Genomic DNA, 57,417 nt, shown 5'->3' on the forward strand with positions numbered 1-57,417 from the left:
CGCGGCGGCCTTTAGGGGTGACGAATCGGTCCATCGGCCCGAAGCCTTCCTGCTGGTAGCCGTTGACGTCTTCGGTTTCAGGATAGCCAGCCTGTTTACCGGCGTCGATAAAGATGCGATACAACGGGTTGTTATCCGCTTTTGGCGTGGTCACGCTGACCGGCCCTTCGCCACCGTGATAGCTGTTGGGCCCAATGTCACGGGTTTCGCACTTTTTGAAGTAGGGCAGGCAGCTTAAATAGTCCCAGTCTTCGAGACCGGGCTGTTTAGCCCAGTTGTCGTAATCAAGTGCATTGCCGCGAATGTAGCACATGCCATTAATCAGCGAGGAGCCACCGAGGCCTTTGCCACGGCCACACTCCATGCGTCGGCCATCCATATGCGGCTCTGGATCGGTTTCGAATGCCCAGTTGTAGCGTTTGCCCTGTAATGGGAAGGCGAGGGCGGCGGGCATTTGAGTGCGGAAATCGAAGCGATAGTCCGGCCCGCCCGCTTCTAGCAGCAGTACGCTGACGTTACTATCTTCGGTAAGGCGAGTCGCGAGCACATTGCCCGCCGAGCCTGCGCCGATAATGATGTAATCAAATTCGCGTGGTTGAGACATAGAGTCTCCTTAAGAAATCTTATTGAGTCGAGGAAGTGAGCCGGTAGGCATAAAAGCGAAGCGTCTTTTTCAGGGATAAAAAAGCCGAGCGCCCATGGATGGGTTCACAGCGTCTTCGTGTTATGCCTACCGGCGGAGCTTGGTGCTTAAAGTTAAAACACTGACTCAAACGGCCCCATCTCGATTTGAACTGACTTGGTCTGGGTGTAATGGTTTAGCGTCTCGATACCGTTCTCACGACCTATGCCCGACTCTTTATAGCCGCCTACCGGCATTTCTGAGGGGGACTCACCCCAGGTATTGATCCAGCAGATTCCGGCTTCCAATTGGTGAATGACGCGGTGAGCGCGATTGAGGCTCTCGCTGAAGACGCCTGCGGCTAGCCCATAGTGGGTGTCGTTGGCGCGGCGGATGACTTCGTCTTCGTCATCAAAGGCGAGTAGTGACATCACCGGGCCGAAAATCTCTTCGCGCACGATGAGCATGTCGTCAGTGCAGTCAGTGAAGACGGTGGGTGCCGCCCAGGCGCCCTCGGCAAAACTGCCGATGTTCCAATCGTCGCCACCCACGAGCAGGCGGGCACCTTGCTCTTTGCCCAAAGCAATATACGAAAGCACTTTCTCCTGGTGTTCAAAGCTAACCAACGGGCCAAAGTTGACGCTCGGGTCCATCGGGTCGCCAGCTTTGATGCGCTTGACGCGCTCCACCAATTTGGCTTCAAAGGCGTCTTTTACGCTGCGCTCAACAAAGACCCGCGTGCCGTTGGTGCAGATTTGGCCGCTGGAATAGAAGTTGGCCATCATCGCGGCATCGGCGGCGCGGTCAAGGTCGGCATCGGCGAACACCAGCAGCGGCGATTTGCCGCCTAGCTCCATGGTCACATCTTTTAGTGAAGAGCTGGCCGCGGCGGCCATGACTTTCTTGCCAGTGCCTGCTTCACCCGTGAACGATACCTTCGCGATACCCGGATGTTCGGTGAGCATGGCGCCCACGCGGCCATCGCCCTGTACCACGTTAAAGACACCGTTGGGCAGGCCGGCTTCGGTGAAGATTTCCGCCAGTTTCATCACGGTGAGTGGCGTGACTTCACTGGGCTTGAACACTACCGCGTTGCCTGCGGCCAGTGCCGGGGCGGCTTTCCAGCAGGCAATCTGAATGGGGTAGTTCCAGGCGCCAATGGCGCCAATCACGCCGAGCGGCTCGCGGCGAGTATAGACAAACGAACTATCACGCAAGGGAATCTGGCTGCCCTCAATGGCCGGCGCCAAACCAGCGTAGTACTCGAGTGCATCTGCACCAGTGACAATATCGACGCTAGCCGTTTCGCTGATGGGCTTGCCGGTATTACGGGTTTCAAGCTCGGCAAGCTCGTCATTGCGCTCTCTTAATAACGCCACAGCGCGTAATAGGATGCGTGAACGCTCCATGCCCGTCATGGCAGCCCATTCGCGCTGGCCGCGTTGAGCAGCTTCTATGGCCGTGTCTACGTCTGCTTGGCTTGCCTGGCCGATGGTGGCCAGCAGGCTGCCGTCATAAGGGTTGGTGACAGTGAAGGTTTCGCCTGATGTAGCGTTCACCTGGCGACCATCAATATAAAGTGGCTGTACGTCTAGAGCGGCCATGTCGGTCTCCATGAATTAAAAATTAACGTTAAATGTTGGATGCTTTCTTGGTGCATCCATGATGAGCAAACAGTTGGTCGAGATAGTTGTGCGCAAGATGGCGAGCTTCCACCGCGTTAAGGCCTTCAGGGGTCAAGGCACCGCGCAGCCATAGGCCATCAATCATGGCTGCCAAACCGCGGGCCGCATTACGTGCTTCGCCGTGGGGCATGACGCGTTTAAACTGGTGACATAAATTGCTGTAAAGACGGCGGTCATTGACGTTCTGCAATCGCTGCAGCATCGGTTTATGCATACTGCTGGCCCAGAAGGCTAACCATGTTTTTGCGGCAGGGCCGGTGACCTGGGTGCGATCAAAGTTGCCCTCGATAATGGCGCCGATATACGCACGCGGGGAGTCGTCTTCCAACGCATGGCGGCGCACTGCTACCGCCTCGGTCAGGTCGGTCAGAATTTGCCGCATCGTCGCCTCGAGCAGGCCGTCTTTACCGCCAAAATAGTGGCTGATAATACCTGCTGAAACCCCGGCATGACGTGCAATACGCATAACGGTTGCCTCGGCTAGGCCGACTTCGTCAATGGCTGCCATGGTCGCGTTGATCAACTGCTGGCGGCGTATCGGTTCCATTCCCACCTTTGGCACAGCGTCCTCCTAATCCGTTGAATGCTTACATGGGTTGATGCTTGAAACCCAAGCGCAAGCATGATTACCTAACCATGATGGCATTTTTTTATTGAACGTTCAATCAATAAAAAGGCGCCGATATTTACACCGGCTGCGACCACTGCCATCACCGAGTGTTCGCAGCAGACGTTTAAGGGGAACATCAACATGAGTAAATCATCTTCACGTTATGCAAGCGCTTTCTTGCTGGCAGCAGGTTTACCGGCCGTGGCGGTTGCAGATCAGTGCAGCAGTGTGCGTTTTGCCGAAGTAGGTTGGACCGATATCACCGCGACAACCGCACTGGCCAGTGAAGTGCTTGAAGGGCTTGGTTACGAGCCAAGCGTGGATACGGTTTCTGTGCCGATTGCCTATGCCGGTATGCGCAATAATGATTTTGATGTCTTCCTGGGGAACTGGATGCCTTCGATGGCTTCCATCAGCGATCCCTATATCGAGCGTGGTGAGGTTGAGCGCTTGGTCGCTAACCTGGAAGGGGCCAAGTACACCCTGGCAGTGCCGCAATATGTTTACGACGCAGGCGTAACCTCGGTGAATGATTTGGCGGAGCATGCCGATCAATTCGAGCGCAGCGTACATGGCATTGAGGCAGGCAATGATGGTAATGAGCTGATCGAGCAAATGATTGACGACGACGCTTATGGCCTGGGCGATTGGCAAGTCATCGATTCCAGCGAGGCGGGAATGCTGGCAGAGTTGAGTGCCCGGGTGCCCAACGAGCAGTGGATGGTGTTTTTGGGCTGGGAGCCGCACCCCATGAACTCCAACTTCGATATGGCCTACTTATCCGATGCCGATGACTATTTCGGCCCGGACTTAGGTGGCGCCACGGTGCACACCAATACCCGCGCCGGCTTCGTCGAAGAGTGTCCGAATGTGGGCGAACTACTGCGTAACATGACGTTCACGCTAGAAATGGAAAACGAGCTGATGAGCGCCATCATGGATGACGGTGAAGATCCCCGTGATGCTGCGCGCACTTACTTGAAGGCCAATGATGACGTCTTGGGCGAGTGGTTAGACGGCGTGACCACGCGTGACGGCGAATCCGGTATTGAAGCGGTACGTGCTGCTATCCAATAAAGTCGCTTAGGCGCGAAAGGCAAGCCGGATTCCGGCTTGCCTTTCGTTATTAAGATAGGCATAATCTGCACCCGTTGATGAGGGAAAGGCTACGTAGCTCAGCTGGTTAGAGCACATCACTCATAATGATGGGGTCCCCTGTTCAAATCAGGGCGTAGCCACCACATCAGCATTAGCACACTTACTTATCAACCGAGTGTGCCGTTATGGTGGCCCCTTAGGTCCTCCCGCAACGCTAAACTGCGAACCCCGCCAGGCCCGGAAGGGAGCAACGGTAGTGGTGGCTGCGTGTGCCGGGATGTGGCTTTTGGGGCCGCCTCCATTTTTGCTAAGCAATTGAAAGAGCTTGGAAATTTCGCCTTCTGCGTCTAAGTGATACAGATTGGTGGTACAAATGAGCTCACCCTACCTATTAAAATCTCGCAATGGCATATACTACTTTCGTTTAGTTATTCCTGTCCCGCTTCGGGTAGCCATTGGGAAGACGACGACGTCGCCCCGATAGGGCCTTTGTAGCCATATTGAATAGAGACATGACCCGCAGCCAGATTGACCAAGAACGAGGGCACGGTAAAAGTAGATAGGCGACGTGCGCTCGGGTATCAGTCGTGCGAGCGGCATCTGCAATGGCTGGAAAGCCACCCACCCCGGATGCAATCACCGTTGCGGCGCGTTCTTGCTGTTGGGCTTGCTTGGGATGCCATCCTGCTTAAGTAACGGCTTCCTCCTCTGCTGCCAGCGCAAGCAGCATAAAGCGATCTATTTTGCGCTGATCCTTAACCGGGGCAAAACTATCGGCATTGAATCCCGCCTCTGGATCTTCCGGGTGATCGGGAATAACCCCGGCAATTTTGACCGCCAGACCATCCATCATGGTTTCAGGCAGCCGTCTAATGCCTGACTGGCCATTCAAAAGCCTTGACCATCTAGCTTCTACTCCAATCGCTAAAGGGGAAACCAGCCCAATCCAGTCACAACAACTCTCCGCATTTTTAGCTTCTTATTAGAAATATCTAATTATTGGATTGGCCCTACATAACAGGGTTCACTACACCTTTAGAAGCGGTATTTCCACCCCTAGGTGTCGGCTTGATCTTGAACCAGATGGCATACATCGCCGGCAAGAACACCAGCGTTAGAACTGTCCCGGCGAAGGTGCCACCGATCAGGGTGTAGGCCAGCGTTCCCCAGAACACCGATTGGGTGAGGGGGATGAACGCTAGAATGGCGGCGAGCGCGGTCAGGATGACCGGCCGAGCACGCTGCACGGTGGCCTCGACCACGGCGTCAAAGGGTGCGAGTCCTGCCTTCGCATTGTCATGAATCTGTCCTATCAGGATAAGGGTGTTGCGCATCAGGATACCTGCTAGCGCAATCAGGCCGACGAGCGCATTGATGCCGAATGGCTGGTTGAACACCAGCAAGGTAGGCACCACGCCGATGAGGCCCATCGGTGCGGTGGCGAACACCATCGTCATCGCTGAGATCGAGCGAACCTGAAAGATGATCGTGATCAGCGTCAGCGCGATCATAATGGGGAAGACCGGTAGCAGGGCGCTATTGGCCTTGCCGGATTCCTCGATGGAACCGCCCATCTCTATCCGGTAGCCCGCCGGCAGTTCGGCGATGATCGGCTGAAGTTCTTCCCAAATGGCTTTGGACACGTCGGGCGGCTGCAAGTCTTCCGCTATATCACCACGTACGGTGATCGTCGGCGTGCGGTCAATGCGGCGCAGAATGGGGTCTTCCATGTGAACTTCCACCGTGCCGACCTGCGATAGCGGAATCCGCTGACCGGATGTGCCTGTCAGAGTGAAATCTTGAATTTTGCTTGGATCAAGTCTTGTACTGCCGGCCGAGCGGGCCACGACCTGAACGGAACGGATATCTTCACGCACCTCGGCAATAGGGATGCCACTCAATAGGAACTGTAGCTGTTGGGCTGCATCACTTGAGGTCAAGCCGAAGCTTTGCAGCCGATCCTGAACAAGCGAGAATCGCAGCGTGGGTATGCGCTCGCCCCAATCGGTATTGACCGTTCGCATCTTAGGAGAAGTCTGCATGACGGCACGCACCTGGGCCGCGATGTCGCGCAATTCATCGGGCTCCGGCCCCATCACGCGGAAGGCCACGGGGAAGGGGGAAGGTGGGCCGAACACCAGCTGGGTCACCCGCACTCGCGCCTCCGGTGCCAGGCCATCGGCCACCGCCTGACGTAGCCTAAGCTTGAGCGCCTCACGCGCCGCCTGGTCATCCGTCAGGACGACGATCTTGGCGAAAGAGGGATTAGGCATCTCCGGTGACATGGCGAGATAAAAGCGCGGCGCGCCCTGGCCGATGTAGGACGTCACGATGCTGGCTTCTTCTTGCTCCTCCAGCCAGGCCTCGACTTTGGCGGTCGCCTCACTCGTCTGCTCGATCGAGGTGCCATACGGCATCTGTACTTCGATCAGTACCTCGGGCCGGTCAGACGTCGGAAAGAACTGTTTGTTGACCACGCCCATGCCTACGATCGCGAGGATGAAGGTTCCGACCACGAACGCCGCCACCAGCCATTTGCGGCAGATCACCGAGCCCAGCAACCGGCGGAAACGCTCGTAGTTCGGCGTCGCGTAGATTGCCCCGTGGCCGCCCTCGCGCTTCTTGAAATCCGGTAGCAGCTTCACCCCCAAGTAAGGTGTAAACACCACGGCGACGATCCACGACGTGATCAACGCAATGCCGACGATCCAGAACATGTTGCTGGTGTACTCGCCAGCGGTGGACTTGGCGAAACCGTTCGGCATGAAACCGATGGCCGTCACCAGGGTGCCGGAGAGCATGGGTGCGGCGGTGTGACTCCACGCATAAGCCGCGGCACGTACACGGTCGTAGCCTTCCTCCATCTTCACCACCATCATCTCAATGGCGATGATCGCATCGTCGACCAGGAGCCCCAGTGCCAGGATCAACGAACCGAGAGTGATGCGGTCGAAGGCCATGCCGGAAGCTGCCATAACGATAAAAACGGCGGCCAGGGTCAGGGGAACTGCCGCCGAAACCACGATGCCGGCACGCCACCCCATGCTGATGAAACCGACCAACATCACCACGCCGAGGGCGGCGAAGAACTTGAGCATGAACTCGTCAACGGCCGAGCTGATATTAACCGACTGGTCTGTGACCTTGGTTAGACTCATGCCAAGCGGCATCTCGGCGTTGATAGCCTCTGCCTCCTCTTCCAGTGCCTCGCCGAGGTTGAGGCCATTCCATCCCTCGCGCATGACCACACCGAGCAGCAAGGTGGGTTCGCCGTTGTTGCGAATAAGGAAGGTAGTGGGATCCTCGTAGCCCCGCTTCACCTCGGCGATGTCGCCGAGCTTTAGTGTATGGCCCTGCGCGACGACGGGCGTATTGCGGATCGCTTCAAGGTCGTCGATCGCCCCGTCCAGCCGGATGAAGACCTGGGGGCCCTGGGTGTCAATTGAGCCGGCGGGCGTCACGACATTACGCTCATTCAGTGCCGCGAAGAGGGCTTGCGGAGAGATGCCAAGCGTGGCGAGACGATCATGGGAGAACTCGACAAAGATCCTTTCGGACTGCTCGCCGATGATATTCACCTTCTTGACGCCCGGTACGTGAAGCAAGCGCTGGCGCAGGCTCTCAGCCTCGCGGATGAGATGCCGGTGAGGCTCGCCCTCTGCCTTCAGCGCATAGAGTGCAAAGGTCACATCGGCGTATTCGTCGTTCACCATGGGGCCAATGACGCCACTGGGCAGACTGCTGGCCTCGTCGCCAATTTTCTTACGCGCCTGATAGAATTGCTCGGCGACTTCGTCGGGCGGCGTGCTATCGAGCAGATACACCGTGGTGAAGGCTAGGCCCGGACGCGTAAAGGTTTCGGTACGGTCATACCAGCCCAGTTCCTGCATGCGTTTTTCTAGCGGCTCAGCGACCAGTTCCTCCATTTCCTGGGCCGTAGCACCGGGCCAGGCCGTGGTCACGGTCATCTGCTTGATGGTAAAAGCGGGATCCTCCGCCCGGCCCAGCGTTAGGAAGGCCATAATGCCGGCGATGAAGATCACCACCATCAGAAACAGGGTGACCGAGCGCTCGCGTACTGCGAGTGCTGAGAGGTTGAAGGCACTCATGGCTGTTCTCCACGATTGGCGGTCAAGCCCGTGGTAACCGAGCGTTCATCTAACCGCACTTGCTCGCCCTCGTGGAGTAAGTGCACGCCGAGCGCGACAACGCGATCGCCGGCTTCAAGGTCGCCAACGACCGACGCCGTTTCATCGCTGAGGCCAGTCACCTGTACGGCCAGCCAAGTGACTTGGGGCGTCTCTCCTTCGATCAGCCCTTCGATCAGCCATACGCCGGGCCCTTTACCTGGATCGAAGAGGGCGCCTATCGGTACCTGCAATAATGCTGAAGCGGAAGGATCGACCTGGATGCCGACGGAAACGGTCGAGCCCAGTGGTGCATCGGCAAGATTGCCTTCCAACACATAGCGGGCTTCGAAGGTTCGCGTCAGAGGATTGGCGGCATCCGACAACTGGCGAAGCGTGGCTGCGCCCGTGAGTCCGTTGCCATAGAGGGCTGCACGGCCTGTGGAACCGACCGCTGGGCGCAGCGTTTCGGGGAGGTCGATGAGTGCCTCGCGGGGCCCCGCATGGGCCACCCGCACCACGGGTTGACCAGCAGCAACGACTTGGCCGGTTTCTGCCAACGTTTCCACTACCACTCCGTCTGCATCAGCGAGAAGCACGGCATAGTCGGTTTCATTGCGAGCAACGTCTGCCCGAGCCTCGGCTGCCGTGAGGTCCGCCCGAGCCGACTCGGCGGCTGCCTGGGCGCTGTCGTAGGCTGAAGCTGACACAGCGCCTCGAGAGACCAGGTCACGGTATCGCGCCTCGTCATCTGTGGTTTGACGCGCGCGTGCTCTGGCGGCAGCCACGGTTTCCTCTTGGGCGCGAGCGGCGAGTTCCAGATCCGTGGGGTCGATGCGCATGAGTGGCTGGCCGCGCTCGACGGCCTGACCTGTATCGACCAAACGCTCCTGTATCTTGCCCGGTACGCGAAAGCCGAGATCGCTCTGCACCCGTGCGGCAACAGTACCGGTAAATGAACGCTCGGCCTTTCTATCGGCCTCCACCTCCGCCACCCGCACATAGGGGGTCTGCGTGCGCGGGTCGCTTAAAGAGCTGTTGTCACTGCAAGCCGCCAGAGCGAAGGGCAGCAGACCGACGAAGACGAGGGAATGAATATTACGGCGCTGCAGCATGGCGACCTCCAGTGATAGAAGGCCTCATATTCCAACTAGTGACCAATATTGTCAATAGTCACTAAGCGTAAATTCATTCTTCAGGGTACCAAACTACGCAATACCAGGTTCGAAAGTTGCGCAGGCCCCTCCTCGACAAGATCTAAGTTGTGTTGAAGAAGAAGAGGGTTCACATAGGGGTGCATGACTAAAAAAATTGAATTAACCGTCTCGTCGAGCGGGGTTTTTCGCTCGAATTCGCCGCTCTCGCGTCCTTCGCGGATGATCTCCGAAAGCATCTGCTGAATGTGCTGCGCATAGGCGCGAGCAGAGGGCCAGCCTTCGCCAGCGGAGTGTGCGGCGATGTCATACAGCTTGCGATCATTGAAGAAAAGATTTGATCCGGTTTCTACCAACGCCTTGAACATCCTCCTAAATTTCTCCGTTGGCGTGGATGCGTTCACCACGGCTTCTTCGATTGCCTCGACAATGGCGCTCAAGACTTTAGAGCAGATGGCTTCGCCAATGGTCTGTTTGGAATCGAAAAACTTATAGATATAAGCCTTGGAAAAGCCAATCGATTTGGCCAAGTCAGAGACGGTGGTTTTCTCGTAGCCGTAGTGGCTGAAGTGCTCTTCAGCAGCCGCCACGATTTGTTCGCGAACACTGTGTTCGGCAGGTCCTCGTGACGGTGGTGTGGAAGATGGTGTTTCTATCATCGGTCGTGTTGCCTCGTATTCTTTAGCTTGACAGTTTGTGACCATAATAGATTATAGTCACTTTAACAATTTTACTCTTCGGAGACGCTTATGCTCACCCGTCCACGCTCTCTCGCCTTTCTGATGAGTGCCAGTCTATTAACGGCCAGCCTGTTAACGGGATGTGCGGTCGGCCCTGACTATAGCTCACCTGAGCCCGCCTTATCGCCTCGTTTCCTTGGGCAGGAGGGTGTCGAAGAGCGTGAGGTGCAGCACAAGGCAAACCTTCAGGCCTGGTGGGCCGCTTTTGATGACCTCATGTTAGCGCGCTTCGTTACTCTTGCTCTTGAGCAGAACCTGGATATCGAACAAGCGACAGCCCGTGTCGTCCAAGCCCGCGCCTCATTGCGCAAAGCCGATGCAGTACTACTGCCATCGGCCAATGTGAGCGCCCAGGGGGCCGAAGTATACCAATCGATCGAGACCCCACTGGGTCAGGTGCTTTCTGCCACGCCCGGCTTCGACCGCAGAGGCAGCGCTTATGAGGCCAACCTTGATGTGGACTGGGAAATTGATGTGTTTGGTGGCCTGCAGCGGGGACGGGAAGCGGCACGTGCGGCGTATGTGTCCTCTGAAGCGGGTGTCGTCGCGACACGCTTGGCCGTCGCTGCTCAAACGGCGGACGTATACGTCGTGATCCGGGGTTTGCAGGCGCGTATCACGATTGCTGAACAGCAAGCTGACACTCGTCGTGAACTTCGCGACACGATTAAATTCCAGTACGAGAAGGGGGTGGCTAACGAGCTTCAGGTGAATCAGGCCGAGGGTGCGCTTGCTCAAGTCGAAGCACAGATTCCGGCTCTCGAGGCCGGCCTCGACTCGGCAATGAACGCGCTGGACGTGCTTCTCGGTGTGCCGCCTGGAACCTACCGCAGCGACGTGAGTCAGGTGGCGTCGATCCCGGTGGTTCCAGGCCTGGCAGAAACCGGCACGCCGGCCGAGATGATTCGGCGGCGTCCAGATCTTATCGTGGCAGAGCAGCGCCTCATTGCTGCTAATGCGCGCATTGGCATGGCGATTTCAGAGTACTACCCCAAGTTCTCGCTCGGGGCACTGCTAGGCAGTGCCACTACGATCTCAAGCGGCAATCTCTTCTCCAGCGATGCCCGTCAAGCCCAGGGTGTTCTCGGGCTGCGCTGGCGCCTATTCGACTTTGGACGCGTCGAGGCACAGATTGCCGCCGCGCGCGGGCAGGAAGCAGAAGCACTCGCGGCCTACCGCCTAGCCGTGTTGCGCGCAACGGAAGAGGTGGAAAACGCCTTTTCCGCGCTGGTTAAACGCGAGGCCCAGGTCGACATTCTGGCGCGGGGTGAATCCTTTCTCACTCGTGCCCGCGAAAACTCACTTGCCGCCTATGAAAGTGGTGTCGTGAGCCTGATCGAAGTGCCCAATACCGACGCCAGCTTGCTGCAGATAAGCGACACGAAGGCACAGGCACAAACCGAAGCCGCGCGTGCTGCCATTGCCTCCTTTAGAGCGTTGGGAGGCGGGTGGGATGCACCGCATGCAAGCAACGACCGCCTCTACAGCAACCTCTCCACCACCGTCGAAGGGGATACGAAATGACCACAACCGAAGTGATGAACTCCGAAGAAACGCTGGCTCGCTGGCAGGCTGAGGAAGCGGCCGTGCGAGAGCGTATCCAGGCGGTTCCCGGCGTGGCGACGCCTGCTCAGATTTCCGGGCGCAGCGGATTGCAGGTATTTGAGGCGCTTCTCGCTGGTGAGATACCGCCTCCGCCGATGGCTGACACGCTGAACTTCACTCTGATTCGCGTGGAACCGGGATTCGCGTTGTTCCAGGGGCAGCCACGTTTCAGTCATTATAATCCGATGGGGACGGTGCATGGCGGCTGGTTCGCAACCATGCTCGATACAGCCATGGGGTGCGCCGTGCATTCAATATTGCCACCGGGCAGGGCCTACACGACCCTGGAATTGAAGCTCAATCTCGTCCGGGCACTCACCGATGCGATACCGCTAGTTCGTGCTGAAGGCCAATTGGTTCACGGTGGTCGCCAAGTGGCGACTGCGGAAGGCAGGCTCTTCGGTTCGGATGGTAAGCTCTATGCCCACGCGAGTACAACGTGCCTGGTATTCGACCAGATATCGTAGAAGAGGGGCTGGCGTAGTAGGGGGAGGTTGATCTGCTAATGCGAATGGCCACTGCGGGCTCTCAACCTGAGAGCCCGCAGTGGATTTAACTAGTACTTCATCATACCGATTCATACATTGACTAGATAAGCCATATTCACGACATCTGATAGGCAGTTTCTAAGCTAAGGTAACGTTTAGACTGCCTCTTAGCGTCGAACGTTATCGCCTCCTTGCTCAGCTATCGGGTAGCGCATAGGCAATCAAATAGTCGCCACGATCAGGCGATTGACGAGCACCACCCGCTGAAATCACGATATACTGCTTGCCTGTTTCGGTAGAAACATAAGAAATGGGCGTGCCCTGCGAGCCTACAGGCAAACGGGCTTTCCAGAGTTCCTCGCCGGTGGCGCTGTCGAAGGCGCGCAACCAGTAGTCTTGAGTCGCTGCGAAGAATACTAATCCGCCCTGAGTAGCGAGTGAGCCGCCAATCGTGGGCATACCTATCGGCATGGGTAGATGTGCCTTCATGCCAAACAGCACCGTGTCCTGAACGGTTCCAAGCGGTACCTCCCAGTCAATACTGCGGGTTTGCATGTTGACGGCTGTCAGTGTGCCGAAGGGGGGTTCTTGGCAGGGGATGCCAAGCGGAGACAAGAAGCGATCCTTCAGAACGGAGTAGGGCGTGCCCTCCAACGGTACCGCTCCCATTCCTGCGTTAACTGCTTCAGAGCCATCAGATCCTTCAGCATTCTCATCTCGTGGCTCCATATGAACCCAAAGGCCAATACGCATATCGTTGACAAACATTGTCTGTGACGTTGGGTCATAGGAAACACCACCCCAGTTCAAACCACCTAGTGACCCTGGGAAGCTAAGCGAGTAATCGGTATCGGGAGCGGTGAACAAACCATCATAGCGATAACCACGGAAGATGTAGCGGCACATCAATTGATCGAAAGGGGTACCGCCCCACATATCTTTTTCAGTCAGCTCTTGGGCGCCGATCTGAGGCATTCCCACCGATACCGGCTGGTGAGTCGCATAAGGCTCATTTGGGATGGTCGCAGGCTCCACTTCACGCTCTGCTACCTCTGTGAGAGGCTCTCCGGTCAGCCGGTCGAGTACAAACAGTTGGCCGACTTTGGAGCCGAATACCATCGCCGGAACGGTATTGCCGTCCGAGTCAGGAAAATCGATCAGTGTGGGCTGCATGGGTACGTCGTAGTCCCACAGGTCGTGACGAATCGTCTGGTAGTGCCATTTCTCATCCCCTGTGGTGCCATCCAGAGCGAGCAGTGTTCCACCGTAAGTCTCATCAAGCTCGGAACGCTCTACCCCCCATAGATCTACCGCTGAGTTTCCCACCCCCATATAAATAGTGTTAGACATTGCATCATAGGTCATCGGCGCCCAGACGTTAGGCGTCGAGCGCGTGTAAATCTGTTCGCCCTCAGGCATCTGGCGGTTGTCAGGATTGCCGGGGTCAAACGCCCAGCGCATTTCGCCGGTAATCGCATCAAAGCCGCGAATAACCCCACCCGGCATATCAAGCGCTACGTTATATGCGACGCGCCCACCGACAACCACCGTACTGCCCGCCATCGCCGGGGGTGAGGTTAGTGAATAAAGGGGAGGCTCGGCATTGCCAAGACCGGCTTTCAGGTTGACTTCCCCCTGGTTGCCAAAGTCGGTGCAAAGTTCGCCCGTATCAGCATCAAGGGCAACTAAAATAGCATCAATTGTGTTCATGTAAATACGGCGCTGGCAGGCTGCACCTTCTTCAAGTGTCACTTCAGGGACTGGAGTGCTACCAGGGGTGGTGGGCTGTTCAAGCGCAGTGGTGGTATCAAAGAAAGCAAGCCCTCGGCAACGCACCCAGGTGCTGGTTTCTGGTGGAAATTCCGTTCGCCACTGTTCTTCACCCGACGCACTATCAAGCGCGATAACCGTATTGTGGGGGGTACAGAAGTAAAGCGTGTCATCTACCATGAGAGGCGTACCTTGGTCTTCTGCGCCGCCGCCACCTGGGCTCAGCGGAGTATCGCCCGTCTGAAAAGTCCAGGCGACCTCAAGTTCTTGTACGTTGTCCCGGTTGATTTGATTAAGCGCTGCAAAGCGTGTGGCGTTGGCATCTCCACCGTAGTGTTCCCAGTTTGACGGAGCCTCTTCGGCAATCGGTTCCTGGCCAGTGGGTGCTTTGGCGACCAACCGCCCGTGTGGTTGAAACATTCCCCACACCATCCCGATAATCACCAGCAAGGCTATACCTGCAACACCGAGGTTGAGTATAGCGACAGGCTTACGGCCAGCTCGCTTAAGAATCAGTGGATGCAACAGCATCAACACGAAGAAGATACAAAGGAAGGTAAATATCCGTGCGTGAAGTGCCCAGAAATCGAGGCCAGCTTCCCAAAATGCCCATATCAAAGTGGCCACAAAAGCCAAGGTATAAATTGCCGTGCCAACAGGGCTGCCACGGGCAATCTGTACGCCTGAAGCAAGCAGTGCCAGGCCCATCAATACATAGTACCAACTGCCGCCGCGTGAAATTAGCATGGCACCGCCAATCACTAGGCCGAGCCCTGCTACAGCAAAAATTACCCCAATAATGATCAGCAGTACCTTCACAGGCACTGAAACAGAGTTACTGTCAGCATGATTCATATAAAACCTCGTCATAGGTAAACAAAAAATCCCTTCGTTGGTGAAATGCAATTACCAATTCGGATAAGTTAACTCTACATTAGTTTATAGAATAGCTGCAGAACTCTGGGCCACAAGGTAGAAGAGGCTGCGCCGGTGCTTTCTATGCCCCATTTCACAGACACGGGAGCGCTTATAGTAGTGATTTAGCTTTAGCAGTGGCTTTTGGTAATTGAAACCACCATCATCATGGTATTACATCGGTCATTGGTTACTTTCATCCACTATCTGCAGCGCGGCCTCGACAGCTGTTCGATAACCCGTCGGTCCCAGGCCAGCTATCACCGCTGTCGCAATGCGCGAGACAAGCGAGCGATGATAAATCTCCTCGCGCCGGTGAATGTTGGAGATATGCAGCTCAATAATCGGTCCGGGAAACATTTTCAGTGCATCGAGAATGGGAATGGAGGTAAAGGTCAAACCGGCCGGATTAATAACAATGGCGGCAGCGGGCTCATCGATTGCCTCGTGAATCCACTCCACCAACTGCCCTTCATAAGCGGACTGGCGAAACACTACCGGCCGGGTGCCTGCGGCGTTTCGGCACATCGACTCTACCTCCGCCAGCGTCGTATGGCCGTATATCTCCGGTTCGCGCCTACCAAGCCGGTTAAGGTTTGGGCCGTTGAGTATATATAGGGAGCTAGACATTGGAATTACCTCTTATTGTTATTTAGCTGGCATAGCCGAACTGGCGCGGCAGCCAAAGGACAAGATCGGGGAAAAGTGTAATGATCGCCAACGCGACAATGAGCGAGGCAATAAAGGGAATGAGGTCAAGAAAAATACTGCGTAAAGGAGCACGGGTAATGCTCTGCATAATGAAGATCAATAACCCGTAGGGCGGCGTCACCAAGCCAATCATGATATTCACCACGGCGATGACACCGAAATGAACTAGATCCACACCCAGGGCATTCGCCGAAGGTATGAACACCGGAACAATGATCAGTATGATGGCTGTCCCTTCGAGCAGGCAGCCCAACAACAACAGCACAATATTAACCATTAAGAGGAACTGCAGTACCGTCAGTTCATAATCGGCTAGGAACACGCTTAGCACTTGTGGGATATTCTCGGACGTTACCACGTAGTTAAACACCAGTGCCCCGGCGATCAACATACCAATAGCGACGGAAGAACGAGCACTGCTGACAAGCGAGTCGTAAACCTGCCGCACACTGATGTTGCGATACAGCAAAATCGAGACTAGAAAAGCATAGGCCGCGGCAACGGCAGCTGCCTCAGTGGGTGTCATTGCTCCACTGTATATTCCCCCTAGTAAGACAACTGGCAACATCAATGCGGGTAACGCGCGAAAGGTGATGCCCGGTAACTGCCTCACCGGTGTGGGCGCCTCCACTGGAAATTGTCGATGACGCGCTATGACCATTACCACAATCATGAGCATTAACCCCATCAGCAAGCCGGGAATAATGCCAGCGAGAAACAGATAACCAATGGACGTATTGGAAACTAGTGCATAAAGCACCATCGGAATCGAAGGCGGAATGATGGGGCCGATAACCGCCGCGCTTGCTGTTAAGGCGGCAGCAAAGCTGCGGGTGTAGCGTCCGTCCTGAGTCATCATATTGGCAATGATCCGACCCGTGCCAGCTGCGTCGGCGAAGGCTGAACCGGACATACCAGAGAAGATGATCGACTGCACGATGTTTACGTAGGCGAGCCCCCCTCGAAAACGACCAACCAGGGCATTACAAAAGTGCAGTAAGCGGTTGGTCATGGCACCCATATTCATCAGCTCTGCAGCAAGAATGAACAGTGGTACCGCAAGGATCACGTAGCCGGTTAGCATGCTGTTGAGCAATCGTTCAGCCACCAGCCCCATGTCCATTCCGTTCATAAAGAGATAGACAACGGAACCCGAAATCATCGACAGGCCGATGGGTAGCCCCAACAAAGCTAAACCGATAATCACCAGAAGAGTAAGCGTGAATGGATCCATCCTTAACCTCTCTGAGTTTCGTTGTCGGCGTCGCTGGCACTCATTGGGTCATGCCCCAATGCGGCGCGAATGCCAATCCACGTGTGGCGGATAACAACGGCCAGGGCGAAAATGACGTAAATCGAATACAGCCAGTCGTAGCGGATGCGTAGATAAGACGTTCGCTGGACTTTCATAAAGGTCACATAGTCATAGACGGCGGGCAGCGAAACTACAAAAAGGGTAACGACGCTAATGGAGAAAATTACCGTCATTACACGACGGAGCGGAGAAGAAACATTGCTATAAAGGATGTCAAAGCGGATTTCGTCACGCTCGCGTAGAACAAACGCCGCTCCAAACAGTACTAGCCAAATCCACATGATTGAGCTGAGTTCCGATGCCCAGCCCGCAGGCCAGTTCAGAACGTAACGAAACAACACTGTTATCAGGAATGAAAGGAACATAACGGCAAGCATGGCTGCCGACACTGCTTCAGCAGTGCGACGCAGCCAGACTATTAGCCGGGAAACCTTTGGTCGCATTTCGCACCTCTAGGGGGAGTGAGATCGACCGCAATGCAGTCGATCCATCTGCCATCAAAGATTATTGATGCGCTCAAGCATGCCTTCCGGCCATGCATCCGAAATTGACGACTCAAGATAGAGCTGCTGAGCATACTCTCGGAAGGCGTCTACATTGGGGGTGTAAAGGTTGAGCCCTTCTTCTTTGAAGAAATCTGCTAGTTCTTGCTCGTTACGCTGATGTTCCTCGGTGCTCCAAGCGATCGCTTCATCTGCAGCAGTCTGGAATGTTTCCTGCTGCTCTGGTGTCATGTCATTCCAGACACTAGCAGAGACCATTAATAGATCGAATGCTACAAGATGCGATGTCAGGACAATTTGTTCCATGACTTCGTAGAAGCGCATATTTTGGACATTCGGTAGGGGATTGTCCTGTCCGTCAATGGCCCCGGTCTGAAGTCCGGTATAGACCTCGGCGTAGGCCATTGCTGTTGGATTGGCTCCAAGGGACTCGCCCAGAAACTGCCATGATTCGCCTGGTGGCATGCGCAACCGAATCCCGGACATGTCCTCAGGTGTGTCGATTTGTTCATCACCTACTAGACCAACATGTCGCGTGCCAAAAAAGGTTGGGCCTAGGATGTGAACACCAAGCTGATCCTCGGCCATGGCTTTCATTTCCTCGCCCGCATCGCTACTGAAAAAATCCAGCAGATGTTCAGCGTCGCGAAAAAGATAAGCGGAAGTGAGTAGCGACCAAGCCGGGATCTGATTGGCGATATCCTGAGGCGAGACATTGCTCATTTCCAAATTACCGCGTTGGAGAGCAACCAGTTCTGAGCCCTGACTGAAGAGCGTACCCCCGTAATGTATTTCTAGAGTGAAGTCGTCGGCGATGACGTCTTCGAAGCGCTGCATCATTTCGGCGCGTATGTCTTGCTCCGAGAATACAGCTGAAAAGCGCAGCGTGGGATTGTCTTGCGCAACAGCCAAGCTGGCGGTGGTCGCCGTGACCATGATGGCGCTGGCAGCAAGAATGCCGCGGCATTTGGCGTTAATGGGCATGAAATGTCTCCTTCATATTGTCGTTGTAATGTGTTCGCGGCAGGTTGCCTTTACCACGCTTCACAGTTTCGTTATTACATATTATATTTAACCGATCAACAGTTTTTATTTCTTTCTTCGTATATTATCAATAATATCATATTTAACATGGCTTGCCCTTGCCAAGCTGTCTAGCGAAGGACAGAATGCACATTTTAAGAGGAGGTGAGTCCTTGTTATCTGTGCCACAAGAAACGGCGGGCGAAAGCGCTTACCGGTCCATTCGCAGTGACATTATCGGTGGTCAATTGGCGCCGCGATCTCGGCTGCGCCCTGAGGCATTGAAGGACCGTTACTCAGCGAGTGTCAGTACGTTGCGCGAGACGCTATACCGCCTATCAGCCGAAGGCCTGGTTCATTTTGAAGGTCAGCGAGGCTTTGAAGTGGCCGCGGTCACCCAGAAGGAATTTCAGCAGCTCGCGGCCTTACGCGAATTGTTAGAAGGTTATGCGCTGCGTGAGGCGTTTCGTAAAGGTGATCTGGAATGGGAAGGGCGTGTAGTGGGCGCTTATCACAAGCTTGAGTCCATGGAGCGCTTAATGTTGAGTGGTGATACCAGTCGCAGTGCCGAATGGAAATATTATGACCGTGAATTTCACCACACGTTGGTTTCCGCCTGTGGCTCAGCAGAACTACTCCAAGCTTATGGCGCTATCTTCGATCGTTACCAGCGTTATCAGATCATTGCTGTCATCTTCCGTGGCGAGCCAGCGGCGCAGGAGCACCGCATGCTGCTTGAAGCAGCCTTGGGGCGTGATGCAAATCGCGCCAGAGGCATACTACACCAGCATATTTCGGCCTGCGTAACGCACACGTTGGCGAGTGGGCAATTGTCCTCCGGCGATGTGGAGTCTCCTTCTTCCTACTACGGGATGCGGGCCAAGCCAGAGGCACTGATATCGGTTAGCGAAACGGCCTGGCGACGTATACGCGCTGATATCATTGGGGGCAAGCTCGAACCCGGAAAGAAGTTGAAGTTGAGCAACTTGCGAGACGACTATGGAACAAGCGTGGCCACACTTCGCGAAGTGCTCAATCGTCTAGCGTCAGAAGGATTCGTTATTGCCGAAGGACAGCGCGGTTTTGAAGTGGCTACGGTATCGACTCAAAACATACGCGAGTTAGCCGAATTACGTCTTCTGGTTGAGAACCAAGCTTTGGCGGACTCCTTCGCAACAGGAGACATGGAATGGGAGGCAAGAGTAGTGGCTGCCTACCATAAACTTGCCACTATGGAAGCGAAAATGGCAAGCGGCGAACGCCAACTCGTCAACCTATGGAAGCAATATGATTGGCAGTTTCATCAAGCATTGATTTCTGCTTGCGGTTCTCAAACACTGATGCAGCTTCATAACGCCGTTTTCGACAAGTATTTACGCTATCAACTCATCGCGATGTCCTATCGAGGTCGCATCGCCGCTGACGAACACCAAGCGCTCTACCAGTTTGCTCTACAGCGAGATGTTGAAGGAGCCCAAAAAGTTCTCTTTGACCATCTATGGGGCGGAACAGAGCAAGCTCTGGCGACTGGAGCTATCGCGGCCTGAGGCTCTGGACAACGACCGCATCATACCGTTGCTTGTGTTTGCCAAGCAGTTGAGCGCCTTCCGCATAAAACACACGAGTCACAGCATTGTAGCTTGATAGCTCAACCTATCGTCCCGGTTATTAATGAAGGATGACGAGTTCTGTAGTGAAGATCATCCTATATAGCTTTGTCTGAAAACGTCTTAATATTATTTTTTGCAATAAAAGAACGTTATTTCCCTACGCTAGCGAACGGTCGTTTGATTTTATGCCAAGTTATTGTGGAGAGCTTATGCCAAGTTAGATGAAAAAAAGACTATAAGTCTCTGTTTTCTCGTTGAGCTTATGCCAAGTTGAAGTGAAAACGACAATTTTTACTATATCTTCTTCTACTGCCTCTTCTCTTACCTAGAGCTGCATTCCTCTTGCCCTATTCTGCTCGCGCATACCCCCTCCTTTCCCCTCCTTTCAGTTAATTACCTATTGCGTTAAAGGCGGAAAAGCAGCACGACGCAGTGGATAGACGACGACTTTGCTGCCGCATGAACGAAATTTGACTTGTATTTCATATTTCCTAATACAGTGCCATTTAAAGTTTAGCTCTTTGAAAAGCAGCGAATGTTTTTGTATTAGATTGGAGCGGATTAATTAATTACTTTTTTAATGTATTCTTCTTAGTCTTAAGATATATGTAATGAAGTGAATATAGCTCTAAATTATCACTTTGACCATTATAATAAATAGTCAGTATTGTTTGATTAAGATTAACTTTTTCCTATGGTTGAATTGCTAACATATATCATAGTAAATGAACTTTTTTTCCGTCTAGAATCCCCCTTTCACTTTCTCGTGGCATTGGGTTTTGTACTAAACCCCTAGAGGGCTTTACCGATGGCTAGCGCAACAGCACTTAATTCTCTACCGCAGGACCAACTCTCCTTAGCATATTCACAGGAGGCTCAGGAGCTGTGTCGTTATCGTAGCTTAACCCTTTGTTTTTTAACTTTTGATTCCCCCGTTAGCCAGTTGATGAACGCTATCGGTATAGAGTGTGAGTATCGGCTTAATAACTTAAAAGAGGTGGCAGCGCAGATGGCGTTTGATCTGCCTTTAAATAGTAGCAAGCTAATGGATATTCCCTCTAGCCACAAAAATAGCAGACACTTTTTTGTGGTGGATGAGAATAGAGGTAGGCAGCTTCTTATTGATGCTGAACAGGCGGCTAAAGCATCTTGCTTGATGTTTGGCAGGCTATTGAAAATCAATGCTGCACCTGAGTTACGCCAGCTTTTAGCCATGTTCGTAAAACAAAAAAATAGTGAGTATCGCGTGCTAAAAGAGTGTCGTGAGCAATGGAAATTAGCGTTTCATGATCTGGGTTGTGCTTCTTAAAAGTGCCATGGCTTTTTGTTTGTCTCTATTTACGTTTAGGAGAGCATGTCGATGACCATGCCAATGACGGACCGCCTCGATTTTTTGAGTAATATTGACGATGACGCAGCTTCAACGATGCAATTCCTGTGGGATTTCTATCCTGTGCCCATGATGATTGTTCGTATTGAGGCGGCAGGTAATGTCATCGTTGAGGCAGTCAATCCCGCACAGAAAGCCTTGTTGAGTAGCCATAACATAGGCGAGGGACAACACCTGAGTCGCCTGTTTCCTGCTTTTCTATGTGATGAGTTGACTGTAAATTGCGCTCGCTGCGTGGCAGAAGGCGTGCCGATCCATTACGAAACGGCGCGTGAAAATAGCGGCGCCGAACATCAGTGGAGCGGCTCTCCGGCTCTAATCAAGCCCATTCGAAGTCATGGTGGCGTTATCACCCATCTGCTCTGCATTGGCCATGGTGTTAGCAGCGATAATTGTTCGATAGCCTCTCATTCTTTTGAAGCAGAGATAGAGCGCCAGGTAATAGAGCGCACAGATGAATTGACGACCATTAATCGTCAATTGAGTTATTTAGCAACGCATGATTGGCTCACAGAAACGTATAACCGCCGCCACCTGCTTGAAATGGCGACGACTGAGTTTAAACGGGTTCAACGTTATGGTTTATCGCTCGGCCTGCTAATGCTCGATATTGATCACTTTAAATCAATCAATGATGAGGAGGGACACGAAGCGGGTGATCAGGCATTGCAAGCGGTAGCCAGCGCAATACAAACTACGGTTCGCGACTGTGATTTGATCGGTCGCTATGGCGGGGATGAATTTATCATCGTATTGCCCGAAACGGATCTCCAAGGAGCGCGTGCGATTGCTGAGCGATTAAGAAGTACGTTGCAGGGCGCTAACCTTTCTATCAGTGTTGGTATTGCGACGCTAAGGCGTAATGATAAAACGATTAACGAGCTGATCAATCGTGCGGATCATTTGCTATTGGGCGCTAAGCGCAATGGCCGCAACCGGATAGAGAGTGCTTCTCTTGCGCTAATACCTTAATGATCGGAAGTTAATGCTTCTTGGCTACTTGAAGTAGCGCTTGCGTCCAACCTGCTATCGCGGTACTAACAGTTATCTCTTGGCTTTGGATAACGCAATGAAAATGCTGCTGCGATGGCTGCTCACTCTCGTCGCGCTTTTAGCGCTGTTGCTAGCAGGGCCTGTTTGGCTCTTGGCTAGTAACCAAGTCAACACTAATGGGCACTGGTCCTCTCTAGATCGCAGTTCTGCTGGGATCGCACCGGCTCCAGCTGCGAATGCCGAAGCTGTAGTACAGGTCTATTCTGCCCGCGCGTACCATTGGCGTGGGGCATTTGGTGAACATATCTGGATCGCGACGAAAGCAGAAGGTGCCGATAGCTACCGGCTGCATCAGGTGTTGAGCTGGCGTCGTCCCACCGTGGTGTCTTCTATCGATACACCTGATCGTGCCTGGTTTGGTAACCCCCCGACGCTGCTGGCAGATTATCGCGGTGATGCCGCGGCACAGTTAATACCTCAAATAGAAACGGCTGCCGCCAACTACCCGCAAGCCGACCTCTACCGTGTGTGGCCTGGGCCTAACAGCAACAGCTTTATTGCCTGGATAATTCGTGAAGTGCCAGGATTTGAGGTAACACTGCCCGTCACCGCAATCGGTAAGGACTATATTTTCAACGGCGTCTTAGCCGCCGCACCCAGTGGCACCGGCTACCAGCTCTCGTTGGGGGGAGTGGTCGGTATAATGCTGGCGTTGGAAGAGGGTTTTGAAATTAACGTTCTCGGCTTGAGCTTTGGGATTGACTTAATGCGGCCTGCTCTGAAGCTACCCGGCATAGGTCGGCTTGGAATGCCCGCTAAGGTATTGGGAAGCTAACTGCGTCAATGATAATGGCATGTAATCTAAATTTGCAGATACTTTTATAAGGATTTAGTATTTGTAAATATAGAGCGAAGGGGGAAGTATGCAACCAGCCATCGATATGACTCAAAATAAGCGGGCGGCTGCGGCGGGTTTAAAGGCGGCGGTACGCATTCTAGATAAATGGCGAGCGTCTGGTGAGCAGGGCGAAGCCATTTTGCGTGTCTCTCACAGTACTTATGCTCGGGCGCGGCGAAGTGACTTGGCTGAGATTAAGTTAGATAGCGATCAGCTTACCCGCGTTAGCTATGTGCTCAATATTCATGCCGCCCTGCGTATGTTGTTTGATAACCCTGAAAACCTTTATGGTTTCGTGAATATGATAAATCATAATCCTTACTTTAATGGCCGCACGCCGCTGGAAATAATGGGGTCAGGTGACTTCGCCGCGCTCTATGAAACGTTTAAGCGCATCGATAGCCTGCGGGGAAGCCAGTGGTAAACGATATTGACCTGCCCCAGTTACCCCCGCGAGAAGTGACAGGCTATCGGTTGGTCAATAGTAAGTTCCCGCCTATTGACCTGTTTGATGATGTAGCTAGTGCCGATGAGTTTCTGGCGCTACATGCGCTTCAGGCATTAACGAATCCACGTCTACAAAATGAAGTGGGTAACTTAGCGCTACTACCACCGGAACAGATTCCTTTTGGAATACGTGGCTGCTCATATGCGGTTGCGCCGTTTACCCATGTAAACCCACAAGGCTCCCGCTTTAGCGGTGGTAATTTCGGTGTGCTCTACTTTGCCGATAGGCTAGAAACCGCCATTGCCGAGGTAACGTACCACCAGCAAGTGTACTGGGAGAAAGTGCCAGGATTGCACTACGAACGGTTTGTCTTTCGTGGTTTAAAGGGCATCTTTAATGAGGCGGATTTAACCGATGCGCAGGCATTACCGATTGAGCACGCCGTTTATAAGCCCGATGATTACTCGGTGTCACAGCCGTTCGGCGCCAGCATACGAAAGCGAAGTGGGGGACTCCGCTATCACTCTGTCCGCTATCCAGGCGCTCGCTGCTGGGCGCTAATGACGCCACGTAGCGTGACCGACATTATCCAGACATCGCATTTGGAGATGATCTGGAACGGTGCTATCACTCAGGTCAACCATTTGCGCTCTTACCCTCATCGCTTTGATGGCCATAGGCACGATTGAGGCATCAACGCTGTTAGAGGCTACTTCTGATGCTGTTCGGTAAAGCGTTGCATAATCGCGAGCGTTTCATCGCTAACATGATGCTCCATGCCTTCAGCATCAATGCGCGCAGTGGCGTCGTTGACCCCAAGTGCTCGCAAGAAATGTAAGACGATATCGTGCCGGGCTCGTGACGTTTCCGCCATCTTTTGACCTGCCTCGGTCAAAAATAGAGAGCGGTAGGGCTTGCTAGTGACCAATTCAAGCTCATTTAAACGCCTGATCATTTTTGAGACGGTTGCCTGACTGACCGCCATACGGTTGGCGATGTCGGCTGCGCGCGCTTCACCACGGTGTGCTAATAAATCACCAATCAGCTCAACGTAGTCTTCAATCAGCTCGGTTTCATGGGCATTACGTACCGTTGCATACTGCTGTGCGTGCTGCTCCACGGGCGGCAGGGCATCACCAGGAATGCTCGGGGCGTTTAAGGGAGCGTTCGGATTAGAATCAGTCATTGGTAAATTATATCGGAAGCAGTGGTAACAATCATTGGATAGGAGCTGGGATAGTAGCGTATTTTTGCGAAACATTGTTAGCCAAGGCTAAACTGTTTGCACAAAGCTTTTTTGTTGAGCTACAGTCTACTTATTGGCAACACAGAAGGAGAGGCAATGAACAAGCGCAATCTAGGTATGGCGTTAAGCCTACCGCTTTGGCTAATTGCTGCCATGGTCACTGCTAACGAAGAGCAGGGTGCATCATCCCCTATTGAGGTTGCCGTGACTTTTTCTGTGCTGGGTGACTTGGTAGCGCGCGTAGCGGGCGAGGACGCCAATGTATCGGTACTCACACCGATTGGCGCTGAAGTACATGAATGGGAGTTAACGCCGAGTAATTTCGCCGCGCTGGAAAACGCCGATGCCGTTTTTTATAACGGCTATCAGCTTGAGCAGTGGATGCCTCAAGTAGAGGCGACTGTCTTAGAAGGCGTTCCTCTGATGGCGGTCGCTGAAGCGTCCGGTTACCCCACCCAATCCATTGTCACCGGTGACTTGGAAGGCGATACCGACCCGCATTTATGGATGGACCCCCGCGCGGCGTCGGCCTATGTCCAGGTTATTGCCGATCAGTTGGCCAAGGTCCTGCCCGGGGAAGCCGAGGATTTCGAGGCACGAGCCCGTTCATTAACGACCGAATTAGATGCGTTACACAGCGAGCTTCAAGAGCGCTTGAGCAGCATTCCAGAAGAGCGCCGGGTGCTGCTTAGCAGCGAAGCGGCCTTTCTCTATTTCTCTGATGCCTATCAATTCGACCATGATGGCATTTGGGGCACTAATGCCGAAACCGAGGGATCGCCTCGCCAGCTCATGCGCGTGGTGGATATGATAAATGAACGCCAACCCGCCGCTTTGTTTTGGGAAAGCACTATTTCTGACCGTCACGTGACCAGTCTGGCGCGGGATACGGGAGTGAAAGTGGCGGGGCCTCTTTATGTGGACTCATTGAGCGAACCCGATGGTGAAGCGGGTGACTATTTCACCATGATGCGCCACAACGTTGAACTGTTGCGTCAAACATTGGCAACCGAGTAAATAGCGATGGCAACTACCTTTGGCGATACACCCGTTGCGATTGATATAAAAAATCTCTATGCGGCCTATCAGCGCCAGCCTGTACTTGAAAACATTAACCTGCAATTTCCGGCCGGAAAGTGGACCGCCATTGTAGGCCCTAATGGGGCAGGTAAATCGACGCTTTTTCATGTGCTCACCGGTAGCATGAAGGCGTTGCGGGGCAGTGTGCAGGCGTTTGGTGAGCCCATTATGACGCACCGTAAAGCGGGGCATATCGCTTATATGGCTCAGCGCGAAGCGATTGAGTGGGATTTTCCGGTATCGGTATGGGAAACCGTGATGGGAGGCCGCTACGGCCATATGCGCCACGATCCCTTATGGCGTCGCCTGCTGCCTGCCCGTTGGTACGATCTTCGCCATGGCGAAGCCGTGCATCGAGCGTTGGAGGCGGTGGATATGTTGGCGCTGGCTAAACGCCCGATTGGGGCGCTTTCCGGCGGCCAGAAAAAACGTGTTCTACTGGCTCGCACGCTTGCTCAACAGGCTAATATTTTGTTGCTAGATGAGCCGTTAGCGGGCGTTGACCCCCCTAGTGAGCGGTTGATTTTAGACGTGCTGGCGAGAGAGCGAGAGGCCGGGAAGACCGTCATTATGGTCACTCACGATATGCCCGGTGCTCGTCGCCACGTTGATCACGTGGTGCTGATCAACCGTTTTATTCGTGGGGTGGGCGCTCCTGATGAAATGCTCAGCGATGCCAAGTTGGCAGAGTTGGCGGTGAGTTCTACCGAGCAATCAGCGGACGACGTGTCGGCCTATAAAGCGTCATCTTTTACGGTAGCGCAGGGGTAACAACGTGGCAGAATTAATGGCAATACTTAGCCTATTCGGCGATATCTTGGTGAATTGGCTGATGGCTGCACTGATGGTGATGGTTAATCTATTGCCAGCTAGTATTTCGGATGCCTTTCAATATGCTTTCATGCAGCGTGCTTTACTGACTTCGGTGTTGGTCGGGGCTATCTGTGGCGTCTTGTCATGTTACGTAGTGCTTAAGCGTTGGTCGCTGTTAGGTGATGCGATTTCCCACGCAGTGTTGCCCGGCGTCGCGATTGCCTATCTATTAGGTTGGCCATTCTTTATCGGCGCCTTTATCACCGGCGCGCTGACATCGGTGGGCATTGGCGCGATCGAGCGTCATACGAGAATCAAATCCGATGCCGCCATGGGCTTGATGTTTACCGGTGCATTTGCACTGGGCATTGTGATTATTAGTAAAATCGCTTCAAGTACCCATCTCATGCATATCCTGTTCGGTAACGTATTGGGCGTTCAGCAGTCGGCGTTATTGCTAACACTCGTTGCCAGCCTGATTGCGCTAATCGTGGTGTGGCTCGCTTATCGGCCGCTGTTGCTTTATGCCTTCGACCCTCAGCAGGCCCAGGCGCTAGGCTTTAATACCAGTGTGATTCACTACGGTTTGATCTTGCTGTTAACCCTCACTATCGTGGCGAGTTTAGAAACGGTGGGTATTATTCTAGTAGTGGCCATGCTGATTACCCCAGGCGCTACGGCGCATCTACTGACGGACCGCTTCAAAACCATGATGCTGATTTCAGTAGGGGTGGGTGTGAGTTCTGCGGTGATAGGGCTATGGCTTTCAGTAGTGCTAGATGTAGCCTCTGGCGGCACGATTGTACTGGTGGCCACCAGCTGGTTCTTTATGGCGCTGCTCTTCTCGCCCAAGCAAGGCGTTCTGGTACGCTTTTGGCGCCATCGTCAGATCGGCTGACCCAGCGCGTTGTTGGTTACCTTCCTACCCGCCAGTGCTTTTGCATTTCTATAAAGGTGAAAGAGGCCGACCAGGTAATTAATACAAAACCGGTTAAGGACAGCGTGCCGTATAAAAAGCGAACCGGTCCGGTGGCGTAGATATCGCCATAGCCTACGGTGGTATAGGTAACCGCAGAGAAGTAGATGTGGTCCAGCACGTTAAAGCTGTCGTAACCTTTTAAGGCGCCGATACCTAATTGTTCGATAAGCCACCAGCCAGTGACACCGAACAGCCAAATTTCGACAATGTGCGTCATTATGACGCCAAACGCCATTCCCAAAATGCGGTGCCGGTGCGATTGCTTCGACTTCTCTATTTGACGTGAAATGACCCAAAGCGCTTCATAGTGCAGAAGTACTGCCGCAACGACGATAACGAACGTAGTGACAACGACCGTCATATGCTCGGGGTAGGGAATAGCCATCTTAACGCGTTGTCACTTTACCTGATCAATAGCAGTGCTTAGCATAAACGGGTGCCTATCAGTAGAAGGGTTGCGTCCGCATGCTGCCAGCCCCACCATGCGAACATCAAGCAAGTGAGCAGCAGAAGCGCTGTGATGGTTTTGATTAAAACATGGGAAATCATGGCGAGACCGTGGTGTGATGCGCGCGCGCTAGCGGCTTTTCATTAATAAACCAATGCAGGGCAGCGGCCACTACCGAGAGCACAATCGCAATTTGCCAGACCGTATTGTAATGGCCCGTCAGGTCGTACAAGTAGCCGCCTAGCCAGACGCCCATAAACGAGCCGAGTTGGTGAAACAGAAAAACGATTCCCCCGAGCATGGAGAGGTGGCGAACGCCGAATACTGAAGCCACGATGCCATTGGTGAGCGGCACGGTAGAGAGCCATAATAACCCCATCACGATACCGAATAGATACGCGCTAGCCGGGCTTAACGGCATATAAACGAATGCGGTTATGACGACGCCACGAATCAAATAGAGCCAGGTGAGCAGTTTAGGCTTGGACCAAATGCCCCCCATCCACCCCGCAGTATAAGTACCAACAATATTAAATAGACCTACTAGCGCTAAGACTGTCGTTCCAACTTGCACCGCTAGACCCTTATCGAAGAGGTAGCCGGGCAGGTGAACGGCAATGAAAACCACTTGAAAGCCACAAACAAAAAAGCCTAAGCAGAGTAACCAAAACCCTTTTTGAGCGGCGGCTTCATTGAGGGCGTCTTTTAGGCTTAAGTCGGTCGCCGACTTAGCGGAGGGCTTGTCGCGGAGCATGGCACCCAATGGAATGATGACCGTAGCGATCGCCGCCATCGCCAACAGGGCGGCCGCCCAGCCAAACCACTCTAACAGCCCCAGCGTACCGGGCAGCATGGCAAATTGGCCGAATGAGCCCGCGGCGCTAACAACACCCATCGCCATGCTGCGCTTTTCCGGCGCCACCGCGCGGCCAACGGCACCTAAAATAACGGAAAAGGTGGTGCCAGAGAGACCAAAACCGATCAACAGCCCGGCGCTTATCGTCATGCCAAGCACGGAGGTGGAGAGGCTCATAAACAGTAGGCCCAAGGCGTAGAGCAAGCCGCCAACGACGATGATCTTTGCCGCGCCAAAACGGTCAGCCAGCGCGCCGGTAAAGGGTTGTGATAACCCCCAAACCAGGTTTTGCAGCGCGAGCGCGAAGGCAAAAACGCCACGGCCCCAGCCCAGGTCACTGCTGAGCGGCTCCATAAAAAGCCCAAAGCCATGGCGTAAGCCCATCGCAGTGGAAATGACTAAGCTTCCCAGAATAATCAATAACAGTGAGTGGCGACGCATGAGGGCCATGGTGTTCTCTTTATTTGCAGGCTTACTATTGCTCACTATCGCATGGGTCGTGAATGTTTAGAAGCGGCAGTATACGAATGGAGAGCAGGTTGCCTCAGCGCGTTAACATAATTCCATCGCCGACAGGCGTGAGTCGAGGCAGAAGCAACATGCATCTAGATAATGGCGGTGCTTCTAAAAATGCATATGCTTAAGTTAGCCGTTCGATCTTAGGTTTACCTCTTGAATCTGCTAAAATCCGCCCCCTTTGCCGTTAAAGGCCTCTTAATAGCTTAGGGATCTTCATGAATGCAGTCATTCTTGCAGTGCTCGTTATGGTGGCACTGTCGCTTCTTCGCGTGTCCGTGGTTTTTGCGCTGGTGGTGGGCGCTTTGGTTGGGGGGCTGGTAGGTGGTCTTTCGCTGGATGATACGCTTAGCGCGTTTAATGAGGGCGTGGGTGGTGGTGCGCAGGTGGCGCTAGCTTATGCAACGCTAGGCGCTTTTGCGGTAGCGATCTCCCGTTCTGGGTTGCCCGATATGCTGGCTAACCGGCTAATTACCATGCTGGGGAAAGAAGCGACGGTCGCCCATCAAGCACGAGTGAAGATGCTGTTGCTGGTCGCGGTGCTAATGGTTGCCATTTCATCGCAGAACGCGATTCCGGTGCATATAGCGTTTATTCCAGTGCTCATTCCGCCGCTCTTGGCAGTGATGAATCGCCTAAAGTTAGACCGCCGGGCAGTGGCCTGTGCGTTGACGTTTGGTTTAACCGCCCCCTATATGCTGCTGCCGGTAGGTTTCGGCGCGATTTTTTTAAACGATATCTTGCTGGCGAACCTGAACAGCGCCGGAGAGCCGCTAGGGCTTGAAATCACCCGTGGCATGGTGCCCATGGCCATGGCAATACCGGTTGGTGGGATGGCTATTGGTCTGTTGGTGGCGCTACTGTTTAGCTATCGTGGCCAGCGTGATTACGCTCATAAAGCGTTAGCTGCGAATCAAGCGCAAACGCCCGCACAACCGCATACGCTAGGGCTGGTGATGTCGGGGATTGCCATTGTGGCTGCACTGGGCTTGCAGCTGTATACCGGCTCCATGATCGTGGGTGGCTTAGTGGGTATTGGTTTGCTGTCACTGGGTGGGATTTTTAAGTGGCGCGAGGCGGATGACCTGTTTACCAGCGGCATGCGCATGATGGCGCTGATTGGATTTATTATGATCTCTGCAGCGGGCTTCGCTGAAGTAATGAAAGCCACCGGGGATATTGAATCCCTTGTAGAAGGGGCTTTTGCGCTGTTTGGTGATAATCGTGGCTTAGCCGCACTGGTAATGCTGATGGTGGGCTTGTTCATTACGTTGGGGATTGGCTCTTCGTTCTCCACCATTCCTATTATCGCCGCCATTTTCGTGCCTTTGTCGGTACAGTTTGGCTTCTCGCCCATGGCGACCGTGGTACTGGTAGGCACCGCTGCGGCGCTAGGCGATGCTGGTTCGCCAGCTTCTGACTCGACCTTAGGGCCAACCTCCGGCTTAAACGTGGATGGTCAGCACGACCATATGTGGGACAGCGTGGTGCCCACGTTTTTGCATTACAATATTCCGCTGATTGCGTTTGGCTGGCTAGCAGCCATGTCACTGTAAAGTGGAGCGATAAACGCCATCATCGTGTGGTAGATAAGAGAAAGGGCAGCGAGAGGCTGCCCTTTTTCGTGAGGAGGTTGAGCAAAATCGCGATACTAGGATTTAGGCAAGTGGGCTTCAAACGCACTTAAAAGCCCCCGCAGCAGCGACAGCTCTTTACGGCTGGGTTGGGCGCGGGCGAAAAGCGCTTGAAGCTGCTCTTCGGTGCGAGCGTGGGGCTGGGTCAAAAAACCGCTCTCCTGCATCAGGCGGCCAAGGTGTGCTTGAAAGTGTAGGAACTGTTCGCGGCTAGGCGGCGTTGCCTCTAGCGGACGCTGGTAATTGAAGCCGCTTTTCTCTCCTTTACGCCAAGCGCGATGCACTTCGTAAGCGAGTATCTGCACCGCTTGGGATAAATTCAGAATGCCGTAATCGGGGTTGGCCGGAATGCTGACTTGATGCGTGCAGCAGCGTATTTCATCGTTAGTCAGCCCCGAACGTTCACGGCCAAATACCAGTGCCACCGGCGCCGTTTGGGCGTTTCGAATCACGTCCGCTGCCATGTCATCGGGCTCGTCAAAGTGGGGTAGAGGCAGGCTACGTAAACGCGCGCTGGCGCCAACCACCTGAACACAGTCGTTAACCGCTTCCTCCAGTGTTGTCACTACCCGTGCATTGTCCAACACATCCGTGGCCCCTGCGGAAAGACGAGTGGCTTCTTCATCGGGAAACATACGCGGGTTGACCAGCACCAGCTCGGTTAGGCCCATGGTTTTCATTGCCCGTGCGGCTGCGCCAATATTGCCCGGGTGAAAGGTTTGAACGAGTACGATACGAATATGCTGCAACATGCACGTGTGCCCACTAATTTAAAAACAAAGCGTGTAAAATTCGTCGCTTAAAAAAGCGCGCTGATAGTAGCACGTTAACGCTTTGTGAGGGGCGTGCTGATGGGGAGTTGGGTTTACCCATGGCAAATTTTAGGCTTTCCAGACGCAACAACCCCGCACAAGGCGGGGTTGTTGGTGACTGCCTCAAAAACTAGCAGTCTTGAGCAAAGGGCTCAGGGCGCATTACATCATGCCGCCCATGCCACCCATACCGCCCATGCCACCCATATCAGGTGCGGAATCTTTCTCTTCCGGGTCTTCAGCGATCATGCACTCAGTGGTGATCATCAGACCAGCAACCGAACCAGCGGACTGCAGGGCAGTACGGGTCACTTTAGCCGGATCTAGAACGCCCATTTCGAACAGGTCGCCAAATTCACCCGTTTGGGCGTTGTAACCGAAGTTGCCGGTTTCATCTTTAACACGGTTAATGACAACGGCGGGCTCTTCACCGGCGTTAGCAACGATTTGACGCAGCGGTGACTGCATAGCGCGAAGCGCCATGTTGATACCGTGGTTCTGGTCTTCGTTCTCACCGGTAAGGCCTTGTACTTTGGCCATAACGCGAACGAGTGCAGTACCACCACCAGGCACTACGCCTTCTTCAACGGCTGCACGAGTAGAGTGCAGGGCGTCTTCAACGCGGGCTTTTTTCTCTTTCATTTCCACTTCGGTGGCAGCACCGACGCGGATAACGGCAACACCGCCTGCCAGTTTGGCTACGCGCTCTTGCAGCTTCTCTTTGTCGTAGTCAGAAGAGGTGTCTTCGATTTGCGCGCGGATCTGGTTAACGCGTGCTTCGATATCGCCTTCTGCGCCAGCGCCATCAATGATAGTGGTGTTTTCTTTAGACATGGTCATGCGCTTAGCAGTACCCAGGTGATCCAGGTTCGCTTGCTCAAGCGTCAGGCCAACTTCTTCAGAAATAACCGTACCGTTAGTCAGGATAGCGATATCCTGCAGCATGGACTTACGACGGTCGCCGAAGCCAGGTGCTTTAGCAGCAGCGACTTTAACGATGCCGCGCATGTTGTTGACTACCAACGTTGCAAGCGCTTCGCCTTCGATGTCTTCAGCAATGATGGCCAGCGGCTTGCCTTGCTTGGCAACAGCTTCCAGTACCGGCAGCAACTCACGGATGTTGGAGATCTTTTTATCCACTAGCAGGATGTAAGGATCTTCCAGTTCAACCGTCATGGTGTCCTGGTTAGTCACGAAGTAAGGAGACAGGTAGCCGCGGTCGAACTGCATGCCTTCGACCACTTCCAGCTCGTCTTCAAAGCCACGGCCTTCATCAACGGTGATGACGCCTTCTTTACCGACTTTTTCCATCGCTTCAGCGATGATCTCACCAATGCGTTTGTCGCCGTTGGCAGAGATTGTGCCTACCTGAGCGATAGACTTCGTATCGGTGCAGGGTACAGACATTGCCTGGATCTCTTTCACTGCCGCAGCGACCGCTTGGTCGATACCGCGCTTCAGATCCATCGGGTTCATGCCTGCGGTCACGCCTTTCAGGCCTTCAGCAATAATAGCTTGCGCCAGAACGGTAGCCGTGGTGGTGCCGTCACCAGCAGCGTCAGAAGTCTGTGAAGCCACTTCTTTCACCATCTGGGCGCCCATGTTTTCGAACTTGTCTTTTAGTTCGATCTCTTTGGCGACAGACACGCCGTCTTTAGTGACGGTGGGTGAGCCAAAAGACTTTTCCAGTACCACATTACGGCCTTTCGGGCCGAGGGTTACTTTTACCGCATTGGCTAGAACGTCAACACCGCGCGCCATGCGTTTGCGTGCATCATCTGAAAATTTAACTTGTTTAGCTGACATATCTGCTGCTTCCTAAATTGAATGCAAAAACGTGAAAGTCAATACTCGAGGCGCTCACCTTAATAGCGTGAGCTGCGAAGAAAGTTAGCCTTCAACAACTGCGAGAATATCGGCTTCGCTCATGATCAAGACTTCTTCGCCGTCGATTTTTTGTTTCTCGACGCCATAGCCATCTTTAAAGATCACGTTATCGCCAACTTTAACGTCCAGGGGGCGTACATCGCCGTTTTCCAGAATGCGTCCATTACCAACAGCAAGCACTTCACCGCGTGTCGGTTTTTCTGCTGCATTGCCCGGAAGCACGATGCCGCCTGCAGTTTTCTGCTCTTCTTCAACGCGACGGACGATGACACGATCGTGCAAAGGACGGATATTCATTCACGTTCTCCTAAGTAAGGTTGAAGCCCAAGTAGGGCGGTTAGCTTAAATATATTCTCGAGAGACTAACCCACGAGAAGCGAAGACCTCACAGTCTTCCTTGTTAATGGCAGCTACCGTCTAGATCGCTACCGAATTTGTATGCTGGATGAAAAATGGGGGCTGAGGTTAGCCTTTCAAGGGGGTGGTGCATAAAAAATTGCTTTTTAAGTGATATTCTTTCATGGCAACGCTTTAGCGCCGCCGCTGCGGTTCATCGTGGCTAATAAAATCACCCTCGATAGGCCCTTCTTTCTGGGAATGCTGCTGGCGGTCGTCGTTAGCTCTGGACGCAGAGGTGTAAGGTGCTTGCTGCTGAGCGGCAACTTTTTTCAATCCAAGCCATGTAAGGGCTTTGAACATCCATTGACGTGCGCTGGGTAGCAGGCAGGCAAGGCCCAGTGCGTCGGATAAGAAGCCAGGTGCCATGAGTAGCGCACCACCAAAAATAAGCGCAGCTCCGGTGAGCAGTTCACTCGAAGGGATCTCGCCAGCCTGCATGCGTTGGCGCGCACGCGCAAAGGTCGATACGCCTTCTTTACGAATAAGATGCAGCCCCGCAAAACCGGTACCCAGCACTAAAAGGAGCGTCGTAAGTAGCCCTATCTGACTACCGATCGAAAAAAGCACTACAAAATCAAGTAGCGTAAACAGGGAGATAAACAGCAGTATGGGCATGACTAGCTCCAAATAAAAGCGACTTTATAACAGCCGTAGTTGCTTAATATGGTGACATAAATGTAAATAGCAAGCAGCTAACTTTGCCCATTACGTGGGCTATGATGCTCGATTTTTTTCCAGCATTCTTTTATGCTGCGACGCACAATGCAGCTTAAATTTTTTGCATTAGGGAGTAACGAATGGTACTTGCCGATAAAGTAATCGCTGTCACTGGCGGGGCGCGTGGCTTAGGTTATGCCATGGCGTTGCGCTTGGGTAAGCAGGGAGCGCGTTTGGCCTTGCTGGACATGAGTGCGGAAGCGCTTGATCAAGCCGTATCGTCACTTTCAGCAGAGGGTGTGGAGGCTCAAGCGTTTGTGGTGAATGTTTCAGAAGAGGCTTCCGTGACCCAGGCATTTGCCGATATTGCTCAGCGAATGAGCCCCATCAGTGGGTGCGTTAATAACGCGGGTATTACTCAAGATGCACTGCTAGTTAAAGCCAAGGAGGGGCAGGTCGAAAAACGGATGTCTTTAGAGGAGTGGCAGAAAGTCATCAATGTCAATTTGACCGGTGTTTTTCTGTGTGGTCGCGAAGCTGCCACGCAGATGATTGAAGCGGGCCATGAAGGCGTGATCGTTAATATTTCAAGTATTTCTCGCGCTGGTAACATGGGTCAGAGCAACTATGCCGCTGCCAAAGCGGGTGTGCATGCGCTAACGGTTACCTGGAGTAAAGAGCTAGCCCGCTATGGAATTCGCACCGGCACCGTAGCACCAGGGTTTGTCGCCACCGAAATGACCGCTGCTATGCGGCCCGATATGTTGGAGCGTATCTCATCGAGTGTGCCGCTTAAACGGCTGGGCGAACCGGATAATATTGCCCAAAGCGTCGCGTTTATTCTTGAAAACGACTATTTCACCGGGCGCATGATCGAGTGCGATGGTGGATTGCGACTGTAGTTGTTAACTGGTGTAGTTGTTTAATGGTGTAGTTGTTAACGAGCATAGCGGAATAACTGGGTTCTCGCGTGTGGGAGAAACCAAAAGGGCGGACTGATCAGTCCGCCCAAAACGTGATTATCCTTTGATCTAAAAATAGTGGGATTAAAAATAATCGCGGCTTATTTTACGCTGAAAATACATCTCCAGACGTAGTGTCATCGCCCAGCGTGGGTCATAGCTAACATCGTGCTGGAAGTGGAGTTCTGGAATGACATCGGCAAATAAAATGCCTTTATGAATGTCACGACGATAACGCGTTTGCAGGTAGTAATTGGTTATGCGCGGGTCAGAGGCGCTTTCACCGATAGCAATCGCCGAGTAGCGCAACGCACTGCGGCGGTTGATGCGATGATTGATTTCGGCAATTTCGCTATATTCCAAGGTGTCTTCTTCTTCGCGCCACTGAACCGTCGTGATAAACCTTAAGTGACGGCGTTCGCTCAAGGGGCGACCCACATCCCATCGCGTTCGGGCTGAATAGCCTTCATTGTTAAACCATGAAACGCGGTTGTTCGATTCAAGCTGCCAAGGCCCGTCACCAAGCTGCCACAGCCGTTCGCTGGTAAAGCGTACATACGGGTCTAATGGCAGGCGCAGTCGAATACCAGCCCCTACTCGGTTACTCCAGTTCTCGCGCTTGTCACGGCTCTCTAGCCAATCCAGGCCTAACGTAGAGCTACGTCGGTCACGCTGGTCATTGGTCAGACGCCCAGAGCCTTGCTCTTCAAGCGTGCCTTGGGACTCTTCCGGGTCGCTTTCAATTACCAGGCGTAAACGCTCTTCTGAGGTAGGCAGGTCAATACGATAGCGAAGCGATGTGTCGCCGCGGGTGCCATCCCCCTCCATCCAATCTATTTCCTGACCAAACCTCAAATAGGACTCGTTTTTGGCCTGCATGTGATCGCCTGCGCCGAAAAAGCCATCAATCCGACGTGAGGTATTATCCACCCAGTTGCCCACGCTTTCACGAAAAGGTTCCACGCGGGATTCCGCCCACTCAGGTAAGTCGCTATCTTCCTCTTCGGCATAAGCATGCGTTGCTAACGTAGCCATTATTCCGAGCCAGCAGAAGGTCAGGAGTTTATGCATTGAGTGGTCTCAAATCAAAGGTGCTTGCTGTTACACATCAGCTTTGTAGTGGATCCAATTAACGTGCCTTATGGGTCTCGATCTCTTTTGCCCATTCAAGAACGCGCTTACGTTGGCCGCGGCTATTAAGACGATCTGTATCAACGCTAGCCGGAATTAGCTGGCGATTAGGTGATGCGTCTAGGTTTAGATTAAACGAGCGTGACGCGCCCGTTGGCATATCTTCGGAGCCATAAATGGCAATCACACGAATTTCCAGTTGTATGTTTTGCTCATGTAACAGGTTATCGTCAATTTCCCAGTACTCTTTAACCTGATTGACAATGTCGCCAAACGACTGAAGGTTAAGGTAGTCCCCCGAAGCAAGCGGGCCTTGATGGGTGCGATAGCTGGCTTCCTGCTGTTCGCTGCCTCGTTGTTGGTACTCAACAACGTCAAGCGAATAACTCTGTTTTTGGGTATGCAGAACCGCTACAAGGTGTTGAACATAGATCGCTTCGCTACTCATGTTGCTGATTAGGCAAATAGCGTCCACACCGGTGCCTTTGCCTCGATTGATGATGACACGAGGGCGACGTTGGCGGACATAGCCGTTGTAAAGCAGTTGGGCGTAAAAAACCCAAACGAAGAGTGTACAAATACTGGCGATTGCCGAGATGGCTTGGGCGTTGTCGTTGAGCCATTCCATTATGTGAGATCCTTCTCATAGCTAGTGGAAATTGTCATGGGCAGTCATAGTGACGCCCACTGCTCACAGTGAGCTGTTAATAGCTTTTTTTTCAGTTAATAAAATAGAGCCTAGCGGAAAATTTGAGCCAAGTCAGCCTGTTAAGACTATTTGATGCAGCAAACGCTAGGCACGAAAAAAATGGCAATGAGCCATTTAGAGTTTGAAGCGAAAGGTAAGGGCATAAGCGACTTAACGATGCTTGAATTAAGCATTTTCAAGTCTTGAAAAAGAGGGGGTGACGCCAAATAACCGAAGACTAACAAGTAATTGGTGCGGATGGGGAGACTCGAACTCCCACACCTTACGGCACTAGAACCTAAATCTAGCGTGTCTACCAATTCCACCACATCCGCTAAGACGAGGCATATATTATCAATTTTGTGATAGAAGTCAATCATGAAATCAACATTAATACCTAAAGAGGGGAAGCGGCATGGATTTAAAGCACTGGCGGCAACGTGGGAGCCATTGGCTAAAGCAAGCCATGCCTGGTTATTGTGCTTTTTGCCTTGCGCCCGCCTTGGCGGGGCAGGGGTGGTGCTTAGCCTGCCTAAAAACTTTGCCTTGGAACCGACATGCCTGCCGTCAATGTGGTGATCCCGTGACGCACGAAACACCCTTATGCGGGCATTGCTTGGTTGAGCCATCGACCTTTACGGCTACCCAAGCGGGGCTTATGTATCTAGAGCCCATCAAAGAACTCGTTCATGATTTTAAATTCCATGCCTCTCCACGAGCGGGCACACTGTTGGCTGAATTAATGCTGTTAACGCCACCCGCTGACTTAGGAGACGCACTCTTATCAGTTCCTATGCACCCCTCTCATGCACGCACGCGTGGGTTTAATCAATCGCAGTGGTTAGCCGAGAGGCTCAGTCGCCAGTTGGATGCTCCCATGGTGTCTGCCAATCGGATAAAGGACTCTCCTTCCCAGCGCACGTTGAATCGCCGCCAAAGGGCTGCCAACCTAGCGGGCGCCTTTGTTTTTGAATCAGTGCCCCCGGCGCATTTGTTAATCATTGATGATGTGGTTACCACGGGCTCGACGGGGCATGCCTTGGCGCGCGCTGCGTTGGACGCGGGCGCAGAGCGTGTAGATATTTGGGCGGCCGCGCGGACACCGCTGGGTAAGGATTGATAGAATGACGCACGATAGACGCAATAGCCTTTTCGCCAACCCAGGAGTGGCCGATGTCACATCCGTTTAGCTCTCTTTCGCCTGACTTGGTGATGTCTGCCATTGAGTCGCTTGATGTTTGGCCCGCCGGTGAACCCTTTGCGCTAAATAGCTATGAAAACCGCGTGCTACTGTTTCGCGATGATGACGCCAAGAACTGGATTGTTAAGTTTTATCGCCCTGACCGTTGGTCGGATGGGGCTATTCAGGAGGAGCATGACTTTCTACAGGAGCTTGCCAATCAGCAGGTGCCCGTCGTTGCCCCATGGCGTAATCAGGCAGGCGTGTCGCTACACACCTTTAAGGCTTATCGATTTGCGCTGTTTCCTCATTGCCCAGGCCAAGCGCCCGAGCTGGATAACCCTTCGCACTTATTTGCCATGGGAGAGGTATTGGGGCGCTTGCATAGTGTGTCGGCCAAACAAACCTTTCAGCACCGTCCGCGGTTAGAAATGGTGAGTGGCATCTTAGACGCCCAGCAGCGGGTGCTTGATAGCCAATGGATGAATCGTCATCAATGCCGTGCCTATGAGCGGGTAATTGAAAAGGTGCAACAGCACCTTAAGCAACATAACGTTCCCGACAGTAGTATGATTCGCTGTCACGGCGATTGCCATTTAGGCAATGTGCTAGGTCGTGATGAGGATTTTACGCTGGTTGATTTTGATGATTGCATTATGGCGCCTGCCATCCAGGATATTTGGATGCTACTGCCGACCGATGATCCTCAAGGCTGGCGATCCTACTTGAATGAAATTACCGAAGGGTATGAAGAAACCTGCCCATTTCCCTGTGAACAGATGACGCTAATCGAGCCGTTAAGAAGTTACCGTTTGATTGGGCACTCAGCATGGCTGGTATCACGCTGGGACGATCCTGCTTTTCCGCAGGCTTTTCCCTGGCTGGCGGATAGCGGTTATTGGGATCAGCATATCCGCCAGTTAGAGCAGCAGTGTCTTCAGTTGGATAATCCTCGCTGGTTAGCCTAAATAAGGGCTATTTAGTCAGGTACCGCTTCTTCGCGAGGGACGGGGTTAGCGATGCCTTCGCCATCCGCTTGACGCCGTTGCGCATTCAGTTCAGCAGAAGGGTTGTCGAGTTCTTCAATAGCCACGGACTCATCCAGCGTAAGAAGGAACGTTTGCCCCGGCGACAGCGTGCAAGGAGAGTTTTCGCAGGCGATACCGTATTGCCCATCTTCTGCATAGGCACTGGCACTAAATTCACCTGTGAAAATATCACTATCCGCATTGTGAGTTTCAATACAGGTGGCTTCTTGCGTGGTTACTCTAATACGCTCATCGACCAAATGGGCATTACCGACGATGACACAATACTCAGGCAGTGAATGCGAGGAACCCGCTGCTTGCCTCGGATGAAGCAAAATATCGTTGAGGCGAGCTTGGTTTGGCTCAAATGTCAGCGTTTCCACGACCTCGACGCCTACGGTGGCTTCGTTAGGTAACGAAAGTGTCGCATCTGAGGCGGAGGCAAGTAGCGGCGTAGCGAAAAAAGGCGCCGCGATGGCGGTTAACCAAAAAGGTGCTGGCTTAAATGACATAGCGAACTCTCAACGTTGGTGCCTCTGATAAAGGCAATCAATAATAACGATTTATCATAGCACAGGCCCCTAGGTTGCAAAGTCAGCGACGCGGCGCTCTGCCGCAGTTAGAGGGGTTATGGATAAGCAGATACGCTAAAATAGCAGCAAGAGTTGATATTTATTGTGCGGTTTTTGATAAAAGTATACTTTTTGTACAATGGAGAGAGGGGCGCGTTGGTAAACGCCCTTTTAATAACGATTTCTACTTTTTTATGCGCAAAGGGTTAGAGACCTGGGTGACCGTTTGGCCGCAAATGCGCATAGTTTTGACGAGGCTTAATATGTCCAATGATATCGCTGAACACTATCGCCAAATAATTGCAGCCCTTGGCGAAGACCCTAACCGTGAGGGGCTTAGGGATACGCCAAAACGTGCAGCCAAAGCGATGCAGTTTTTGAATGCAGGCTATACTCAATCGTTGGACGAGATTATTAATGGAGCGGTATTTGAATCGCAAACGGACGAAATGGTGCTGGTAAAAGATATCGAGCTCTATTCAATGTGTGAGCACCATTTGTTGCCCTTTATTGGTAAATGCCATATTGCCTACCTGCCCAATGGCAAAGTGCTGGGGTTATCAAAGTTTGCGCGCATCGTTGATATGTTTGCACGCCGTATGCAGATTCAAGAGAACTTAACGCGTGAAATTGCCGATGCCGTTCAGGAAGTGACGCAGGCGAAGGGTGTTGCAGTGGTCATTGAAGCGCGTCATCTGTGCATGATGATGCGGGGTGTGGAGAAGCAAAACTCCAGCATGACATCATCGGTTATGCTGGGTGGTTTTCGCAGCAATCAGGCCACCCGACATGAATTTTTAATGCTCATTAACTAAGTTTTTTGGTGATTATTGGCTGGTCAGGCGCCCGGTAAACTTGGTCTAAAGGGGTGTTTCGTCTTAGCATGAGGGCGTTATTGAGCCTAAAAGGCCATCATTTTGGTCAGGAGTCAGTCATGGAAGCGCTTAAAGAAACACAGCTATATTGCCCCTTTGCTTATATAGATGGCAGCTGGGTGGCGGCAGATAGCGGCGAGCAAATCACCGTATTGAACCCGGCTACCGGTAAAGCAATCGGTGATATTCCCCGCATGGGAAAAGCGGAGACCGAAAGAGCGATTGACGCAGCAGATGCAGCATTGCCGGCATGGCGCGCCCTCACCGCTCAGGAGCGAGCGGATTTGTTATTAAAATGGCATGACCTGATGATGGAGCATCAGCAGGATCTTGCCATGTTGATGACCTACGAGCAGGGTAAACCGCTCAAAGAAGCTGCTGGCGAAATTGCCTATGCAGCCAGTTTCATCCGTTGGTTTGCCGAAGAAGCACGTCGGGTTTACGGCGAAACGATCCCCGCGGCCAAAGCTAACCAGCGTATTGTGGTGACCAAGCAGCCCGTGGGCGTGGTGGGGGCGATTACTCCCTGGAACTTCCCAGCGGCGATGATTACCCGCAAAGCCGGGGCGGCATTGGCGGCTGGCTGCACAATCGTGGTTAAGCCGGCAAGCCAAACGCCGTTTTCAGCCACTGCGTTAGCCCTGTTGGCCGAGCGCGCCGGTATTCCTCGCGGTGTGTTCAATGTAGTGCCCGGCAGTGCGAGCGACATTGCTGAAGCCATGACCCAATCGCCTAAAGTGCGCAAAATTACCTTCACCGGCTCTACCGAAGTGGGTCGTAAGCTAATGGCGCAGGCGGCTGAGCATGTGCAGAAAATTTCCCTTGAGCTGGGCGGCAATGCCCCGTTTATTGTGTTCGAAGACGCTGATTTAGATGCGGCGGTGGAAGGGGCAATGGCTGCTAAGTTTCGCAACGCTGGCCAAACCTGTGTCTGCACGAACCGCTTTTTAGTGCAGTCCAGCGTTATCAATGCCTTTTGCGAAAAGCTCGCGGTTGCTATGAACAGTGAGCTGCATGTCGGCGATGGCACCAAGCCAAATATTAATATCGGCCCGCTCATCGACGAAAATGGGGTCAAGAAAGTCAGTGAACATGTGCAGGATGCCATCGATCATGGCGCTGAATTACTGCTAGGCGGCCATCCGCATCCGTTGGGCGGTAATTTCTTTACGCCAACACTGATCAGCTTTGCCACTGATAAAATGAAAGTGGCCCATGAAGAAACCTTTGGCCCGCTTGCCGCTGTCTTCCCGTTTGATGATGAAGAAACCGCGATCGAAATGGCCAACGATACCCAGTACGGCTTAGCCTCTTACTTCTATTCGCGTGATCTTTCCCGTGTATGGCGCGTTGCCGAAGCGCTGGAGTATGGCATGGTGGGCATCAATACGGGCGCTATTTCCAATGCGGCGGCACCGTTTGGGGGTGTCAAAGCGTCGGGGTTGGGCCGTGAAGGCGGCCATCAGGGGTTAGAGGAGTACTTGGAAACCAAGTATCTCTGTATAGACCTAGGGTAAATGCCTTCCCAGCCTGTTTGAAAGGCAGCAGTAACATAAAGCCGAAAGCCCCGTCAGCATGCTGATGGGGCTTTTTGGTGTGAGGGCCATTCACTCCCTCATACAGTTGCTTCTCTTAGTGGCGGAAGTGGCGCATACCGGTAAAGACCATGGCAATGCCGGCTTCGTTGGCAGCGTCGATCACTTCCTGATCGCGCATGGAGCCACCCGGTTGAATTACGGCGGTAATGCCTGCGGCGGCGGCAGCGTCGATGCCATCGCGGAACGGGAAGAAGGCGTCAGACGCCATCACTGCCCCGGGCACCGAAAGGCCTTCGTCTGCGGCTTTAATACCGGCAATTTTAGCCGAATAAACGCGGCTCATTTGGCCTGCGCCAACGCCCACGGTCTGGCCCTCTTTGGCATACACAATGGCATTAGATTTAACGAATTTGGCCACTCGCCAAGCAAAGGCTAAATCACGTAGCTCTTGTTCACTGGGCGCACGCTGGCTGACAACGGTCAAGTCGTCGCGGTTGACCATGCCGTCGTCCCGCTCTTGTACCAGCAAGCCGCCATTGACGCGTTTAAAGTCCAGGGCGGGCTGCTGCTCGCCGGGCCAGTGAGCGCTGACGTCCAGCAAGCGTACGTTTTGCTTATTCGCCACGATCGCAGCGGCTTCATCGCTGACCCCGGGGGCAATGATCACCTCGACAAACTGGCGGTCGATAATCGCCTGAGCAGTTTCGGCGTCCAAGGGGGTATTGAAAGCTATAATGCCGCCAAACGCGCTGGTAGGGTCGGTGGCAAAGGCTTTGTCGTAAGCGGCTAAGGCGCTATCGCCAATGGCGACACCGCAAGGGTTAGCATGCTTAACAATAACGCAAACCGTCTCGGTAAAGGCTTTTACGCACTCAAAGGCAGCGTCGGTATCGGCCACGTTGTTATACGAGAGCGGTTTGCCCTGAAGCATTTTAGCGGTAGCAACGCTAGGCTCGGTTGCCTGTGGGTCAACGTAAAAAGCTGCCTGCTGATGAGGGTTTTCGCCGTAACGCATGTCCTGCTTTTTATCGAGCTGCAGGTTAAAGGTGCGCGGGAAGGCCGTATCGGCCGTATTGACTTGGCGACCCAGGTAGTCGGCAATTGCGCCATCGTACCCGGCGGTGTGTTCGAACGCTTTAACTGCTAAATCAAAGCGTGTGGCACTGCTTACTTGGCCGTCTTGGGCGGACAGCTCGCCCAGCACTCGCGCGTAGTCACTGCTATTGACCACGATAGTCGTGTAGGCATGATTTTTGGCGCAGGCGCGCACCATGGTAGGGCCGCCGATATCGATATTCTCGATAGCATCTTCAAGCGTGCAATCGGGCTTGGCGACGGTGGCGGCGAAGGGGTAGAGATTGACCACTACCATGTCGATCGGCGTAATGTCGTTTTCCGCCATGACTGCATCATCCTGGCCGCGCCGTGCCAAAATACCACCATGAATTTTCGGGTGAAGCGTTTTCACCCGGCCATCCATAATTTCTGGAAAGCCGGTGTGCTCAGATACCTCTTTTACGGCAATGGCATTTTCTTGCAGCAGGCGGAATGTGCCCCCCGTCGAAAGAAGCTCAACACCATGCTCAGTCAGGCTGCGGGCGAATTCCACAATACCGGTTTTATCGGAAACGCTAAGAAGGGCGCGGCGGACGGGCGTTGCGCTGCTGTTATTCAAAGAGGGATTATCAGCCATGAGAGGGGTATCAGCCATTAGAGTGCTCGTGTGCAGAGTCGAAAATTAAAAAACAACAACGCCCCAGCGTTATGGGGCGTCAACTTCGATAAGTCCGTATTGCTTGAGTTTTTTGCGCAGCGTCCCGCGGTTCAACCCAAGCACATCAGCGGCACGGGTCTGGTTGCCATCGGTGTGCTCCAAGACACAGGCCAGTAACGGCGCCTCGACTTCGGCCATCACCATGGCGTAAAGGTCGCTGGCCTGACTGCCATCCAAATGTTCAAAGTAGCGGCGCATGGCCGTTTCAACCGCTTCACGTAGTGGCTGCGGCGGTGTATTGGCAGTTGGATCTGCTAGCGTGCCCGCTAAATGGGAGATGCTATCGCTGGAGCCTATATCACTGGCATAGCTATCGCTTGAATAAGTATCGCTAGAGAGAAGATCGCGTTCGGTCATGCAGCATGGCTTCCTTTGGCTAGCAAACGTATGGCGGCGCCAGAGGCCATCACGTTATTGATCCAATCAAATTGCGTTTCAGGTGACGCTAACGCATTGAACTGCTGCTTAAGCGTGCGCTGCTGAGGCGGCGTAAAGCGTGTGTCATCGCTCAGGTACCAGCCGACATGTTTGCGCGCAATACGGACCCCCATGGTCGTGCCATAAAACGCATGTAACGCCTCGACATGCTCATGAAGCACTTGGTGCCGCTCCATAAGGCTGGGCAATGGCATGCGCTCTCCATGCTCAAGATAGTGGTTAATCTGTTGAAAAATCCACGGGTTGCCTTGCGCACCACGGCCTACCATGACGGCATCAGCGCCGGTATAAGCGAGTACCTCGGCGGCTTTTTCTGGGCTTGTTATGTCGCCGTTTGCGATCACCGGTATCGAGAGGTGAGATTTTATCTCAGCAATCGTGTCGTACTCTGCCTGTCCAGTATAGCGCTGCTGGCGGTGACGGCCATGTACTGCGAGTGCTTGAATGCCTGCAGACTCAGCAAGTCTAGCAACGCGTAGCGCATTATTGGACTCGGCACACCAGCCAGTGCGGATTTTTAGCGTGACCGGAATGTCGACGGCGGCCACCACTGCATCGAGAATCTCGGCAACCAAGCGCTCATCGCGAAGTAACGCCGACCCGGCGGCTTTGTTACAAACTTTTTTAGCCGGGCAGCCCATATTGATATCAATAATCTGTGCGCCTAGCTCGGCATTCAAGCGTGCCGCCTGGGCGAGCATTTCGGAATCGCCCCCGGCAATTTGCACCACACGTGGGTCGGGCTCACCGCGATGATCCATACGTAGCTGCGATTTGCGCGTGTGCCATAGGCTCGGGTCTGCCGTGACCATTTCACCCACTACCCAGCCAGCACCCAGCCGCCGGCATAGCTGGCGAAAAGGCCGATCGGTGACGCCGGCCATAGGCGCGAGAATCACCCGGTTGGGTAATGCATACGTGCCAATGGTGGCAGGCGCATGGGAGACTAGTGCATTGGCTACAGTCATGGCATTAGGCTTTATGTGTGCTGGGCTGGCGGCGAGTAGGCGTTTCAGTTTCAAGGAGGAGCATGATACGCCTACTCGGTGGTAGGGTGAAGGCCGATTGCCGCTTTAACGCGGACGTAAGCCACTTAACCGCACCCATCCTTCCCGTGTTACCGGCTCATCCATAGCGATTCCTTGTGCCGCATAAGCGTCGTAAACATCCTCGGCTTGATTGGCCAAGATGCCCGATAGTGCAAGACGGCCGCCAGGGGCCACGTGGCCGGCAATCATGGGCGCCAGCTCGATGAGCGGGCCTGCGAGGATATTCGCAGTCACAATGGGGTAGTTGCCACCATCTCTTAACTGCTCAGGGTAGTAGAGCGTTAGCTCGGACGCTTCAATCCCGTTGCGCTCTGCGTTGTCGCGGCTAGCCTGCAGTGCCTGTGGATCAATGTCCGTGGCATCCGCATGAACGGCCCCCAGCTTGAGCGACGCAATGGCGAGAATGCCCGACCCGCAACCTATGTCTAAAACGGTCTGTTGCGCCAAGTGGCCAGCGACCGCCAGTTCATCCAACCACTCCAGGCACAGCGCCGTGGTGGGATGCGTACCTGTGCCAAAGGCCAGGCCGGGGTCGAGTATCAAGTTAACGGCGTCAGCCTCGGGTGGTTCATGCCAGCTAGGCACGATCCATAGACGCTGGCCCATACGCAGTGGTGTGAAGTCGTCCATCCACTCGCGCTCCCAATCACGGTCAGCCAGCAGCTCATATTCGATGGTGGGACAGGATTCGCCGGGCATCTGCTCGGACCATGCCGACTCAATGCGCGCCAGCATACTTTCAATACCCTCAAGGTCGTCGTAAAGGCCCGTCAGAATGGTGTCTTCCCAAAGAGGTGTGGTGCCTCGTTCGGGCTCAAACACCGGGTCGTCATGGGCATCCTGAAGGCCAATGGCTGTTGCGCCTTCATCAAGCAGCAGCTCTTCGAGCAGCTCAGCTTGTTCGGGGGCAACATGGGCTTTGAGTTGAAGCCAGGGCATTGAGAGTCTCCGCAAGGCGAATTAAAACGGCAGCGGGGTGGACATAGCCACCCCGCTGAGCTTTATCTGCCGCACCGTCAAGGAAGGTGCGCTGTAAAGAATGGTGCGCTGGAAAGGGTGAGACGCAGTACTAGCTGCTGAGCTTCTTTTCCAGATAATGAATGTTCACACCGCCTTGACGGAAGTAGCTGTCGCGAACCAAATCTTTTTGCAGATCGATATTGGTTTTAATGCCTTCCACCAGCAGCTCATCCAAGGCGTTGCGCATCCGTGTCAGAGCTATTTCACGGTCTGCGCCCCAAGTGATTAGCTTACCAATCAATGAATCATAGTGCGGCGGCACGGTGTAGCCGGTATACAGATGGGAGTCCATACGAACGCCCAAACCACCCGGTGCGTGAAATAGCGTTACCTTGCCAGGAGATGGCATAAAGGTGCGCGAGTCTTCGGCGTTAATGCGGCACTCAAAGGCATGGCCATTGAGCTTTATATCTTCTTGGCGAATCGACAACGGCAAACCCGAAGCAATGCGCAGCTGCTCCTTGACGATATCCACGCCGGTGACCATTTCGGTGACCGGGTGCTCGACCTGAACGCGAGTATTCATTTCAATGAAGAAGTATTCGCCGTCTTCGTACAAGAACTCAAAGGTGCCTGCGCCCCTGTAGTTAATCTTAATGCAGGCTTGGCGGCATGCTTCAAGCACCTGGGCGCGGGCTTCTGGGTCAAGGCCTGGCGCCGGGGCTTCTTCAAGCACTTTCTGGTGACGACGCTGCAGCGAGCAATCGCGGTCATAAAGATGGATCGCGTTACCCTGGCCATCGGCCAGTACTTGAACTTCCACGTGGCGCGGCTTTTCTAGGAATTTTTCCATGTAGACCGTGCCGTCACCAAAGGCGGCGTGTGCTTCGGTGCGGGTAACTGTAATCGCCGAAAGCAGATGACCTTCCGTGTGCACCACGCGCATGCCGCGACCACCGCCGCCAGACGCTGCCTTAATGATGACTGGGTAGCCAATGCGATGTGCCGTGGCTAAATTCGTCGCATCATCATCGCCTAGGGGGCCGTCTGAGCCTGGCACCGTGGGAACGCCGGCTTCCTTCATCGACTGAATCGCACTGACTTTATCGCCCATCAGGCGAATCGTTTCAGCGCGAGGGCCAATAAAGGTAAAGCCAGAGCGTTCAACCTGTTCGGCAAAGTTGGCGTTTTCAGACAAAAAGCCGTAACCAGGGTGAATAGCGGTAGAGTCAGTGACTTCCGCGGCGCTAATAAGGGCCGGAATGTTCAAGTAAGACTGCGCTGACGATGCCGGTCCAATGCAAACGGCTTCATCTGCCAAGCGAACATGCATCAGTTCACGATCAGCTTTGGAGTGTACCGCTACGGTTTTAATGCCCAGTTCTTTACAGGCCCGTAAGATACGGAGGGCAATCTCGCCGCGGTTGGCGATAAGTACCTTGTCCAGCATGGGAGAGTCCACCCGTGTTGAAAATGAAAGATTAAGCGATGACGATCATTGGCTGATCGAATTCCACTGGCTCGCCATCTTCCACCAGGATGGCTTCCACTACACCGTCACGGTCAGCTTCAATCTGGTTCATCATTTTCATGGCTTCAATGATGCATACGGTGTCGCCCTGCTTGACGCTGTCACCGATTTCAACAAAGGACTTGGCACCCGGCGCGGGGCTTCGATAGAAGGTTCCTACCATGGGTGAATTGACGGCTTCACCACGGTAGCTTTTGCCCTGTGGCTCAGCTTCGGCGGCGGGTGCTGATGCCGGAGCAGGCGCTGCTGCATAGCCAGGCTGCTGCTGTGCGTACTGCGGCATGGGCTGGGGCTGCCACGAAGCGCCATTAGGATGGCGGCTGATACGAACAGACTCTTCGCCTTCCTGAATTTCGATCTCACTAATGTTGGATTCTTCGAGTAGCTCAATCAGTTTCTTAACTTTGCGGATATCCATGGCATGGCCCCATCAATGTCATAAATGAAAATTATGAAAAAAGTCACACGGCAGACATGGCCAAAAGGGCGGGTTGCCGTGTAGCGCTGCGCTTTAAAAAGCGCAGTAAACCAAATTTCAAAATGAAGAGAACGCTGCATGTTAGCGAACGTTACCCTGTTCTCGCCCCTAAAAGAGGATATTTTTAACTAATATGGAAGCGGAGTTTGCCGAAAAAGTGCCACGATGTCCAGCGACCACCAGCGCAATTCCCCACGCTGGCGCAGCGCGGGGAAATTAAACAACTGTTTGACGATGTTGGCGTTAGAAGGTGGCTAAAGCGCTTTAAAGCGAGAAGGGGTGATGGTTCGCGGTTAGCGATTGGCAAGCCATTGTCCGACGGATGCAAGGTGCTCATTTAGCTGATTAGCCGTCACTTCACCCTGTATACGCGCCTCGCGAATCTCTTCTCTCTGGTAGAAAAATAGCAAGCTGGGTGGGCCAAAGAGGTTGAATTTTTCAAGCAATTGGCGGCTTTGCGGGTCGGTATGCGTCACATCGGCAGCAATCAGTGTGTAATCACGCAACGCTGCCGCCACGCTTGGATCGGGATACACATCGCGCTCCAGTAACTTGCATGAAATACACCAGTCGGCAGTAAAGTGAACAAAGACGGGCTGATTATTGCTATCGGCGTCGGCAATTGCCTGTTCAAGGGCGGTGAGATTATCCAGCTCGATGAAGTTCAGCGCCTCCGCCCCCCCAGCTTCCGAAACGCCGGGAGTGGCTGCCAAGGGGCGAAGTGGATTACTACTCCCTTGAGCGGCACCAATCACTAGCGCCACACCCCAAGCTAGCAGCATCAGTCCAAGCGTTTGACGGGCTCGGGGCCAGCCTTGGGGCTGGTTAACACTCAATGCACCCAGCGTGAGTGCCGTGCCGATAGCTAAGCCCGCCCACAGCAAGAGGGCTACCGGGGCAGCGACCAAGCGTTCGATCATCCAAATCGCCACCCCTAATAGCAGTAGGCCGAAGGCAACTTTAACGCCGTTCAACCAGGCGCCTGAGCGAGGTAGCAACGTCGCGCCGAAGGTGCCCACTAAGAGCAACGGAACACCCATGCCAAGGCCTAGCGCCAACAGCACAGCGCCGCCGATAACGGCATCCCCCGTCGAGGAGATAAACACCAGCGCGCCCGCTAGCGGCGCCGTCACGCAGGGTGACACCACCAGTACCGAGAGGGCGCCTGCCAGAGCTAGGCCCGCCGGACCACTGCGCTGGGCGCGAGCCTGCCAGGCATCAATGCGGTTCGCTAAGCGGGGTGACAGGTTAAGCGTAAAGGCTCCGAACATCGCCAGGGCAAAAAGTGTGAAAAGCACAGCAAAGGCGATCAAAACGGGGGCGGACTGTAAGCGCGCCTGAAGGTTAAGCCCGGCGCCAAATAATCCCATCAACACTCCGACCAAGGCGTAGGTCAGCGCCATACCGAGTACATAGCTGAGCGAAAGTGCAAAAGCGCGGGGCCGTGTCGGGTTCTGGCCCACGATGATCGAGGAGAGAATCGGTATCATCGGTAGCACGCAAGGGGTAAATGTCAGCCCTAAGCCAGCGAGAAAAAATAGCGTAAGTGCCAGCGGTAGGCTAGCGTCGCTGACCAATGCGCTGAAACGGCTGTCTTCGCTTTGAGGGGCAGAAATAGCCACTTGCGTCAGGCTATCCATTTCTTCGTTGCTGGTGCTGGTGTCGGCTTCCCAGTTGGCAAATTGACTGGGTGGCTGTGTCTCGCTGGCCTCTAGGCCAGTTTGCTCGGGTGGGTAGCAAAGCCCCGCATCGGCACAGCCCTGAAAGGTGAGCGTGATGTTGAGCGGCCCTGAATAGGGGGCTTTCAGCGGTACTTCAAACACCAATTGATCGCGGAAGATGTAAACATCGCCCATAAACTCATCATTGGTGAAAGTGCCTTGGGGAATCGTTGGTTCACCAAGCTTGATACTTTCTGTTTGGCTGGCAACGGCAAACTGATGCCGATAGAGGTAGTACTCATCGGTAATATCAATGCCGATGAAAAGTGTTTCGCCATCGTGCCAGGCAGTGGGTTGGAAGGCCTCCGTGACGGGTAAGAATTCATCCTGATCGCTTGAGGAGGAAAACCATTGGGCATGTGCGCTTAGCGGTAGCCAGCCAAGAGAAAAAATGAGTAAAAGTAATAGGCACAGGCGTTTAAGAGATAACACGGCGCGTCCTTAATCGATGGCATCGCAAGCAAAGCTAAATAGCATACCGCAACCTTGAACCCGACGCGTAGATGCTGCGGTGACATGCCGCGGAGATTAATAGAGGGTTAATCCCGATAACAAAAAAGCCGCCCGAAGGCGGCCTCATTACAGCGAAGGGGAAAGTACCCCCTAAATGCAATTGTTACGCTTTCTGATAAGCGCTAACCGATTTTTCAATAGCTTTGCGCGCGGCGTCAGCGCCTTCCCAGGACTCAACTTTCACCCATTTGCCTTTTTCGAGATCCTTGTAGTTCTCGAAGAAGTGCGCGATTTGTTGGCGCAGTAGCTCAGGCAGGTCGGTCACTTCGTGGACATCGTCATAAAGGGCGCTGAGCTTGGCGTGAGGCACGCAGATCAACTTGGCATCTTCACCGGCTTCGTCGGTCATGTTCAAAATGCCGACCGGACGTGCACGAATAATGCTGCCAGGTTGAACCGGGTGCGGGGTAACGACCAAAGCATCCAGCGCATCGCCATCATCGGCCAGGGTGTGCGGGATAAAGCCGTAGTTAGCGGGGTAAAACATGGGGGTGGCCATGAAACGGTCAACGAGTAGGGCGCCCATGTCCTTATCAATTTCATATTTGATCGGATCGTGGTTGGCTGGAATTTCGATCACCACGTAAACGTCGTTGGGGAGATCCTTTCCAGCAGGGATATTGTCGAAGTTCATCGTTGATTCCTTGGTAGTGCTGTGGCTGAGCAGTCGTTACAAGTCGTTTATGGCGGAGAATTATACGAAGATGACTGCGCGATTACCAATGCGACATAGGTGGGTCGGTAGGGTGTAGCCGTTGGCCTTAAAGGAAAGAGGCGTAAAATGCAGTGAATATGAAAGCGCGCTAATACGATAGAGACGTTTGTTGAGCATCGTTTCTGCTTCGCTGCGTGTATCATAAGCGATGTTGATTGACAGTGATGTCCCTTGATCAAGTCGGCAGCCTAGGAGGATGACTTGTCGCACGCCCAGTTGCTCATCAGTTATGGTCAAGCGTTTGTCGCGCCCGATCGGCGCCTGCATCGCAGCTCTATGTCGGTTCGTTTCCCTGAGGCGCCGTTGCTGCGTGCGAAGGGCGGCTGTGCGGTAATCAGCGATTCCATTTCACGAAATACAATGGCGAAGCAAGCCGGTGACTTAAGCGTACGTGGATTTCTCGCCGATTATTTCTCTACGCCTGATCACTGGGATGTCAAAACCTCGGCGACGAGAGTGTTACGCGCACTTAATAGCTGGTGCTATAGCCAAAGCCAGCATGTCAAAGAAGGCAGTTTTGTCTCTTCCATGTCGGCCATGGTGTTCAAGGGGCGCGAAGCGCACCTGTTTCATATGGGCGATACGCTGGTGTTTCGGTTACGGGGTGCCGAGTTCGAGCAGCTAAGCCGCGACCATGTAACCGATTTAGGCGGCTATCGTTACCCTTCACGGGCGTTGGGTATGGATGGCAGCGTGGATATCGATTACACCCATATCGCGCTCAAACAGGGGGATCTATTCCTGTTCACCACCCAAGGAGTGCGCGGCACACTGTTGCCCTCTGACTATGTGCGTTTGATTCGCCAGGACGCAAGTGACCTGGACGCCGCCTGCGAACGGTTGGCCGATGAGGCGAAGCAGCGTGCCCAGGATCGCGGTTATGGGGGCGATCAGTTCTGCTTTCAGTTGGTTCGTATCGACGAATTACCCGATGAGATCACTGAACATCCAGGCCAGCTTTATGGTGACTTACCGATACCTCCCGAATTGGCGCCGGGTGAACGGTTAGATGGCCTTGAAGTGCTCGCCGTCCTCTCACGAACGGCGCAGTCCCGGGTGTATCGCGTGCGTGATGTGCATAGCGAGCGGGAAATGGTCATGAAAGCGCCGAGCCCTGAGCTGTCATTGCGAAATGCTTATCTTGAGCATTTTCTGCTTCAGCAATGGGTGGTGGAGCGTGTTAATTCACCCTTTGTGGTGAAAGTGATGGAGCCATCGCGCCCACGCCGGTATCTCTATTACTTGATGCAGCATGTCGAAGGCGAGACGCTACGAGAGTGGGCGGAGCGCCACCCTCAGGCGAGCCTGACACAGCGCTTGGATATTGCGAACCAGTTGGGTAAGGCGGTGCAGGCGCTGCATCATCGGGAAATCATCCATCAGCAGATCAATCCCGATAACATCTTGATCGACCCACACGGCAAGCTGGTGCTTACCGATTTTAGTGCCTGCCATATGCGCGATGGGGAAGGACACCGTCATTCGGGTGAGTTACTGCGCCAGATCGGTTTCAATGAGCACACGGCGCCTGAGTACGCTCTGGCCGATAGCATTGGCCGGCGTAGCGATCAATATTCGCTGGCCTCCACGACCTACTGGTTATTGACGGGCGCGTTACCTTACACGTTGACGCCCAACCGGCTGCGCAGTCATACCGACCTGGAAGAATTAACCTACCGCAGCGCGCGTACCACCAATCCTGAAATATCCCATGAATTAGACGATGCCTTGCGACGCGCCCTAGACCCGCAGCGGGCACTCCGTTTTAGACGCATGTCTGAATTCCTGCACGCGCTTAGGGTGCCGTTGGGGCGTTTACCCAGCCGAGATGAAAGTCGCCCGGAGCCCCGGCGGTTTTGGCAAGGGGTGGCAGGTATTCTGTTGTTGCTGCTAGTGCTTTCCTGGTTACTTCGCTAAACCCAAGCGGTGAAGTACACATAAAACAGGGCGATGAATTACTTCATTGCCCTGTTTTTCATTGCCGTTAGGTATATTGCTGAGCTAGCTAATTACAGCGTAAAAACTGGCAGCTTGCGCTCTGCTTTGGCGAGCTTCAGCTTGGCTACTTTAGGTAGGCCGTTCTCGAACGGAGGGAAGTCCTCGCCCTGAATAAGTGGTGAGAGATAGTCCCGGCAGGCCTGGGTAATCGCGAAGCCGTTGTCGCTGATAAAGTCGCGGGGCATGAACTTCTCTTGGTTGGCTACCTGAGAGAGCGGCGCGGAAATAACATCCCACTGGTAGGGCGACTGAGAAATACGACGAATGGCTGGCATCATGGCGTTTTTGCCCGCCAATGCCAGCGTCACGGCTTCACGGCCTACGGCGTAAGCTTGCTCAACGTCAGTTTTGGAGGCTAGGTGGCGCGCCGCGCGCTGCAGATAGTCAGCCACGGCCCAGTGGTATTTGTAACCCAAATCCTGCTTGACCATGCCCGCAAGTGTCGGTGCCACACCGCCTAGCTGGCGATGACCAAAGGCATCGGTATTGCCCGCATCAGCCAAGAATGTGCCGTCTTCGTAACGCGCGCCTTCGGATACGACGATGACGCAGTAGCCAAACTGTTTAACGCTCTCTTCAACCCGCGCCATGGCCGCTTTACGGTTAAACGGGATTTCCGGGAAGATAATCATGTGTGGCGGTTCGCCTTCGGCTTCGCCCGCTAAACCGCCAGCAGCGGCAATCCAGCCCGCGTGGCGACCCATGACTTCCAATACGAATACCTTGGTGGATGTAGCACACATAGACGCGATATCTAACGACGCTTCCAGCGTAGACGTGGCGATGTACTTGGCAACACTGCCAAAGCCCGGGCTGTTGTCGGTAATGGGCAGGTCGTTATCCACGGTTTTGGGTACATGGATCGCGGTTAACGGATAACCCAGTTTCTCGGAAAGCTGAGAGACTTTTAAACAGGTATCAGCGCTGTCGCCGCCACCGTTGTAGAAAAAGTAACGAATATCGTGGGCTTTAAAAACTTCGATCAAGCGCTCGTACTGGGCGCGGTGAGTATCGATGTCTTTCAATTTGTAGCGGCAGGAGCCGAAAGCACCGCCTGGCGTATGGCGCAGCGCAGCAATGGCGTCGTCACTCTCTTGGGTAACGTCGATCAGATCTTCCGTCAATGCGCCGATAATGCCGTTATGACCGGCATACACCTTACCAATTTGATCGGGTGCTTGGCGGCAGGCTTCGATAACGCCGCAGGCGCTGGCGTTGATCACGGCGGTGACGCCACCGGATTGGGCGTAAAAGGCATTATGCTGGGCCATGGAAACGTCTCATCTCCTGAATAAAGATAGGTAGTCATCAATACTGTTCAGCACCGTCCAATACGCGCTACTTGGTATGGTCGGTGCTAAACACATTGCGGTAATGGGCCAAAGTCTAGCGTAAAGCCCTGTGCTGTGCATTAGCGCTGCATCAGGGCCTCTACTGAAGGCGATAGATCGTTAATCGCCACCATCCAGCTCTTGTTCGCGCTGGGCAAGCTCCCAGCCGCCAAGATCTTTATAGCGGTTAACCATGGCGCAAAATAACTCTGCGGTGCGCTCGGTGTCGTAGCGGGCAGAGTGGGCAGCCTTATTATCGAATTCGATGCCGGCAGCTCGACAAGCCCTGGCAAGTACGGTTTGGCCATAGATCAAGCCAGCAAGCGTAGCGGTGTCAAAACTAGAAAAGGGGTGAAAGGGGTTGCGCTTAATGCCGCAGCGATTAACCGCGGCGTTGAGAAAGCCTTGATCGAACGCGGCATTGTGGCCGACTAAAATGGCGCGGGTGCAGTCGTGCGCTTTAATCGATTTGCGTATCGGTCGAAAAATTTCACTAAGGGCGTCCGCTTCGCTAAGCGCGACCTGGCTGCGTAACGGGTCATCCAGATTAATACCGGTAAAATCGAGCGCCGACTGCTCAACGTTCGCTCCGTCGAAGGGATGAATATGGTAAGCATAGGTGGCATCTGGAAGCAGATTGCCTTCCGGGTCCATGGTCAGCGTGACGGCAGCAATCTCAAGTACGGCATCACCTAGGGCATTAAATCCCCCGGTTTCTAAATCAACGACCACCGGCAGATAACTGCGAAAACGTTGGGCCATTAATTCGCGGGCAATTGCCTCGCTCATGCAGCTCTCCTTGGTTTAAAGCGAGTATCGGTCACCAACAGCGGCAAGCCACCGCTTTTGAATGGAGTGATTCTAGCAGCTTTAGCCCCCTGGCGTCGTTGACGGTATTCGCTGGGCATTGAGAACGCTATACTCAACGTCTGTCTCAAAAGTCTCATCCCGAGAGCTATCGTGAAAGCGAAGCGCTAGCGGCGAAAATGGCTTTTACTAGTCCCTTTCTTATGGTCAACGAGGAGCAAAGAATGTCCGATGTCAAAAAGGTTGTGCTGGCATATTCAGGCGGCCTGGACACATCCGTCATCGTTAAGTGGTTGCAAGAAACCTACAACTGCGAGGTAGTGACTTTTACTGCCGACATCGGTCAGGGTGAAGAGGTCGAACCAGCGCGTACTAAGGCGCAAGCCCTTGGTGTGAAAGAGATTTATATCGAAGACCTGCGCGAAGAGTTCGTACGTGATTACGTTTACCCCATGTTCCGCGCCAACACTATCTATGAAGGCGAGTACCTGCTGGGCACCTCGATTGCGCGCCCGTTGATCGCCAAGCGGTTGATCGAAATTGCCAACGAAACCGGCGCCGACGCTATCTCTCACGGTGCGACGGGTAAAGGTAATGACCAAGTGCGTTTTGAGCTTGGCGGCTATGCACTCAAGCCTGGCGTAAAAGTAATCGCCCCTTGGCGCGAGTGGGATTTAACGTCCCGCGAAAAGCTGATGGCTTACTGCGAAGAGCATAAAATCCCGGTCGATTTTTCCAATAAAAAGAAAAAATCGCCGTACTCCATGGATGCCAACCTGCTACACATCTCTTATGAAGGCGGCATTCTGGAAGATCCCTGGGCCGAAGCAGAAGACGATATGTGGCGCTGGAGCGTCTCGCCAGAAGCCGCGCCGGACCAGCCAACTTACGTTGAACTGACGTTTGACAAAGGCGATATCGTCGCTATCGACGGCGAAGCGTTGAAAGCCCATGAAGTGTTGGAAAAACTCAACAAACTGGGTGGCGACAACGGCATTGGTCGTTTGGATATCGTTGAGAACCGCTACGTGGGCATGAAATCTCGCGGCTGTTACGAAACGCCAGGGGGCACCATCATGCTACGTGCCCACCGCGC

52 protein-coding genes, 2 tRNA genes and 1 other RNA gene (2 of these 55 running past the window's edge) are annotated in these 57,417 nt (G+C 53.6%); 22 read left to right on the forward strand and 33 right to left on the reverse strand.

What is annotated here, in order from left to right; all coding sequences use genetic code 11:
- From betA to betI, 3 genes are all read right to left on the reverse strand, one after another.
- Positions 1-604: the start of a choline dehydrogenase gene (betA, locus tag ACUN8H_RS13100; protein WP_445532523.1), read on the reverse strand. 1,070 nt of this gene lie to the left of the window's left edge; only the first 604 of its 1,674 coding nucleotides appear in the window; its start codon is at positions 602-604; the stop codon falls past the left edge of the window.
- Between the two features lie 152 nt (positions 605-756).
- A complete protein-coding gene (betB, locus tag ACUN8H_RS13105) occupies positions 757-2,226 on the reverse strand; it encodes a betaine-aldehyde dehydrogenase (RefSeq protein ID WP_445532524.1) in 1,470 nt (489 codons plus the stop codon).
- 28 nt (positions 2,227-2,254) lie between these two features.
- Positions 2,255-2,869 carry a transcriptional regulator BetI gene (betI, locus tag ACUN8H_RS13110; RefSeq protein WP_445532525.1) on the reverse strand — a complete coding sequence of 205 codons (615 nt, stop codon included), beginning with the start codon at positions 2,867-2,869 and terminating at the stop codon, positions 2,255-2,257.
- 189 nt (positions 2,870-3,058) lie between these two features.
- On the opposite strand from betI, the gene ACUN8H_RS13115 reads away from it, so the two are divergent.
- The 3 genes from ACUN8H_RS13115 to ffs all read left to right on the forward strand — a co-directional run bounded on the left by ACUN8H_RS13115 (position 3,059) and on the right by ffs (position 4,307).
- Complete coding sequence (locus ACUN8H_RS13115) at positions 3,059-3,994, forward strand: choline ABC transporter substrate-binding protein (RefSeq protein ID WP_445532526.1); 936 nt, start codon at positions 3,059-3,061, stop codon at positions 3,992-3,994.
- Positions 3,995-4,081: 87 nt separating this feature from the next.
- A tRNA-Met gene (locus tag ACUN8H_RS13120) sits at positions 4,082-4,158 on the forward strand.
- A 52-nt stretch (positions 4,159-4,210) separates the two neighbouring features.
- Positions 4,211-4,307: signal recognition particle sRNA small type (gene ffs / locus ACUN8H_RS13125), an RNA gene on the forward strand.
- A 396-nt stretch (positions 4,308-4,703) separates the two neighbouring features.
- Here ffs and ACUN8H_RS13130 read toward each other — a convergent pair.
- The 4 genes from ACUN8H_RS13130 to ACUN8H_RS13145 all read right to left on the reverse strand — a co-directional run bounded on the left by ACUN8H_RS13130 (position 4,704) and on the right by ACUN8H_RS13145 (position 9,955).
- Positions 4,704-4,961 (reverse strand): beta-ketoacyl synthase N-terminal-like domain-containing protein, encoded by a 258-nt coding sequence (locus ACUN8H_RS13130; RefSeq protein WP_445532621.1) that lies wholly within the window; start codon positions 4,959-4,961, stop codon positions 4,704-4,706.
- Between the two features lie 64 nt (positions 4,962-5,025).
- Positions 5,026-8,124 carry an efflux RND transporter permease subunit gene (locus ACUN8H_RS13135; RefSeq protein ID WP_445532527.1) on the reverse strand — a complete coding sequence of 1,033 codons (3,099 nt, stop codon included), beginning with the start codon at positions 8,122-8,124 and terminating at the stop codon, positions 5,026-5,028.
- The gene (locus tag ACUN8H_RS13140) at positions 8,121-9,257 is read right to left on the reverse strand and encodes an efflux RND transporter periplasmic adaptor subunit (RefSeq protein WP_445532528.1); all 1,137 of its coding nucleotides are present in this window, start codon (positions 9,255-9,257) and stop codon (positions 8,121-8,123) included. The genes ACUN8H_RS13135 and ACUN8H_RS13140 overlap by 4 nt, the downstream gene beginning before the upstream one ends.
- 80 nt (positions 9,258-9,337) lie before the next feature.
- Positions 9,338-9,955 (reverse strand): TetR/AcrR family transcriptional regulator, encoded by a 618-nt coding sequence (locus tag ACUN8H_RS13145; protein ID WP_445532529.1) that lies wholly within the window; start codon positions 9,953-9,955, stop codon positions 9,338-9,340.
- A gap of 90 nt (positions 9,956-10,045) precedes the next feature.
- Between ACUN8H_RS13145 and ACUN8H_RS13150 the strand changes: the two genes are divergently transcribed.
- The gene (locus ACUN8H_RS13150) at positions 10,046-11,560 is read left to right on the forward strand and encodes an efflux transporter outer membrane subunit (RefSeq protein ID WP_445532530.1); all 1,515 of its coding nucleotides are present in this window, start codon (positions 10,046-10,048) and stop codon (positions 11,558-11,560) included.
- Between the two features lie 14 nt (positions 11,561-11,574).
- Positions 11,575-12,108, forward strand: coding sequence for a PaaI family thioesterase (locus ACUN8H_RS13155; protein ID WP_445532531.1), 534 nt, complete (start codon positions 11,575-11,577; stop codon positions 12,106-12,108).
- Positions 12,109-12,324: 216 nt separating this feature from the next.
- On the opposite strand, the gene ACUN8H_RS13160 is transcribed toward ACUN8H_RS13155, so the two are convergent.
- From ACUN8H_RS13160 to dctP, 5 genes are all read right to left on the reverse strand, one after another.
- The gene (locus tag ACUN8H_RS13160; protein WP_445532532.1) at positions 12,325-14,754 is read right to left on the reverse strand and encodes a membrane-bound PQQ-dependent dehydrogenase, glucose/quinate/shikimate family; all 2,430 of its coding nucleotides are present in this window, start codon (positions 14,752-14,754) and stop codon (positions 12,325-12,327) included.
- A gap of 243 nt (positions 14,755-14,997) precedes the next feature.
- On the reverse strand, positions 14,998-15,444 hold the full coding sequence (locus ACUN8H_RS13165; RefSeq protein ID WP_445532533.1) for a type II 3-dehydroquinate dehydratase: 447 nt from the start codon (positions 15,442-15,444) through the stop codon (positions 14,998-15,000).
- A 22-nt stretch (positions 15,445-15,466) separates the two neighbouring features.
- The gene (locus ACUN8H_RS13170; RefSeq protein WP_445532534.1) at positions 15,467-16,759 is read right to left on the reverse strand and encodes a TRAP transporter large permease; all 1,293 of its coding nucleotides are present in this window, start codon (positions 16,757-16,759) and stop codon (positions 15,467-15,469) included.
- A 2-nt stretch (positions 16,760-16,761) separates the two neighbouring features.
- Positions 16,762-17,283: a TRAP transporter small permease gene (locus ACUN8H_RS13175; RefSeq protein WP_445532535.1), complete on the reverse strand. Its 522-nt coding sequence runs from the start codon at positions 17,281-17,283 to the stop codon at positions 16,762-16,764.
- Between the two features lie 54 nt (positions 17,284-17,337).
- Positions 17,338-18,327, reverse strand: a complete 990-nt coding sequence (dctP, locus tag ACUN8H_RS13180) for a TRAP transporter substrate-binding protein DctP (protein ID WP_445532536.1) — start codon at positions 18,325-18,327, stop codon at positions 17,338-17,340.
- 221 nt (positions 18,328-18,548) lie between these two features.
- Here dctP and ACUN8H_RS13185 point away from each other — a divergent pair, with 221 nt between their 5' ends.
- The 6 genes from ACUN8H_RS13185 (at position 18,549) to ACUN8H_RS13210 (ending at position 24,394) form a co-directional block, all read left to right on the forward strand.
- Positions 18,549-19,913 carry a GntR family transcriptional regulator gene (locus ACUN8H_RS13185; RefSeq protein WP_445532622.1) on the forward strand — a complete coding sequence of 455 codons (1,365 nt, stop codon included), beginning with the start codon at positions 18,549-18,551 and terminating at the stop codon, positions 19,911-19,913.
- An 871-nt stretch (positions 19,914-20,784) separates the two neighbouring features.
- Complete coding sequence (locus ACUN8H_RS13190; protein WP_445532537.1) at positions 20,785-21,285, forward strand: hypothetical protein; 501 nt, start codon at positions 20,785-20,787, stop codon at positions 21,283-21,285.
- A 45-nt stretch (positions 21,286-21,330) separates the two neighbouring features.
- On the forward strand, positions 21,331-22,338 hold the full coding sequence (locus ACUN8H_RS13195) for a GGDEF domain-containing protein (RefSeq protein ID WP_445532538.1): 1,008 nt from the start codon (positions 21,331-21,333) through the stop codon (positions 22,336-22,338).
- A gap of 97 nt (positions 22,339-22,435) precedes the next feature.
- Positions 22,436-23,194: a DUF3750 domain-containing protein gene (locus ACUN8H_RS13200; protein WP_445532539.1), complete on the forward strand. Its 759-nt coding sequence runs from the start codon at positions 22,436-22,438 to the stop codon at positions 23,192-23,194.
- An 88-nt stretch (positions 23,195-23,282) separates the two neighbouring features.
- The gene (locus tag ACUN8H_RS13205; protein ID WP_445532540.1) at positions 23,283-23,681 is read left to right on the forward strand and encodes an antitoxin Xre-like helix-turn-helix domain-containing protein; all 399 of its coding nucleotides are present in this window, start codon (positions 23,283-23,285) and stop codon (positions 23,679-23,681) included.
- Entirely contained in the window at positions 23,675-24,394 is a 720-nt protein-coding gene (locus ACUN8H_RS13210) for an RES family NAD+ phosphorylase (RefSeq protein ID WP_445532541.1), read from the forward strand. The genes ACUN8H_RS13205 and ACUN8H_RS13210 overlap by 7 nt, the downstream gene beginning before the upstream one ends.
- A gap of 20 nt (positions 24,395-24,414) precedes the next feature.
- Here the strand turns inward: ACUN8H_RS13210 and mntR are convergent, their stop codons facing one another.
- Positions 24,415-24,891 carry a manganese-binding transcriptional regulator MntR gene (gene mntR, locus ACUN8H_RS13215; RefSeq protein ID WP_445532542.1) on the reverse strand — a complete coding sequence of 159 codons (477 nt, stop codon included), beginning with the start codon at positions 24,889-24,891 and terminating at the stop codon, positions 24,415-24,417.
- 156 nt (positions 24,892-25,047) lie between these two features.
- On the opposite strand from mntR, the gene ACUN8H_RS13220 reads away from it, so the two are divergent.
- The 3 genes from ACUN8H_RS13220 to ACUN8H_RS13230 are packed head-to-tail and all read left to right on the forward strand — an operon-like array spanning position 25,048 to position 27,742.
- A complete protein-coding gene (locus ACUN8H_RS13220; protein ID WP_445532543.1) occupies positions 25,048-25,968 on the forward strand; it encodes a metal ABC transporter substrate-binding protein in 921 nt (306 codons plus the stop codon).
- A gap of 6 nt (positions 25,969-25,974) precedes the next feature.
- A complete protein-coding gene (locus ACUN8H_RS13225) occupies positions 25,975-26,802 on the forward strand; it encodes a metal ABC transporter ATP-binding protein (RefSeq protein WP_445532544.1) in 828 nt (275 codons plus the stop codon).
- Positions 26,803-26,818: 16 nt separating this feature from the next.
- Entirely contained in the window at positions 26,819-27,742 is a 924-nt protein-coding gene (locus ACUN8H_RS13230; RefSeq protein ID WP_445532623.1) for a metal ABC transporter permease, read from the forward strand.
- Between the two features lie 16 nt (positions 27,743-27,758).
- Here the strand turns inward: ACUN8H_RS13230 and ACUN8H_RS13235 are convergent, their stop codons facing one another.
- Both ACUN8H_RS13235 and ACUN8H_RS13240 read right to left on the reverse strand, forming a co-directional pair.
- Positions 27,759-28,208, reverse strand: a complete 450-nt coding sequence (locus ACUN8H_RS13235; RefSeq protein WP_445532545.1) for an ion channel — start codon at positions 28,206-28,208, stop codon at positions 27,759-27,761.
- Between the two features lie 160 nt (positions 28,209-28,368).
- Entirely contained in the window at positions 28,369-29,577 is a 1,209-nt protein-coding gene (locus tag ACUN8H_RS13240) for an MFS transporter (protein ID WP_445532546.1), read from the reverse strand.
- 284 nt (positions 29,578-29,861) lie between these two features.
- Here ACUN8H_RS13240 and ACUN8H_RS13245 point away from each other — a divergent pair, with 284 nt between their 5' ends.
- Positions 29,862-31,199: a Na+/H+ antiporter family protein gene (locus ACUN8H_RS13245; RefSeq protein ID WP_445532547.1), complete on the forward strand. Its 1,338-nt coding sequence runs from the start codon at positions 29,862-29,864 to the stop codon at positions 31,197-31,199.
- Positions 31,200-31,294: 95 nt separating this feature from the next.
- Here ACUN8H_RS13245 and ACUN8H_RS13250 read toward each other — a convergent pair whose 3' ends face one another.
- From ACUN8H_RS13250 to ACUN8H_RS13265, 4 genes are all read right to left on the reverse strand, one after another.
- On the reverse strand, positions 31,295-32,029 hold the full coding sequence (locus tag ACUN8H_RS13250; protein ID WP_445532548.1) for an RNA methyltransferase: 735 nt from the start codon (positions 32,027-32,029) through the stop codon (positions 31,295-31,297).
- Between the two features lie 222 nt (positions 32,030-32,251).
- Complete coding sequence (gene groL, locus ACUN8H_RS13255; protein ID WP_445532549.1) at positions 32,252-33,895, reverse strand: chaperonin GroEL; 1,644 nt, start codon at positions 33,893-33,895, stop codon at positions 32,252-32,254.
- A gap of 84 nt (positions 33,896-33,979) precedes the next feature.
- A complete protein-coding gene (locus ACUN8H_RS13260) occupies positions 33,980-34,273 on the reverse strand; it encodes a co-chaperone GroES (RefSeq protein WP_290702594.1) in 294 nt (97 codons plus the stop codon).
- Positions 34,274-34,507: 234 nt separating this feature from the next.
- Positions 34,508-34,990 carry an FxsA family protein gene (locus ACUN8H_RS13265; RefSeq protein ID WP_445532550.1) on the reverse strand — a complete coding sequence of 161 codons (483 nt, stop codon included), beginning with the start codon at positions 34,988-34,990 and terminating at the stop codon, positions 34,508-34,510.
- Positions 34,991-35,172: 182 nt separating this feature from the next.
- On the opposite strand from ACUN8H_RS13265, the gene ACUN8H_RS13270 reads away from it, so the two are divergent.
- On the forward strand, positions 35,173-35,934 hold the full coding sequence (locus tag ACUN8H_RS13270) for an SDR family oxidoreductase (RefSeq protein WP_445532551.1): 762 nt from the start codon (positions 35,173-35,175) through the stop codon (positions 35,932-35,934).
- 144 nt (positions 35,935-36,078) lie between these two features.
- Here the strand turns inward: ACUN8H_RS13270 and ACUN8H_RS13275 are convergent, their stop codons facing one another.
- The 3 genes from ACUN8H_RS13275 to ACUN8H_RS13285 all read right to left on the reverse strand — a co-directional run bounded on the left by ACUN8H_RS13275 (position 36,079) and on the right by ACUN8H_RS13285 (position 38,148).
- The gene (locus ACUN8H_RS13275; RefSeq protein ID WP_445532552.1) at positions 36,079-37,029 is read right to left on the reverse strand and encodes a hypothetical protein; all 951 of its coding nucleotides are present in this window, start codon (positions 37,027-37,029) and stop codon (positions 36,079-36,081) included.
- A gap of 94 nt (positions 37,030-37,123) precedes the next feature.
- Positions 37,124-37,753 (reverse strand): hypothetical protein, encoded by a 630-nt coding sequence (locus ACUN8H_RS13280; RefSeq protein WP_445532553.1) that lies wholly within the window; start codon positions 37,751-37,753, stop codon positions 37,124-37,126.
- A gap of 310 nt (positions 37,754-38,063) precedes the next feature.
- Positions 38,064-38,148, reverse strand: a tRNA-Leu gene (locus ACUN8H_RS13285).
- Positions 38,149-38,279: 131 nt separating this feature from the next.
- On the opposite strand from ACUN8H_RS13285, the gene ACUN8H_RS13290 reads away from it, so the two are divergent.
- Positions 38,280-38,933 (forward strand): ComF family protein, encoded by a 654-nt coding sequence (locus ACUN8H_RS13290; protein ID WP_445532624.1) that lies wholly within the window; start codon positions 38,280-38,282, stop codon positions 38,931-38,933.
- A 53-nt stretch (positions 38,934-38,986) separates the two neighbouring features.
- Positions 38,987-39,961 (forward strand): serine/threonine protein kinase, encoded by a 975-nt coding sequence (locus tag ACUN8H_RS13295; protein WP_445532554.1) that lies wholly within the window; start codon positions 38,987-38,989, stop codon positions 39,959-39,961.
- A gap of 11 nt (positions 39,962-39,972) precedes the next feature.
- Here the strand turns inward: ACUN8H_RS13295 and ACUN8H_RS13300 are convergent, their stop codons facing one another.
- Positions 39,973-40,533, reverse strand: coding sequence for a hypothetical protein (locus tag ACUN8H_RS13300; protein WP_445532555.1), 561 nt, complete (start codon positions 40,531-40,533; stop codon positions 39,973-39,975).
- A gap of 323 nt (positions 40,534-40,856) precedes the next feature.
- On the opposite strand from ACUN8H_RS13300, the gene folE reads away from it, so the two are divergent.
- Both folE and ACUN8H_RS13310 read left to right on the forward strand, forming a co-directional pair.
- Complete coding sequence (folE, locus tag ACUN8H_RS13305; protein WP_445532625.1) at positions 40,857-41,408, forward strand: GTP cyclohydrolase I FolE; 552 nt, start codon at positions 40,857-40,859, stop codon at positions 41,406-41,408.
- Positions 41,409-41,527: 119 nt separating this feature from the next.
- Positions 41,528-42,985: an NAD-dependent succinate-semialdehyde dehydrogenase gene (locus ACUN8H_RS13310; protein ID WP_445532556.1), complete on the forward strand. Its 1,458-nt coding sequence runs from the start codon at positions 41,528-41,530 to the stop codon at positions 42,983-42,985.
- 115 nt (positions 42,986-43,100) lie between these two features.
- Here the strand turns inward: ACUN8H_RS13310 and purH are convergent, their stop codons facing one another.
- The 8 genes from purH to ppa form a co-directional block, all read right to left on the reverse strand.
- Positions 43,101-44,717 (reverse strand): bifunctional phosphoribosylaminoimidazolecarboxamide formyltransferase/IMP cyclohydrolase, encoded by a 1,617-nt coding sequence (gene purH, locus ACUN8H_RS13315; protein WP_445532557.1) that lies wholly within the window; start codon positions 44,715-44,717, stop codon positions 43,101-43,103.
- A gap of 51 nt (positions 44,718-44,768) precedes the next feature.
- The gene (gene fis / locus ACUN8H_RS13320) at positions 44,769-45,137 is read right to left on the reverse strand and encodes a DNA-binding transcriptional regulator Fis (protein ID WP_445532558.1); all 369 of its coding nucleotides are present in this window, start codon (positions 45,135-45,137) and stop codon (positions 44,769-44,771) included.
- Positions 45,134-46,186, reverse strand: a complete 1,053-nt coding sequence (gene dusB, locus ACUN8H_RS13325; protein WP_445532559.1) for a tRNA dihydrouridine synthase DusB — start codon at positions 46,184-46,186, stop codon at positions 45,134-45,136. The genes fis and dusB overlap by 4 nt, the downstream gene beginning before the upstream one ends.
- Before the next feature lie 105 nt (positions 46,187-46,291).
- Entirely contained in the window at positions 46,292-47,206 is a 915-nt protein-coding gene (gene prmA / locus ACUN8H_RS13330) for a 50S ribosomal protein L11 methyltransferase (RefSeq protein ID WP_445532560.1), read from the reverse strand.
- Positions 47,207-47,336: 130 nt separating this feature from the next.
- A complete protein-coding gene (accC, locus tag ACUN8H_RS13335; protein WP_445532561.1) occupies positions 47,337-48,677 on the reverse strand; it encodes an acetyl-CoA carboxylase biotin carboxylase subunit in 1,341 nt (446 codons plus the stop codon).
- Between the two features lie 31 nt (positions 48,678-48,708).
- Positions 48,709-49,176, reverse strand: a complete 468-nt coding sequence (accB, locus tag ACUN8H_RS13340; protein WP_445532562.1) for an acetyl-CoA carboxylase biotin carboxyl carrier protein — start codon at positions 49,174-49,176, stop codon at positions 48,709-48,711.
- Between the two features lie 353 nt (positions 49,177-49,529).
- Positions 49,530-51,389 (reverse strand): protein-disulfide reductase DsbD, encoded by a 1,860-nt coding sequence (gene dsbD / locus ACUN8H_RS13345; RefSeq protein WP_445532563.1) that lies wholly within the window; start codon positions 51,387-51,389, stop codon positions 49,530-49,532.
- A 184-nt stretch (positions 51,390-51,573) separates the two neighbouring features.
- Positions 51,574-52,104, reverse strand: a complete 531-nt coding sequence (ppa, locus tag ACUN8H_RS13350; RefSeq protein WP_290698403.1) for an inorganic diphosphatase — start codon at positions 52,102-52,104, stop codon at positions 51,574-51,576.
- 282 nt (positions 52,105-52,386) lie between these two features.
- On the opposite strand from ppa, the gene ACUN8H_RS13355 reads away from it, so the two are divergent.
- Positions 52,387-54,102: a protein kinase domain-containing protein gene (locus tag ACUN8H_RS13355; RefSeq protein WP_445532564.1), complete on the forward strand. Its 1,716-nt coding sequence runs from the start codon at positions 52,387-52,389 to the stop codon at positions 54,100-54,102.
- 92 nt (positions 54,103-54,194) lie between these two features.
- Here ACUN8H_RS13355 and ACUN8H_RS13360 read toward each other — a convergent pair whose 3' ends face one another.
- Both ACUN8H_RS13360 and rnt read right to left on the reverse strand, forming a co-directional pair.
- Positions 54,195-55,454: a 6-phosphofructokinase gene (locus tag ACUN8H_RS13360; protein WP_295710707.1), complete on the reverse strand. Its 1,260-nt coding sequence runs from the start codon at positions 55,452-55,454 to the stop codon at positions 54,195-54,197.
- Between the two features lie 180 nt (positions 55,455-55,634).
- Positions 55,635-56,303: a ribonuclease T gene (gene rnt / locus ACUN8H_RS13365; protein ID WP_445532565.1), complete on the reverse strand. Its 669-nt coding sequence runs from the start codon at positions 56,301-56,303 to the stop codon at positions 55,635-55,637.
- Between the two features lie 242 nt (positions 56,304-56,545).
- On the opposite strand from rnt, the gene ACUN8H_RS13370 reads away from it, so the two are divergent.
- Positions 56,546-57,417, forward strand: partial view of an argininosuccinate synthase gene (locus ACUN8H_RS13370; protein WP_445532566.1) — the 5' portion only. The gene runs 349 nt beyond the window's last position; the window shows 872 of its 1,221 coding nt (coding positions 1-872); its start codon is at positions 56,546-56,548; the stop codon falls past the right edge of the window.

The sequence above is a fragment of the Vreelandella sp. V005 genome (assembly GCF_052645115.1).

Bases quoted from the DNA above. Each gene is read 5' to 3' on its own strand.
- ACUN8H_RS13195 (WP_445532538.1), top strand. From the start codon at position 21,331: ATGTCGATGACCATGCCAATGACGGACCGCCTCGATTTTTTGAGTAAT.
- ACUN8H_RS13205 (WP_445532540.1), top strand. From the start codon at position 23,283: ATGCAACCAGCCATCGATATGACTCAAAATAAGCGGGCGGCTGCGGCG.
- ACUN8H_RS13295 (WP_445532554.1), top strand. From the start codon at position 38,987: ATGTCACATCCGTTTAGCTCTCTTTCGCCTGACTTGGTGATGTCTGCC.
- ACUN8H_RS13265 (WP_445532550.1), bottom strand. From the start codon at position 34,990: ATGCCCATACTGCTGTTTATCTCCCTGTTTACGCTACTTGATTTTGTA.
- fis (WP_445532558.1), bottom strand. From the start codon at position 45,137: ATGACCGAACGCGATCTTCTCTCTAGCGATACTTATTCAAGCGATAGC.
- accC (WP_445532561.1), bottom strand. From the start codon at position 48,677: ATGCTGGACAAGGTACTTATCGCCAACCGCGGCGAGATTGCCCTCCGT.
- ACUN8H_RS13115 (WP_445532526.1), top strand. From the start codon at position 3,059: ATGAGTAAATCATCTTCACGTTATGCAAGCGCTTTCTTGCTGGCAGCA.
- purH (WP_445532557.1), bottom strand. From the start codon at position 44,717: ATGGCTGATACCCCTCTCATGGCTGATAATCCCTCTTTGAATAACAGC.
- ACUN8H_RS13190 (WP_445532537.1), top strand. From the start codon at position 20,785: ATGGCTAGCGCAACAGCACTTAATTCTCTACCGCAGGACCAACTCTCC.
- ACUN8H_RS13165 (WP_445532533.1), bottom strand. From the start codon at position 15,444: ATGTCTAGCTCCCTATATATACTCAACGGCCCAAACCTTAACCGGCTT.
- ACUN8H_RS13155 (WP_445532531.1), top strand. From the start codon at position 11,575: ATGAACTCCGAAGAAACGCTGGCTCGCTGGCAGGCTGAGGAAGCGGCC.
- ACUN8H_RS13290 (WP_445532624.1), top strand. From the start codon at position 38,280: ATGCCTGGTTATTGTGCTTTTTGCCTTGCGCCCGCCTTGGCGGGGCAG.
- ACUN8H_RS13260 (WP_290702594.1), bottom strand. From the start codon at position 34,273: ATGAATATCCGTCCTTTGCACGATCGTGTCATCGTCCGTCGCGTTGAA.
- ppa (WP_290698403.1), bottom strand. From the start codon at position 52,104: ATGAACTTCGACAATATCCCTGCTGGAAAGGATCTCCCCAACGACGTT.
- accB (WP_445532562.1), bottom strand. From the start codon at position 49,176: ATGGATATCCGCAAAGTTAAGAAACTGATTGAGCTACTCGAAGAATCC.
- ACUN8H_RS13280 (WP_445532553.1), bottom strand. From the start codon at position 37,753: ATGGAATGGCTCAACGACAACGCCCAAGCCATCTCGGCAATCGCCAGT.
- ACUN8H_RS13300 (WP_445532555.1), bottom strand. From the start codon at position 40,533: ATGTCATTTAAGCCAGCACCTTTTTGGTTAACCGCCATCGCGGCGCCT.
- rnt (WP_445532565.1), bottom strand. From the start codon at position 56,303: ATGAGCGAGGCAATTGCCCGCGAATTAATGGCCCAACGTTTTCGCAGT.
- ACUN8H_RS13145 (WP_445532529.1), bottom strand. From the start codon at position 9,955: ATGATAGAAACACCATCTTCCACACCACCGTCACGAGGACCTGCCGAA.
- ACUN8H_RS13235 (WP_445532545.1), bottom strand. From the start codon at position 28,208: ATGGCTATTCCCTACCCCGAGCATATGACGGTCGTTGTCACTACGTTC.
- groL (WP_445532549.1), bottom strand. From the start codon at position 33,895: ATGTCAGCTAAACAAGTTAAATTTTCAGATGATGCACGCAAACGCATG.
- ACUN8H_RS13170 (WP_445532534.1), bottom strand. From the start codon at position 16,759: ATGGATCCATTCACGCTTACTCTTCTGGTGATTATCGGTTTAGCTTTG.
- ACUN8H_RS13225 (WP_445532544.1), top strand. From the start codon at position 25,975: ATGGCAACTACCTTTGGCGATACACCCGTTGCGATTGATATAAAAAAT.
- ACUN8H_RS13140 (WP_445532528.1), bottom strand. From the start codon at position 9,257: ATGCTGCAGCGCCGTAATATTCATTCCCTCGTCTTCGTCGGTCTGCTG.
- ACUN8H_RS13360 (WP_295710707.1), bottom strand. From the start codon at position 55,454: ATGGCCCAGCATAATGCCTTTTACGCCCAATCCGGTGGCGTCACCGCC.
- ACUN8H_RS13150 (WP_445532530.1), top strand. From the start codon at position 10,046: ATGCTCACCCGTCCACGCTCTCTCGCCTTTCTGATGAGTGCCAGTCTA.
- ACUN8H_RS13220 (WP_445532543.1), top strand. From the start codon at position 25,048: ATGAACAAGCGCAATCTAGGTATGGCGTTAAGCCTACCGCTTTGGCTA.
- betB (WP_445532524.1), bottom strand. From the start codon at position 2,226: ATGGCCGCTCTAGACGTACAGCCACTTTATATTGATGGTCGCCAGGTG.
- ACUN8H_RS13310 (WP_445532556.1), top strand. From the start codon at position 41,528: ATGGAAGCGCTTAAAGAAACACAGCTATATTGCCCCTTTGCTTATATA.
- prmA (WP_445532560.1), bottom strand. From the start codon at position 47,206: ATGCCCTGGCTTCAACTCAAAGCCCATGTTGCCCCCGAACAAGCTGAG.
- ACUN8H_RS13135 (WP_445532527.1), bottom strand. From the start codon at position 8,124: ATGAGTGCCTTCAACCTCTCAGCACTCGCAGTACGCGAGCGCTCGGTC.
- ACUN8H_RS13200 (WP_445532539.1), top strand. From the start codon at position 22,436: ATGAAAATGCTGCTGCGATGGCTGCTCACTCTCGTCGCGCTTTTAGCG.
- ACUN8H_RS13160 (WP_445532532.1), bottom strand. From the start codon at position 14,754: ATGAATCATGCTGACAGTAACTCTGTTTCAGTGCCTGTGAAGGTACTG.
- dusB (WP_445532559.1), bottom strand. From the start codon at position 46,186: ATGACTGTAGCCAATGCACTAGTCTCCCATGCGCCTGCCACCATTGGC.
- ACUN8H_RS13245 (WP_445532547.1), top strand. From the start codon at position 29,862: ATGAATGCAGTCATTCTTGCAGTGCTCGTTATGGTGGCACTGTCGCTT.
- dctP (WP_445532536.1), bottom strand. From the start codon at position 18,327: ATGCCCATTAACGCCAAATGCCGCGGCATTCTTGCTGCCAGCGCCATC.
- ACUN8H_RS13270 (WP_445532551.1), top strand. From the start codon at position 35,173: ATGGTACTTGCCGATAAAGTAATCGCTGTCACTGGCGGGGCGCGTGGC.
- ACUN8H_RS13250 (WP_445532548.1), bottom strand. From the start codon at position 32,029: ATGTTGCAGCATATTCGTATCGTACTCGTTCAAACCTTTCACCCGGGC.
- ACUN8H_RS13175 (WP_445532535.1), bottom strand. From the start codon at position 17,283: ATGCGACCAAAGGTTTCCCGGCTAATAGTCTGGCTGCGTCGCACTGCT.
- folE (WP_445532625.1), top strand. From the start codon at position 40,857: ATGTCCAATGATATCGCTGAACACTATCGCCAAATAATTGCAGCCCTT.
- ACUN8H_RS13240 (WP_445532546.1), bottom strand. From the start codon at position 29,577: ATGGCCCTCATGCGTCGCCACTCACTGTTATTGATTATTCTGGGAAGC.
- mntR (WP_445532542.1), bottom strand. From the start codon at position 24,891: ATGACTGATTCTAATCCGAACGCTCCCTTAAACGCCCCGAGCATTCCT.
- ACUN8H_RS13230 (WP_445532623.1), top strand. From the start codon at position 26,819: ATGGCAATACTTAGCCTATTCGGCGATATCTTGGTGAATTGGCTGATG.
- ACUN8H_RS13275 (WP_445532552.1), bottom strand. From the start codon at position 37,029: ATGGCTACGTTAGCAACGCATGCTTATGCCGAAGAGGAAGATAGCGAC.